At 56.1% G+C, this 57,671-nt stretch carries 48 protein-coding genes, 1 tRNA gene and 1 pseudogene (2 of these 50 only partly in view); 24 read left to right on the top strand and 26 right to left on the bottom strand.

Translation table 11 applies throughout. The features are described 5' to 3' along the window. The 6 genes from QWJ10_RS12835 to QWJ10_RS12810 all read right to left on the bottom strand — a co-directional run. Positions 1–584 carry the start of a glucan biosynthesis protein D gene (locus QWJ10_RS12835; RefSeq protein WP_019365999.1) on the bottom strand. It extends 1,036 nt beyond the left edge of the window, so 584 of the gene's 1,620 nt are visible here — the first part of the coding sequence; it begins with the start codon at positions 582–584; the stop codon falls past the left edge of the window. Positions 585–854: 270 nt separating this feature from the next. Beyond that, positions 855–1,493 carry a 7-cyano-7-deazaguanine/7-aminomethyl-7-deazaguanine transporter gene (locus QWJ10_RS12830; protein ID WP_019365998.1) on the bottom strand — a complete coding sequence of 213 codons (639 nt, stop codon included), beginning with the start codon at positions 1,491–1,493 and terminating at the stop codon, positions 855–857. A 174-nt stretch (positions 1,494–1,667) separates the two neighbouring features. Then, positions 1,668–3,299, bottom strand: coding sequence for a methyl-accepting chemotaxis protein (locus QWJ10_RS12825; protein WP_289926863.1), 1,632 nt, complete (start codon positions 3,297–3,299; stop codon positions 1,668–1,670). A gap of 175 nt (positions 3,300–3,474) precedes the next feature. Next, entirely contained in the window at positions 3,475–4,860 is a 1,386-nt protein-coding gene (locus QWJ10_RS12820) for a VOC family protein (protein WP_289926861.1), read from the bottom strand. A 122-nt stretch (positions 4,861–4,982) separates the two neighbouring features. Further along, positions 4,983–5,981, bottom strand: a complete 999-nt coding sequence (locus tag QWJ10_RS12815) for an aldo/keto reductase (RefSeq protein WP_019365995.1) — start codon at positions 5,979–5,981, stop codon at positions 4,983–4,985. A 94-nt stretch (positions 5,982–6,075) separates the two neighbouring features. After that, on the bottom strand, positions 6,076–6,318 hold the full coding sequence (locus QWJ10_RS12810) for a hypothetical protein (protein ID WP_125887509.1): 243 nt from the start codon (positions 6,316–6,318) through the stop codon (positions 6,076–6,078). A 405-nt stretch (positions 6,319–6,723) separates the two neighbouring features. On the opposite strand from QWJ10_RS12810, the gene QWJ10_RS12805 reads away from it, so the two are divergent. The 7 genes from QWJ10_RS12805 to rbsD all read left to right on the top strand — a co-directional run bounded on the left by QWJ10_RS12805 (position 6,724) and on the right by rbsD (position 14,420). After that, positions 6,724–8,319 carry a carboxylesterase family protein gene (locus QWJ10_RS12805; protein WP_289926855.1) on the top strand — a complete coding sequence of 532 codons (1,596 nt, stop codon included), beginning with the start codon at positions 6,724–6,726 and terminating at the stop codon, positions 8,317–8,319. Between the two features lie 171 nt (positions 8,320–8,490). Then, a complete protein-coding gene (locus tag QWJ10_RS12800) occupies positions 8,491–9,450 on the top strand; it encodes a sugar ABC transporter substrate-binding protein (protein ID WP_019365991.1) in 960 nt (319 codons plus the stop codon). 94 nt (positions 9,451–9,544) lie between these two features. Continuing rightward, on the top strand, positions 9,545–11,098 hold the full coding sequence (locus QWJ10_RS12795) for a sugar ABC transporter ATP-binding protein (RefSeq protein WP_289926852.1): 1,554 nt from the start codon (positions 9,545–9,547) through the stop codon (positions 11,096–11,098). Continuing rightward, positions 11,095–12,078, top strand: coding sequence for an ABC transporter permease (locus QWJ10_RS12790; RefSeq protein WP_150346650.1), 984 nt, complete (start codon positions 11,095–11,097; stop codon positions 12,076–12,078). Before QWJ10_RS12795 ends, QWJ10_RS12790 begins: the two co-directional genes overlap by 4 nt. Before the next feature lie 2 nt (positions 12,079–12,080). Then, positions 12,081–13,097, top strand: coding sequence for a LacI family DNA-binding transcriptional regulator (locus QWJ10_RS12785; RefSeq protein ID WP_289926848.1), 1,017 nt, complete (start codon positions 12,081–12,083; stop codon positions 13,095–13,097). Position 13,098: 1 nt separating this feature from the next. Then, complete coding sequence (gene rbsK / locus QWJ10_RS12780; RefSeq protein WP_026003976.1) at positions 13,099–14,007, top strand: ribokinase; 909 nt, start codon at positions 13,099–13,101, stop codon at positions 14,005–14,007. Between the two features lie 8 nt (positions 14,008–14,015). Then, the gene (gene rbsD / locus QWJ10_RS12775; protein ID WP_010795711.1) at positions 14,016–14,420 is read left to right on the top strand and encodes a D-ribose pyranase; all 405 of its coding nucleotides are present in this window, start codon (positions 14,016–14,018) and stop codon (positions 14,418–14,420) included. Positions 14,421–14,439: 19 nt separating this feature from the next. Here the strand turns inward: rbsD and QWJ10_RS12770 are convergent. Next, positions 14,440–14,752 (bottom strand): annotated as a pseudogene (locus tag QWJ10_RS12770) (catalase); the annotation flags it as partial. A gap of 345 nt (positions 14,753–15,097) precedes the next feature. On the opposite strand from QWJ10_RS12770, the gene QWJ10_RS12765 reads away from it, so the two are divergent. Then, complete coding sequence (locus QWJ10_RS12765) at positions 15,098–16,123, top strand: alpha/beta hydrolase (RefSeq protein ID WP_289926843.1); 1,026 nt, start codon at positions 15,098–15,100, stop codon at positions 16,121–16,123. Positions 16,124–16,149: 26 nt separating this feature from the next. Here the strand turns inward: QWJ10_RS12765 and QWJ10_RS12760 are convergent, their stop codons facing one another. Beyond that, entirely contained in the window at positions 16,150–17,232 is a 1,083-nt protein-coding gene (locus QWJ10_RS12760) for a diguanylate cyclase (RefSeq protein ID WP_289926841.1), read from the bottom strand. Between the two features lie 317 nt (positions 17,233–17,549). Between QWJ10_RS12760 and QWJ10_RS12755 the strand changes: the two genes are divergently transcribed. Next, the gene (locus QWJ10_RS12755) at positions 17,550–18,716 is read left to right on the top strand and encodes an MFS transporter (RefSeq protein WP_289926840.1); all 1,167 of its coding nucleotides are present in this window, start codon (positions 17,550–17,552) and stop codon (positions 18,714–18,716) included. Here QWJ10_RS12755 and QWJ10_RS12750 read toward each other — a convergent pair. The 4 genes from QWJ10_RS12750 to QWJ10_RS12735 all read right to left on the bottom strand — a co-directional run bounded on the left by QWJ10_RS12750 (position 18,713) and on the right by QWJ10_RS12735 (position 22,782). After that, positions 18,713–19,126 carry a topoisomerase DNA-binding C4 zinc finger domain-containing protein gene (locus QWJ10_RS12750; protein ID WP_289926839.1) on the bottom strand — a complete coding sequence of 138 codons (414 nt, stop codon included), beginning with the start codon at positions 19,124–19,126 and terminating at the stop codon, positions 18,713–18,715. The two genes, QWJ10_RS12755 and QWJ10_RS12750, sit on opposite strands and share 4 nt — an antisense overlap. Before the next feature lie 180 nt (positions 19,127–19,306). Then, on the bottom strand, positions 19,307–20,335 hold the full coding sequence (locus QWJ10_RS12745; RefSeq protein ID WP_289926837.1) for an SIS domain-containing protein: 1,029 nt from the start codon (positions 20,333–20,335) through the stop codon (positions 19,307–19,309). Between the two features lie 19 nt (positions 20,336–20,354). Next, positions 20,355–21,347 (bottom strand): ROK family protein, encoded by a 993-nt coding sequence (locus tag QWJ10_RS12740; protein WP_289926835.1) that lies wholly within the window; start codon positions 21,345–21,347, stop codon positions 20,355–20,357. 43 nt (positions 21,348–21,390) lie between these two features. Next, positions 21,391–22,782, bottom strand: a complete 1,392-nt coding sequence (locus QWJ10_RS12735; RefSeq protein WP_125887499.1) for an APC family permease — start codon at positions 22,780–22,782, stop codon at positions 21,391–21,393. A gap of 212 nt (positions 22,783–22,994) precedes the next feature. Between QWJ10_RS12735 and QWJ10_RS12730 the strand changes: the two genes are divergently transcribed. After that, entirely contained in the window at positions 22,995–24,203 is a 1,209-nt protein-coding gene (locus QWJ10_RS12730) for an ROK family transcriptional regulator (RefSeq protein ID WP_289926832.1), read from the top strand. Positions 24,204–24,384: 181 nt separating this feature from the next. Here QWJ10_RS12730 and QWJ10_RS12725 read toward each other — a convergent pair whose 3' ends face one another. The 4 genes from QWJ10_RS12725 to QWJ10_RS12710 all read right to left on the bottom strand — a co-directional run bounded on the left by QWJ10_RS12725 (position 24,385) and on the right by QWJ10_RS12710 (position 28,075). Next, positions 24,385–24,813 carry an RES family NAD+ phosphorylase gene (locus QWJ10_RS12725; protein WP_289926831.1) on the bottom strand — a complete coding sequence of 143 codons (429 nt, stop codon included), beginning with the start codon at positions 24,811–24,813 and terminating at the stop codon, positions 24,385–24,387. 418 nt (positions 24,814–25,231) lie between these two features. Further along, positions 25,232–26,170: a sce7725 family protein gene (locus QWJ10_RS12720; RefSeq protein ID WP_289926830.1), complete on the bottom strand. Its 939-nt coding sequence runs from the start codon at positions 26,168–26,170 to the stop codon at positions 25,232–25,234. A gap of 1 nt (position 26,171) precedes the next feature. After that, on the bottom strand, positions 26,172–27,077 hold the full coding sequence (locus QWJ10_RS12715; RefSeq protein WP_289926829.1) for a sce7726 family protein: 906 nt from the start codon (positions 27,075–27,077) through the stop codon (positions 26,172–26,174). A gap of 921 nt (positions 27,078–27,998) precedes the next feature. After that, a tRNA-Arg gene (locus QWJ10_RS12710) sits at positions 27,999–28,075 on the bottom strand. A 450-nt stretch (positions 28,076–28,525) separates the two neighbouring features. On the opposite strand from QWJ10_RS12710, the gene gabD reads away from it, so the two are divergent. The 3 genes from gabD to QWJ10_RS12695 all read left to right on the top strand — a co-directional run bounded on the left by gabD (position 28,526) and on the right by QWJ10_RS12695 (position 32,899). Continuing rightward, positions 28,526–29,974 (top strand): NADP-dependent succinate-semialdehyde dehydrogenase, encoded by a 1,449-nt coding sequence (gene gabD / locus QWJ10_RS12705; RefSeq protein ID WP_289926827.1) that lies wholly within the window; start codon positions 28,526–28,528, stop codon positions 29,972–29,974. Between the two features lie 250 nt (positions 29,975–30,224). Continuing rightward, positions 30,225–31,505: a 4-aminobutyrate--2-oxoglutarate transaminase gene (gabT, locus tag QWJ10_RS12700; protein ID WP_074822208.1), complete on the top strand. Its 1,281-nt coding sequence runs from the start codon at positions 30,225–30,227 to the stop codon at positions 31,503–31,505. A gap of 293 nt (positions 31,506–31,798) precedes the next feature. After that, entirely contained in the window at positions 31,799–32,899 is a 1,101-nt protein-coding gene (locus QWJ10_RS12695) for an SMP-30/gluconolactonase/LRE family protein (RefSeq protein WP_289926825.1), read from the top strand. Positions 32,900–32,954: 55 nt separating this feature from the next. Here QWJ10_RS12695 and QWJ10_RS12690 read toward each other — a convergent pair whose 3' ends face one another. The 5 genes from QWJ10_RS12690 to oscA all read right to left on the bottom strand — a co-directional run bounded on the left by QWJ10_RS12690 (position 32,955) and on the right by oscA (position 36,954). Then, positions 32,955–33,923 carry a sulfate ABC transporter ATP-binding protein gene (locus QWJ10_RS12690; protein ID WP_010795680.1) on the bottom strand — a complete coding sequence of 323 codons (969 nt, stop codon included), beginning with the start codon at positions 33,921–33,923 and terminating at the stop codon, positions 32,955–32,957. Beyond that, positions 33,923–34,786, bottom strand: a complete 864-nt coding sequence (gene cysW / locus QWJ10_RS12685; RefSeq protein WP_122041705.1) for a sulfate ABC transporter permease subunit CysW — start codon at positions 34,784–34,786, stop codon at positions 33,923–33,925. Before cysW ends, QWJ10_RS12690 begins: the two co-directional genes overlap by 1 nt. A 9-nt stretch (positions 34,787–34,795) precedes the next feature. Then, positions 34,796–35,614, bottom strand: coding sequence for a sulfate ABC transporter permease subunit CysT (gene cysT / locus QWJ10_RS12680; RefSeq protein WP_010795678.1), 819 nt, complete (start codon positions 35,612–35,614; stop codon positions 34,796–34,798). Positions 35,615–35,693: 79 nt separating this feature from the next. After that, the gene (locus QWJ10_RS12675) at positions 35,694–36,692 is read right to left on the bottom strand and encodes a sulfate ABC transporter substrate-binding protein (RefSeq protein ID WP_289926821.1); all 999 of its coding nucleotides are present in this window, start codon (positions 36,690–36,692) and stop codon (positions 35,694–35,696) included. A 79-nt stretch (positions 36,693–36,771) separates the two neighbouring features. Next, positions 36,772–36,954, bottom strand: a complete 183-nt coding sequence (gene oscA, locus QWJ10_RS12670) for a sulfur starvation response protein OscA (RefSeq protein ID WP_010795676.1) — start codon at positions 36,952–36,954, stop codon at positions 36,772–36,774. Between the two features lie 237 nt (positions 36,955–37,191). On the opposite strand from oscA, the gene desA reads away from it, so the two are divergent. The 5 genes from desA (at position 37,192) to QWJ10_RS12645 (ending at position 44,265) form a co-directional block, all read left to right on the top strand. Continuing rightward, positions 37,192–38,388 (top strand): delta-9 fatty acid desaturase DesA, encoded by a 1,197-nt coding sequence (gene desA / locus QWJ10_RS12665; RefSeq protein WP_289926819.1) that lies wholly within the window; start codon positions 37,192–37,194, stop codon positions 38,386–38,388. 109 nt (positions 38,389–38,497) lie between these two features. Then, positions 38,498–39,469 (top strand): sensor domain-containing diguanylate cyclase, encoded by a 972-nt coding sequence (locus QWJ10_RS12660; protein ID WP_074822222.1) that lies wholly within the window; start codon positions 38,498–38,500, stop codon positions 39,467–39,469. 205 nt (positions 39,470–39,674) lie between these two features. Beyond that, on the top strand, positions 39,675–41,039 hold the full coding sequence (locus QWJ10_RS12655) for an OprD family porin (RefSeq protein ID WP_289926816.1): 1,365 nt from the start codon (positions 39,675–39,677) through the stop codon (positions 41,037–41,039). Between the two features lie 276 nt (positions 41,040–41,315). Beyond that, positions 41,316–42,629, top strand: coding sequence for an OprD family porin (locus QWJ10_RS12650; RefSeq protein ID WP_289926813.1), 1,314 nt, complete (start codon positions 41,316–41,318; stop codon positions 42,627–42,629). A 352-nt stretch (positions 42,630–42,981) separates the two neighbouring features. Beyond that, complete coding sequence (locus QWJ10_RS12645) at positions 42,982–44,265, top strand: OprD family porin (protein WP_289927234.1); 1,284 nt, start codon at positions 42,982–42,984, stop codon at positions 44,263–44,265. 99 nt (positions 44,266–44,364) lie between these two features. On the opposite strand, the gene QWJ10_RS12640 is transcribed toward QWJ10_RS12645, so the two are convergent. From QWJ10_RS12640 to QWJ10_RS12620, 5 genes are all read right to left on the bottom strand, one after another. Next, positions 44,365–45,045 (bottom strand): type 1 glutamine amidotransferase domain-containing protein, encoded by a 681-nt coding sequence (locus QWJ10_RS12640; protein WP_197872826.1) that lies wholly within the window; start codon positions 45,043–45,045, stop codon positions 44,365–44,367. 191 nt (positions 45,046–45,236) lie between these two features. After that, positions 45,237–46,346, bottom strand: a complete 1,110-nt coding sequence (gene aguA / locus QWJ10_RS12635; RefSeq protein ID WP_289926811.1) for an agmatine deiminase — start codon at positions 46,344–46,346, stop codon at positions 45,237–45,239. A gap of 219 nt (positions 46,347–46,565) precedes the next feature. Beyond that, positions 46,566–47,228: a TetR/AcrR family transcriptional regulator gene (locus QWJ10_RS12630; protein WP_289926809.1), complete on the bottom strand. Its 663-nt coding sequence runs from the start codon at positions 47,226–47,228 to the stop codon at positions 46,566–46,568. A gap of 137 nt (positions 47,229–47,365) precedes the next feature. Next, a complete protein-coding gene (locus QWJ10_RS12625; protein WP_289926807.1) occupies positions 47,366–48,421 on the bottom strand; it encodes an extracellular solute-binding protein in 1,056 nt (351 codons plus the stop codon). A gap of 143 nt (positions 48,422–48,564) precedes the next feature. Then, positions 48,565–49,941 carry a glutamine synthetase family protein gene (locus tag QWJ10_RS12620; RefSeq protein ID WP_074822246.1) on the bottom strand — a complete coding sequence of 459 codons (1,377 nt, stop codon included), beginning with the start codon at positions 49,939–49,941 and terminating at the stop codon, positions 48,565–48,567. A gap of 280 nt (positions 49,942–50,221) precedes the next feature. Between QWJ10_RS12620 and QWJ10_RS12615 the strand changes: the two genes are divergently transcribed. From QWJ10_RS12615 to potA, 6 genes are all read left to right on the top strand, one after another. Then, complete coding sequence (locus tag QWJ10_RS12615) at positions 50,222–50,974, top strand: gamma-glutamyl-gamma-aminobutyrate hydrolase family protein (RefSeq protein ID WP_197872822.1); 753 nt, start codon at positions 50,222–50,224, stop codon at positions 50,972–50,974. Positions 50,975–51,060: 86 nt separating this feature from the next. Beyond that, positions 51,061–52,419, top strand: a complete 1,359-nt coding sequence (locus QWJ10_RS12610) for a glutamine synthetase family protein (protein WP_010795663.1) — start codon at positions 51,061–51,063, stop codon at positions 52,417–52,419. Positions 52,420–52,465: 46 nt separating this feature from the next. Continuing rightward, positions 52,466–53,836: an aspartate aminotransferase family protein gene (locus QWJ10_RS12605; protein WP_289926802.1), complete on the top strand. Its 1,371-nt coding sequence runs from the start codon at positions 52,466–52,468 to the stop codon at positions 53,834–53,836. Positions 53,837–54,053: 217 nt separating this feature from the next. Next, entirely contained in the window at positions 54,054–55,151 is a 1,098-nt protein-coding gene (locus QWJ10_RS12600; RefSeq protein ID WP_122041717.1) for a polyamine ABC transporter substrate-binding protein, read from the top strand. Positions 55,152–55,601: 450 nt separating this feature from the next. Next, positions 55,602–56,672: a polyamine ABC transporter substrate-binding protein gene (locus tag QWJ10_RS12595; protein WP_074822650.1), complete on the top strand. Its 1,071-nt coding sequence runs from the start codon at positions 55,602–55,604 to the stop codon at positions 56,670–56,672. A gap of 178 nt (positions 56,673–56,850) precedes the next feature. Beyond that, positions 56,851–57,671, top strand: partial view of a polyamine ABC transporter ATP-binding protein gene (gene potA / locus QWJ10_RS12590; RefSeq protein ID WP_219651105.1) — the 5' portion only. 334 nt of this gene lie beyond the right edge of the window; only the first 821 of its 1,155 coding nucleotides appear in the window; it begins with the start codon at positions 56,851–56,853; its stop codon lies off the right edge, out of view.

Here is a 57,671-nt window from a genome sequence, read left to right as displayed (position 1 = left end):
TTAATGGCAAGGCCACGGGCTGACAGGCCGTACTGCTTGGTGTCGTCTACCGCACGGAAATAGCTTGCCCCCAGGAACGAGACGATATCGTGCTGCGTCAGCTCAGGTGACTTGAATACCTTGAAGCCGGCGAAGCCCAGGTCGCCCTTGAGTTGTGACTTATCGACGCCGCTGTTCTCGTACTTGAACATCTGAGGCCGGAAATGAATTTCCGTGGCCTGCTTTTTCTTGGGATCAACGCTGTACATGCGGACCGGCTGTTTGAAGCCCATGCCAACATGGAAGAACTGAACATCTAGCTGGCCTTTCAGGTCATGCCAGAGCGACTCGTTGGCATCGTACTGAATGGCGTTGAACTGCTGTGGCGTCATTTTTGCCAGCGTGGGCGGCAACTGCTGGGACGTATCCACATAGGCACTGGCTGCCATCTGCTTGGCCTGATTTTTCAGCAGATCGAACTCGAACGGTTCTACATCCTGGCTGGAGGCGCCAGACAGGGATTGAGCGGCGAATACGGTCGTCGAAGGAAGACCGGTATACGCGGCAAAGGCCAGTGAAGCTTTCAGAAGATCTCTGCGGTGCATACATGAACCTATGTGACTAAGGTGTCGTCAAGCGCTGTGGCAACGGGGCCGGCTCTGTCCGATAACAAAGACCTGTCTCGAATAATCCTCAACGCAGCGGCTGAGGGTAAGAGATGTTTGCGAAGGAGAACAGTTCGATTCTGTTTCGGAAACTGTAAAACACCGCACAAAGCTGTCGATTTGGGTCTGAAATGCCTTTTCAGGGTGTTTCCAAGGGGTGTCTCATCTGTCCCGCTGGGGCAGATGAGACATAGTCCGACACGAATCCTGTCAGGTGCGGCGCAGCAGCATGCGCTCGATGGCGCTCAGCAGCACCCCGTAGAGCGGCAGGAACAGGAGCAGGCTGACGCTGAGCTTGACGGTATAGTCAACCCAGGCAATCTCGACCCAATGCTCGGCCATGAAAGGGTTGTCGCTGTGCCAGAAGGCAATGGAGAAAAAGGCGAAGGTATCAAGCAGGTTGCCCAGTATCGTCGAGGCGGTAGGTGCTATCCACCATTGCTGCAGCTGACGCAGACGATCAAAGACATGGATATCTACCAGCTGGCCCAGCACATAGGCAAAAAAGCTCGCCAATGAGATACGCAGTACAAAGGTATTGAATTGCGCCAGGGCGTCCAGACCGCGGAACGCACCCTCCTGGAACAGCACGGAAAGAATGTACGAAACAACCAGCGCCGGCACCATGACCCGGGCAATGACCTGGCGCGCCGGGCCTTTGCCGAGAATCCGCACCGTCAAGTCAGTGGCCAGGAAGATGAACGGAAAGCTGAACGCGCCCCAGGTTGTATGCCAGCCAAACAGGTTGAGCGGCAGCTGGACGAGGTAGTTACTCGCGATGATGATCAGGATATGAAAGCCAATCAGGCCGGCCAATGCCGAGCGCCTGACGGAAGAGGTCAGTTGCATGATGCATCCTTTTTAATGGAATGGGGTGAGGGAACCCATGAAGTCGATCTGCTCTTGTGAGCAGGGCGCGCATTCTAAGCACAGTGCCGGCTAAAACGTAGCGAAATTCATCGGGCGTTATTGACGCACCCAGGAAAAAGCCCACCAGGCGGTAGGCTTTTCGGTACACAGCGCTTACAGGCGGAACTGCGCGACCTGTTTGTCCAGCGATTGAGCCAGATGCTGAATGCTCGACGCATTGCGCGAGGCGCCTTCAATAGAATGGCTGTTGGTCTCCGCCATCTGCGCGATGCGTTCCACGTTGCGGGCTACATCCTGGCTGGCAGCAGACTGTTCACGCAGCGCCATGGAGATCTGGTCGACCACGGAAATGATGCGATCTGAGCCACTGCGAATCTCGTCGATAGCCTGGCTGGCCGAGTGAGCCAGTTCCACACCCTGGTTCACCTGAGTCACGCCCACGTTCATGCTGCTGACTGCATCCTGAGTGCTCGCCTGGATCTTCTTGATCATGTCGGCGATTTCCTGGGTGGACTTGCCGGTGCGCTGCGCCAGCAGGCGAACTTCGTCTGCAACCACTGCAAAGCCGCGACCCTGGTCACCCGCGCGGGCGGCCTCGATGGCTGCGTTCAGGGCCAACAGATTGGTCTGCTCGGCAATCTCGCTGATCACGTTCACGATAGAGGTGATCTGATCGGCATGGCGGCCCAGCTCGGAAATCTGTTTGGCCGAGTTCTGCACAGTACCGGCGATCTGCGTCATGCTGTCCAGGGTTTGCTTGATGACATTGCCACCTTCGATGGAGCGCTTGCCGGAATCAGTAGAGATGCCGTGGGCCTCGTTCGCGCTGGTGGAAACGTGGCTGATGCTGACAGTAAGTTCTTCCACGGTAGCAGCCATGGAGGATGCCGAGCTCGATTGATCCCGTGCAGCTACAGCCAGATGTTCCGAAGTGTTGGAGATATCGTGAGCGGCTGTCAGAAGCTGCTCGGCACCACCCTTGATCTCGGAAATCATTTCTCGCAGGCGCTGCTGCATGGCGCTGAAGGCCTTGAGCAAGCTGCCAATTTCGTCTTCCCCAGTGCTACTGATCTGAGTGTCCAGGCGGCCAGCGGCAATGGCCTGGGCAACCTGAATGGCATCATTCAGACGGCGCTTGATGGATGCGGAGAGGCTGAAAGCAATGATCAGGGCCGCTACGGCAGCCAGAATTCCACCACCGATAAGCGTCCAGATAGCATTCTGCTCGGCAGACTGCATGGCTTCATTACGCACACCCAGCAGCTTGGACTCATCGTTGCTGAAGTCAGCGATGATCTTGCGCATCTTGTCCATCTTTGCCTTGTCCTGACGGTCGATGATGCGTTGCACCATGTCGTCCATGGAGGAGGCACCTTGTACGACTGCGCGGCGTAGCTGGATGGAACGCTCGATGTCTTCGCTCAGCCACTTCATTTGCGTGGCCTTGAGTTCATCCAGACGGCTTTGCTGGGTCGGGTTATCCGACGTCAGCTTTTTAAGCTTCGTCCAGGTTTGCTCGAACGCTGTTTTCCCAGCGTTGTAAGGTTCCAGAAAGTCGTCCTGACCGCTGAGGGCAAATCCACGCATACCCGTTTCGATGTTGGTCAGACTGATCAACAGGTTGTTAGCCCCATCAATGGTCTGATAAGTATGGATGTTCCACTTGACCGAATTATCGACCTCGGTAAAGCCGTGGCGGGCTACATACACCAGGATGCAGATGATCGCGATGATAAGCCCAAAGCCTGCACCAAGCTTTTTGGCAATACTTAAATTGGACAACATGGGACGCGCTCCGATAGGAGAAGGCAGTAAAGGTTTCACCTGCTCTGTATCGGTAAAAAAAAGAAATATCTTTAGGCTGGACGCACCCTGCGGATAGCGATAAGACGACGGCCGCTCTAGCGCGGCTATCTAAAGTGCTCCGTTGGTAAGAGGAGCGCTTTGAGCTTTGCGGGCCTTATGAAAGGAGGATTCCCAGCTGCTCTTCACAGCGCTTGAGCGAGCGCGCCTGGGTATCAGCATACAGGGCCAGCTCGTCCAGTACCGACGCGCCCAGTGCCTGCTCGAAACGGTCCTTACTGGACGCCTTGGTATACTGCGTCTGAGCCTGATCGCCCAGGTTGGACTGGAAAATACCGGCCGCGCTGACCGGCAGAAAGTCCTCATATACCAGCGGTTCATAGTGGATATAGCCTGCCTGGATCAGGGCATCCAGATCTCCTGCCCCATCCTGGGTAACCGCATCGTCCTTGTCGGTGACGAAGTAACGAAAATAGGCCAGCCCCTGTTTTCTCAAAGCCTCATAGCTGTCCGGCAGCTCGGCGAATATGTCAGTCAGCGCCTGCATGTAAGCCTGTGCGTTGCTCTCGCTGGGAGCCTGGGTGCGGGCAATGGTCAGGAGCTTGTCGTACAGTGCGCGGCCCTTGGGCGTCAATGCAACACCACGCTGCTCGATCTCGCCAAAGCGGGCTGTGTGACTGCCGGTAACGGCATTGCCCTGTTCATCGATGAAGGTCACCTTTTCCTGCAATGCCTTGAAGCTCGTCTGGCGAAGCAGAACAGGGCAGCGGCGGGGCGGCGGTCCTTCGATGACAGCCTTGGGCGTAATCCCTCGTGACGGCATGCCTTGCTGGATGGCATCGATATCCAGAGTTCGGGGCGTCAGGTGATTGATGTGCGGCCCCTTGAACGCCACGATATCGGCAATCAGACGATGCTGGTCGTGCAGCTGCTGATACACCTCGGCGCTGACTGTGGCCTCGCCGTGCCAACGGAAGGTTTCCAGGGCTTCACGCACGAAGGCATCGGCGTCGCTTGCGCTCAGCCCGCCTTCGGTCTCGCAGCGGGCGATTAGCTCCAGCACACGTGACGTAAAGATGATGCGCTGCGCCAGAATCGCTGCGGCTTTCTGTTTGAGTGCTTCGTCCTCGATCAGCTCCAGACGGAGCAGAGAGGTAAAAACGCGAAAGGGGCTTTTTTGCAGCGAAGTCTCGTGGACGGCCCGAAACGCGGTGGAGTGCACCGGCACGCCTGCTTCGGAAAGATCGTAATAACCCACCGGATACATGCCCATGACTGCGAACAGGCGCCGCAGCGTAGCCAGCTCCTGCGCCGTACCTACGCGGATAGCCCCATGGCGCTCCTGGTCCAGCCGCTCGATTTCACCCGTCTGGCGCAGCTGCTCTGCCAAGGTCGGATTGTTTGCCAGCGTACGCTGATTGATATCGCTCACCAGCTCCAGCAATGTCCCATACAAGGGCACTTCGGCCTTGTACATATCGGACATGGCTCGGGAGAACCGGGCGCGAATCTCATCGGGATCGACAAAAGCCTGCGTCGTCATGGCAAACCGCTCCTTAGATGGGCCGGATTATGGAGGTATCAGTCCATTCTGCTGGCCGCTTTCCTGCCTTACAAATGACAAAAATTCACCCGTTCATTCATAAAGGGAATCAGACAAACCGCTCAGTCGTGCCGCTTCTCACTGTCCATGTGAGCCAATTGAGCGGCGGGATAGCGTTCTCCTGCCGCGGCGTTGGCGGGAATGGCCTGCTCGATTCTGGTCAGCTCCTCGGCGGCTAGCATGATATCCAGTGCACCCAGCGACTCATGCAAACGTTCACGGGTACGTGCGCCTACCAGCGGGACAATATCTTCACCGCGCGCCAGCACCCAGGCGATTGCCATCTGTGCCGCGGTAACCCCTTTCTCTTGAGCAATGACTTTGAGCGTGTCGGCCAGCTTGAGGTTGGCGTCCAGATTGCTACCCTGAAAACGCGGGCTGATGGCGCGAAAGTCCTGCTCACCTGCGCGGTCTTTTGACCAGTGGCCACTGATAAGGCCACGTGAGAGCACGCCATAGGCCGTGATCCCGATGCCAAGTTCACGGCAGGTAGGCAGGATGTCCGCTTCGATTCCGCGTGAAATCAGTGAGTATTCGATTTGCAGATCAGCGATAGGGGTAACGGCCGCGGCCCGGCGGATCGTATCGGCCCCGACTTCGGAGAGACCGACATGGCGCACATAGCCTGCCTTGACCATTTCGGCGATGGCGCCCACGGTATCTTCGATAGGAACGTCTGGATCGAGGCGGGCAATACGGTAAATATCCACATGATCCGTATTTAGGCGTTTGAGCGTGTACGCCAGGAAATTCCGGATAGCCTTGGGGCGGCCGTCGTAACCCATCCAAGCCCCGTCTGGCCCTCGCAGGGCACCGAACTTTACGCTGATCGTTACTGCCTCCCGGCGATCCCTGAGCGCTTCGGCAATCAACAGCTCGTTATGGCCCATGCCGTAGAAATCACCGGTGTCGAGCAGGTTGACGCCCGCTTCCAGCGCCGCGTGGATCGTGGCAATACTTTCTGTACGGTCTGCCGGACCATACAGGTCTGACATGCCCATACATCCTAGTCCGAGCGCTGATACCTGGGGGCCGGTCTTGCCGAGCGTGCGTGTAAGCATGGCGAAAGCTCCTAAAAGAAGACGTTCACCATAGACCGGTCCCTGGCAGCATCTACGCCCTGGGAGCGCAGCATTAACTTGGCTAATCGCTCACTCAGTGATGAGCGGCTTCTTCCTCGACTCGTGCCGCACGCTCTGAAGAACGTACGGTCGGTGTAGCGGCCACTTTGTCATCCAGCTCTTCCAGCTTGAATTCGACGTCTCTGAGTTGCGTACTGATGGCCACCAGCTGATCTTCCAGCAGGCGCGCGCGGCCTAGCGTTTCTCTGATGATCTTGAAGGAGGGAATTCCTACAACGACGATAAGAATCAGGGCGATGATCGAGGCGATGCTCATGGGTGGTGTCCTTTTATCGGCAGTCATCAAACTGCGGCATTCCATTACCAAGGGCTTTCCCGCATGAGTCTAGGAAAGTATGGCGAGTCGATACCGCGTCTGGTCTCGGCTACGCTTTTAGACGCGCGCCGATCCGTAGTCGAGGGCGAGATGATGCTCTATTGCCATCAACTCCCGCTGTGACAGTGCAAAGGGTGTTTTGATCCTCAATGCAACCGCGTTCGCAGACAAAAGGTCGCCGTCGCGGTATGGATTCGTGTGGAAAAACAGGTTCGGGCTGCGTGTCAGACGCGCTGGCGGAAGGTCTGGTGGTGGAACCACAACAGCGGCCTGCAAGTCACACGCCGCAGGCGTCCCGATACTCTGCAGGCGGCTGGCGCCGTTGATCTGCCAAAAGGAAAAACAATGACTCCATCCCTAAAGAAACTGATAACCCTGGGGCTGCTCATGGCGCCTCTGGGTGCCTTCGCTCAACCCGGCGCGTTGACTGAGGTAGGCATCGACAGTGGCCGCTTGAAAGGCAGCCAGTCGGGCGATGTCATCTCCTTCAAAGGCATTCCCTTTGCGGCCCCGCCGGTGGGTGAGAACCGGTGGCGTGCGCCTCAGCGTGTGAAGCCCTGGCGCGGAGTGCGTGAGGCGACTGCCTATGGCGCAGACTGCATGCAAAAACCGATGGCCAGCGATGCAGCTCCCTTGGGCGTAGAGCCCTCCGAGGACTGCCTGTACCTCAACGTCTGGCGTCCGGCGCAGGAGACGGCAAACCGCAAGGCCACACTGCCGGTTGTCGTCTGGATCTATGGCGGTGGCTACGTCAATGGCGGTGCTTCGCCGTTAGTCTATGACGGCAGCGCTTTTGCCCGCGATGGCGTGGTCTTTGTCAGTTTCAACTACCGGATCGGCCGCTTCGGCTTTTTCGCACATCCCGCGCTGACGGCTGCAAAAGAAGGTCCGCTGGGCAACTATGGCTACATGGATCAGATCGCTGCGCTGCAATGGGTGAAGCGCAACATCCGTCAGTTCGGCGGTGACCCAAGCAACGTTACCGTCATGGGTGAGTCTGCTGGCGGCGGCTCGGTGCTCAATATCACCACCACGCCACTGACGCGGGGGCTGTTTGACCGTGCCATCGTCATGTCAGGGGGCGGACGTTCCTTGATGGGTGAGCTGCATGAGATCAGCCGTGACTTGCCCGGGAATCCCTCCGCCGAGACCATCGGCAAGAATTTCGCCCGCAGTGTTGGTGTTGAAGGCACTGGTCCCGAGGCATTGAAGGCGCTGCGTGAATTGCCGGCCAGCCGTGTGCTGGGCGACCTGAACATGATGACCATGGGCAGCAATGCCTCTACTTACGTGGGCGGACCGGTACTCGACGGGCGGGTCGTGGTGGGTACACCGGAACAGGTCTACAGCGCCGGTCAGGAAAACAAGGTGCCCATGCTGATCGGTTCGACCAGCGCCGATCTTGGCTTTAATACGGCCAAGACAATGGAAGAGCTGTTCGCACCGTTTGGGCGTGAAGCAGAGCGGGCCCGTCAGTTATACGACCCGGAAAATACAGGCGATGTGCTGGCGGTAGGGGCCGCAGTTGCTATGGACCGGATGATGACCGAGCCGGCTCGTTTCGTTGCCAGCAAGATCTCCCAGCATGATCGCCAGGCATTTCTTTATCGCTTCTCCTACGTCGCCGATTCGCTGCGCAGTGAGACCAAAGGGGCGCAGCATGCCAGCGAAATTCCCTATTTCTTCAAAACGCTGGAAGCGCGATATGGCGACAAGGTAACGGACAAGGATCAGGACATGGCCAGCGATGCTCACGCCATCTTTGTCAACTTCATCAAGACGGGTAATCCCAACGGTACACATGTGGCGCGCTGGCTACCGTTCAACCGTGAGGGCAATCTGGTTATGGATTTCACGGCCGATAAAGGTCTGGTTCTTAAAGAGGACCCCTGGAAAGAGCGCCTCGACCTGATCGAGAAAACTCAGCACGCCAAACCGTAAGCTATTCGTCGAGCCGGTCCTTGCCGGCTCGACATGCCTGTTTTCCCTGTTTTTCTCTCTCTGGCAACCCGTCCGCCATCACACTTCGCAGATTGACAATCCTGCCAATTCTTCTCATAGTTTTGCCACGCAAACGTTTGCGCCATAACAAAGACAACAATGGAGTGCACCATGAACGCATCCCGCCCTATGCGGCTTCTCGCTGCTGCTGTTCTGTTTTCCACCACTTCCGCTTTTCTGCCCTTGTCCGCGGCTTATGCTCAGGATGCGGATAAACCCAAGGTCGCGCTGGTGATGAAGTCTCTCGCCAACGAGTTCTTCCGCACCATGGAAGACGGTGCCAAGGGGTATCAGAAAGAGCATTCTGACCAGTTCGATCTGATCTCCAACGGCATCAAGGACGAAACCGATACGTCCAGTCAGATTCGTATTGTTGAGCAGATGATCGTGTCCCAGGTCGATGCCATCGTCATCGCACCGGCAGATTCCAAGGCGTTGGTGCCCGTCATCAAGAAAGCCATGGATGCAGGCATCAAGGTCGTAAACATCGACAACCGTCTGGATCAGGACGTACTCAAGAGCAAGCAGCTTGATGTGCCCTTCGTAGGCCCGGATAACCGCAAGGGTGCCCGTCTGGTAGGTGAGTACCTGGCCAAGCAGCTCAAGGCCGGTGACGAAGTTGGCATCATCGAGGGCGTTTCCACTACCTTCAATGCCCAGCAGCGCACCGCTGGCTTCAAGGACGCTATGGAAGCGGCCAACATGAAGATTGTAGGTGTCCAGTCCGGCTCCTGGGAGATCGACAAGGGCAACGCCGTGGCCTCTGCCATGATGAACGAACATCCCAATCTGAAGGCGCTGCTGGCTGGTAATGACAGCATGGCCCTGGGCGCTGTTTCTGCCGTTCGCGCTGCGGGCAAGAAGGGCGAAGTGCTGGTGGTAGGTTATGACAACATCAATGCCATCAAGCCCATGCTCAAGGACGGCCGCGTTCTGGCTACGGCTGACCAGTACGCCAGCAAGCAGGCGGTCTTTGGTATCGACGCTGCGCTCAAGCTGGTCAAGGGTGAGTCCACCGGCGCTGTCGATGGCGTGATCGAAACGCCTGTCGAGCTGGTAACCAAGCCGTAATCCATCTTTACCCGCCGGGCTTGGGCGCGGAGTCGATCATGTTCGGCTCTGCACCGGAGTCTTGCGGGGCACCTGAGTTTTAAAGGAGACCGTCATGTCGGGCAGGCCAGTCCTTTCCATTACCGGCATCGGCAAGACCTATGCGCAACCCGTTCTGGGAGAAGTCAGCCTTGAGCTGTATCCCGGCGAGGTGTTGGCGCTGACAGGTGAGAACGGCGCCGGCAAGAGTACGTTGTCCAAGATCATCGCGGGGCTGACTCCGCCCACGACCGGACAGATGACCTTTCTCGATCAGCCCTACACCCCCGGTAGCCGCACCGAGGCCGAGCGCCTGGGCGTGCGCATGGTCATGCAGGAGCTCAACCTGCTGCCGACCCTGACCGTTGCCGAAAACCTGTTTCTCGATAACCTGCCCAGCCGGGGCGGATGGATTTCCCGCGGGAGGCTGCGCGAGCAGGCACGGCTGGCCATGGCGCAGGTCGGGCTGGATGCCATCGATCCGGATACCCTGGTCTCTGACCTGGGGGTCGGCCACCAGCAGATGGTCGAGATCGCCCGTAATCTGATCGGTGACTGCCGCATCCTGATTCTCGACGAGCCTACCGCCATGCTGACGGCGCGCGAAGTCGACCTGTTGTTCGAGCAGATCGAGCGCCTGCAGGCCCGTGGTGTCGCCATCGTCTACATCTCCCACCGCCTGGAAGAACTCAAGCGCATCTCCCAGCGGATCGCGGTTCTACGCGATGGCCGGTTGGTCGCCGCCGAGTCCATCAGCCGTTACAACACCGATCAGCTGGTAGCGCTGATGGTGGGACGTGAGCTGGGTGAGCATATTGACCTGGGCGAGCGCCACATTGGCGCGCCGATACTGAAAGTGGACAAGCTGAGCCGTGCCAGCAAGGTCTGCGATGTCTCATTCGAGGTTCGCGCTGGAGAGATTCTTGGTATTTCCGGCTTGATCGGCGCGGGTCGTACCGAATTGCTGCGGCTCATCTACGGCGCTGACCGCGCCGACAGCGGGCGTGTTTTTGTGGGTAATCCGCTGCGTGAAGTCAACATCAGCTCGCCAGCCGAGGCGGTACGCAATGGCATCGCCCTGATCACCGAAGATCGCAAGGGGGAGGGGCTGTTACTCACCCATTCCATCTGCGCGAATCTGGCGCTGGGCAATATGCCTGCCGTTGCCAAGCGCGGCGTGGTTCAGTCTGCGTCCGAACTTGCGTTGGCAGAGCGGCAGATCAAGGCCATGCGCATTCGCAGTTCCAGCCCTCATCAGCCGGTGGGTGAGCTTTCCGGCGGTAATCAGCAGAAGGTCGTGATCGGCCGCTGGCTGGAGCGTGATTGTCAGGTGCTGTTGTTCGATGAGCCTACCCGCGGCATCGACATCGGCGCCAAGTTCGATATCTACGGCTTGCTGGGCGAGCTGACCCGGCAGGGTAAGGGGCTCGTTGTCGTGTCCAGTGACCTGCGTGAGCTGATGTTGATCTGCGACCGGATCGCCGTGCTGTCCGCCGGCCGTCTCATGGAAACCTTTGACCGTAACGATTGGAGCCAGGATCGCCTCCTGGCCGCCGCCTTTGCCGGATACAGCAGCCGTGAAGCGATGCTGGGCGAAGCGGTTTCTCCCATACAGGAACTCTCCGTATGAACACTACCGTAACTCCGGCCGCGCCCAAGCGCAGCAGCAGTGTGTCCGGCCTGGGCACCTACCTGGGACTGGCCGGTGCCTTGCTGGCCATGATCGTGCTGTTCTCCGCCATGAGCAGCCATTTCCTGTCCTATAACACCTTCACCACCCTGGCCAACCAGATTCCGGACCTGATGGTGCTGTCGGTGGGCATGACGCTGATCCTCATCATCGGTGGGATCGACTTGTCCGTAGGCTCGGTGCTGGCACTGGCGGCCTCGGTCGTTAGCGTGGCTACGCTCAACTGGGGGTGGGGCATTTTCCCAGCAGCGGCCTTGGGCATGGTCTGCGCAGCCTTGGCAGGAACCGTAACGGGCACTGTTACCGTGGCGTGGCGTATTCCATCCTTTATCGTTTCCCTGGGTGTGTTGGAAATGGCACGGGGACTGGCTTATCAGCTGACCGATTCGCGGACTGCTTATATCGGTGATGCCTATGGCTGGCTGTCTACACCTTTCGCCTTTGGTATTTCGCCGTCCTTTATCATCGCGCTGCTGGTGATTGCCGTTGCCCATGCCTTGCTGACGCGCAGCGTGTTTGGCCGCTATCTCGTCGCCATCGGCACCAACGAAGAAGCAGTGCGCCTGGCGGGTATCAACCCCAAGCCCTACAAAATCCTGGTTTTTGCTCTGATGGGCCTGCTGGCAGGGTTGGCCGCGTTGTTTCAGGTATCCCGTCTGGAAGCGGCTGACCCCAACGCCGGCGCCGGGCTTGAATTGCAGGTCATCGCGGCGGTAGTGATCGGCGGAACGAGCCTCATGGGTGGACGCGGTTCGGTCATCAGCACGTTCTTTGGCGTGCTGATCATTTCCGTGCTGGCCGCCGGGCTTGCACAGATTGGCGCCAGCGAGCCGACCAAACGCATCATTACCGGTGCGGTGATCGTGGTGGCCGTGGTGCTGGACACCTACCGCAGCCATCGCGCCAAGCGCCGAGGCTAACCATGGCGACCATCAAGGACGTCGCGGCACTGGCCGGTATCTCCTATACCACCGTATCGCACGTGCTCAATGGTACTCGCCCGGTCAGCGCGGAAGTACGCACCAAGGTCGAGGCGGCCATCGACCAGCTGTGTTACGTTCCCAGCGGCGTGGCCCGCTCGCTCAAGGCCAAGGCCACCAGCACAATCGGGCTGCTCGTGCCCAATGGCAGCAACCCGTACTTTGCGGAGCTGGCGCGGGGTATCGAGGATCACTGCGAGCGTAACGGCTACAGCGTCATCCTCTGCAACTCCGATGACAATAACGACAAGCAGCGCCGTTACCTGCGTGTGCTGCTGGAACGTCGTATCGACGGCCTGATCGTGGCCACTGTGGGCGGCGATGGTGAGTTCGCCCAAGCCCTGGCCGCAGTCAAGGTGCCGATGGTGCTGGTTGATCGCCCGCTGGAAGGCGTGGAAGCCGATCTGGTGCAGATCGACCATGAAGAGGGCGGCTATCTGGCGACGAGGCACCTGTTGGAATTGGGTCATCGGCGTATCGCCTGCCTGGGCGGGCCTGCCGAAACGCTGGTCGCCCAGGAACGCCTGGCTGGTTATTGCCGTGCGATGAAGGAAGCCGGGCAGACGATACAGCCTGCGTGGCTGCTCAATACCGAGTTTACCAGCGCCGCCGGTTATACCGCTGCCACACACTTGTTGGAAAAGAATGCGCCCACGGCCATTTTTGCCGGGAACGATATGATCGGAATCGGTATCCTGCGCGCCGCCGCCGAGCGCGGCCTGCGCGTTCCGCAGGAGCTTTCCATCGTAGGTTTCGACGACATTGCCGTGAGCCGCTACCTTTATCCGGCATTGACCACGGTGGGGCAGTCCATCCTGCAACTGGGCGAGCGCGCCGCCGGACAGCTGCTGGCCCGGCTCGGGCAGCGGCACCGGCCCACACCCGAACATACCGTGGTGGCGCCTACCCTGGTGGTACGCGAGTCCACTGCGTCTATCGAATTGAACGAGAGTCCATAAGATGCAAGCAAAAATAGTGATCGTGGGGAGTCTGAATATGGACCTGGTCGTACGGACCCCACGCGTGCCGGTAGGCGGTGAGACCCTGGCGGGCCGCAGCTTCGTGACGGCGCCTGGTGGCAAGGGTGCCAATCAGGCAGTGGCCTGTGCCCGTTTGGGTGCCCAGGTCACCATGATCGGCTGCGTAGGCCGTGACGCCTACGGCGAGCAGCTGCGCAGTGGATTGGAAGCCGAAGGCATCGAGTGCTCCACGGTCGAATCCGTAGAGGGTGTACCGACCGGTATCGCCTCCATTCTGGTTGATGACAATGGGCAGAATTGCATCGTGATCGTGGCAGGGAGCAATGGCGAGCTGTCGCCCGAGCACCTGACCCGCCACGACGCCGCATTGCAGGCTGCCGATGTGGTCATCGCCCAGCTGGAAGTGTCGGTCGCTACGGTCGAAAAGACATTGACCCGCGCTCGCGAACTGGGAAAGACGGTCATTCTCAATCCAGCACCAGCCGTAGGCCCGCTGCCTGCTCATTGGTATGGTCATGTGGATTACCTGGTTCCAAACGAGAGCGAGGCCGGCCTTCTGACCGGTATTGAGGTCAACTCGCTGGAAACAGCCGCCCAGGCTGCCCAACAACTGCTCGACGCAGGTGCCAAGCGTATCCTGCTGACGATGGGCTCACAGGGCGTGCTGTATAAGGATACCGAACGGCAGCAGCACTTCCCGGCGCAGGTTGTCCAGGCGGTGGATACCACGGCGGCCGGAGACACCTTTGTTGGCGGATTTGCTGCTGCCCTGGGTGAAGGTCTTCCATTGGAAGAGGCCGTTCGTTTGGGCCAGCAGGCGGCTGCGCTGTCCGTCACCCGTGCCGGAGCGCAACCCTCCATTCCCTATCGCCGCGAATTGAACATCTGAGAGCGCCCATGAAAAAGACTCCTTTGCTTAACAGTGCGCTATCCCGCGTGATTGCCAGCCTTGGTCATGGTGATGTGATCGTGATCGGTGATGCCGGTATGCCCGTACCTCCCGGCGTGGAGTGTATCGATCTCGCCGTGACTCACGGCGTGCCTGACTTCGCTACTACGCTGCGCGTCATCGTGAGTGAAATGCAGGTCGAGGCCCATGTCCTCGCCGAGGAGACCGTTGTCCAGCATCCGCCTGCATTGGCTGAAATTCAGCGGTTAAGCGCCGCGGGCGAGTTAGGCAAGCGCCAGCTGGTAAGTCATGAGGATCTCAAGGCGCTATGTAAAAAGGCGCGCGTTCAGGTCCGCACCGGCGAATGCCAGCCCTATACCAATATTGCATTGATTGCTGGCGTCACCTTCTGATGACACCGGCAGGGCACGCTCACTGAGGCAGTCTATCCAGTGAGCGTGGCTCATGGATGAGGCAGCCATTGAACTGTCCCCTGAACCCGGATGACATCTCGTAGACCGGCTTGCGTGAACGCATCACACCACCAATGGGGCGGTGTGCTGCCAGGCCATGCCAGGGTGAGAACGCCATGCTGTCGTCTACTTCCCTGGCGCGGGCCTCGGTCCAGGCGGGCTGCGGATCGACTTCGATCCGGGCTACGGTGATATAGGAGGGTTTTTCTCCTTTGGCCACTGTGCTGATGCTCCCTCTCTGCATCGGTAACCAGCTGAACCCGCACCTCCCATACGCCACCCAGATGAATCGAGCGGCAGGGGCGAATCGGAAGGGGTCACCATGGTAAGTCCTCAGCTCATCAGGGTGCGTTATATGGCATCGTTGTTATGGCGTGCGCACTGGCCACAAGCCTGCCTGACTCTGGACAGGTCCTGTTGTCGACTGTTCACAAAAGGCGCTGATGAATGACAGGTAGATGGCATTTTGTATAAAAATCCCCGTCCTGCCGTCTCGTTTGGAGCGAATCGAATCTTTTTCGCTGCACATTCCGCTTAAGCGCAACAAAATGCTATGAAGCAAAACCCTTCCCGCTGGCCGCAGTCCGTTAGAGAACGTTCTATTAGAGGAGAACTCCATGTCTGCCCCAGCACTTCCCATGATGCCGCCGGCTCGTACAGCCCAGGTCAACGGTATCCAGATGGCCTATTACGAGGCCGGCCCTCGAATGACCGGCTCCAAACCAGCCATTCCCATTGTGCTCTGCCACGGTTTTCCCGAGCTGGCCTTTTCCTGGCGTCATCAGATCAAGGCGCTGAGTGAAGCGGGGTATTGGGTCATCGCGCCCGATCAGCGCGGCTATGGACTGACCGAGCGGCCCCAGGCTGTTGAGGCCTACGACATGGAGCACCTGACCGGTGATCTGGTCGGTCTGCTGGACCATCTGGGGGTAGGAAAAGCCATTTTTTGTGGTCATGACTGGGGCGGTCTGCTGGTCTGGCAGATGCCGCTTTTGCATCCTGACCGTACCGCCGGTGTGATCGGCCTTAACACGCCGTATTTGCCACGTCCGCCCGTCGAACCGATCGAGGCGATGCGCAAGCGCATGGGAGACGAGATGTATCAGGTGCACTTCCAGAAGCCCGGCGAGGCAGACAGCGTTTTCAACCGAGATGCCCGTAAAGTGTTCAGTTTCCTGATGAAAAAGCCTGGAGGAGACGAGGTCGACGGGGCGGGTATTGCAAAGGCCAAGGCATCCGAGCAGGGCTCAGCCTTTGCACTGGTGCGCTGGCTGGAGGCCTATCAGCCCGAACAGGATACCCGGGAAACCTTTCTGACCGAGGAGGAGTTCAGCGTCTTTGTTGAAACCTTCAGCCGGACCGGTTTTACCGGTGGCATCAACTGGTATCGCAACATCACACGTAACTGGGAGCGTTCGGCCAATCTGCCGACGGAGATAAACGTGCCTTCGCTCATGGTCACGGCAGATCAGGATGCCTTCCTGCCGCCTTCCATGTCGGAAGGCATGGAAACGTACGTGCATGACCTTCAGCGAGGCGCCATCCAATCTTCCGGTCACTGGACCCAGCAGGAGCGGCCCGATGAGGTCAACCGCGTCTTCCTGCACTGGTTGCTGCTGCGCTTTCCGCTAGAAGCCCGTTGACAGGGTAGGGCACCCGTTGATGCCGCTCAGGCTGCTACAGCTTGAGTGGCTCGCATGATTCGGTTGCGGCCTTGCTGTTTACCCTGGTAAAGCGCCTTGTCGGTGCGCTTGATCGCATCCTTCAAGCACTCATGCTCGCCGATCACGCACGTAGCCAGCGTTGCTGTGACCATAATGCTAGCGCCCTCCACCTCGACGCGGATCGCGCGAATTTCGGTCAAGATCCGCTCGGCAATCTTGTCGGCATTTTTCAGATCGGTATTACGCATCAGGATTAAAAATTCTTCACCACCCCAGCGTGAGGCCACGTCCGTGCCTCTCACCGACGCGGCAATGACCGATGACACCCGCTGCAAGACCGTGTCGCCCACGTCGTGGCCAAAGGTATCGTTGATATTCTTAAAGTGATCTACATCCAGCATGATTAATGAGATCGGCTTGAACGTTTGAGGGCTGCGGTACAGCCGCTGCGCCTCGCTGTGCAGACGTCCGCGGGTATATAGATTGGTCAGGCTGTCCTTGTTGGCCAGGGTAAACAGGTCTGCCTGCATGGCAATCGAGCTGGAAGCCGTCAGGGCTGAGACGTATACCAGCATCACGATGGCTGAGCTCAGGTTGAACAGGCTGAACAGCTCAGTAACCCTGGGGCTCAACATGAGCAGGGGTTCAACGGCGAAAAAAAGATCCATAACCTTGCCTATCAGTAGGCAAGTACAAATCAGTATGCAGGTTACCCAGCGCCAGAAGGGGGCAACGGTGTAATTGAACAAGGCAATCGGAACGATGCAGAGCAGGTAGTAGTAAAACCCGGTGTGCCATCCTATGAACACGGTTGCGACTACGGCATGCACGACGATTTCTGATATGAGCAGCGTGCTTGTCAGCCGATAGCGCTTGGCCTTGAGTAATTGAAGGCAATAGAAATGAATGGCCACGCTGCCAATGTTGGTCAGCCAGAGGGCTTTTACATCCAGTGCAATGAACGTCACCAGAAAAATGATGTGAATACCCAGCACCGCCTTGATGCCAAGTACACCCCTGCTCCAGAAACGATCCGTTGCTGTTTCCAAAATCTGGGCGCGATCAGACGCCGAAAGATCATTACTCATTAAGTCCGACCCGACTTATACATGCATGGCGCTGCACGTTTCAGCCCGTGAAAGTTGTTACAGAACATCGGCTGGACCTAGTAAGTCTTGAGTGAGAACAGCTTGAAAATAAGCCGCTTGATCAGCGGCACGGCAATCGTGAGGAGGTACAGGAACCGCCGGTTAGTAAGGGTATGTTGCTTACAGTAAGCTAGCTAATAAGACACGCTTATCCCTGAATATGAATAAGCCTATTGAACCGGCACCCCATAACGCCGGACACCCATTACCTGATGAGTATCGAGACACAACCCGAATGGCTTGCGTGGAGTTGATGTGTGCTGCCCAACAAACTGATTCTTGCCGTGCTGATTGTCGGCATTTCTGTCGTCGGCCTCAGTATCGGCGCCACCATTCCCGTCGTGGCGCTACGCCTGCACGAAGCGGATATCCCCAACCTGACCATTGGCATCCTTTCGGCCTTGCCGGCCGCCGGTATGCTCGTGACGGCCTTTATCGTCGAATGGCTCACCGCACGGCTTGGCCGCAAGCACATCTACCTGCTGTGCTTTTTCCTCTCCATGATCAGCATCGCCATGCTGGAAGTCTTCAGAACCGAACTCATCCCGCTAGGGTTATTCCGCTTTCTGATGGGGGTAGGGGCAGGGCTGATCGTCATTCTGGGGGAGGCCTGGGTCAACGAGATTGCCGATGAATCCAACCGTGGTCGTGTTGTCTCCCTGTACGCCACATTCTTCACCGGTTTTCAGCTACTTGGGCCTGCCATGGTTTCCGCCTTGGGACCCAGCAGTGCCTGGGTCACAGGCATCGTTCTGGCGATCTTTGCTGTGTGTTTGCTGGCTACCGCGCGGTTTCTGCCCAACCCCATCGCCAGTAAGGCTATCGTCGAGGAAAAGACCTTTACCGTGTTGGGCTTTCTGAAGGTCGCCCCTGTGATCTGCGCAGGCGTCGTGTTCTTCTCTTTTTTTGATAGCGTCGTGCTGTCCATGTTTCCCGTGTTTGCCTTGAGCCACGGTTACGAGGTTGCACTGGCCGCACTGATGGCGACCGTCATTCTGCTGGGTGACACCTGCCTGCAATACCCGCTGGGTTGCCTGTCCGATCGCTTCAACCGCAACCACCTTTACCTCGGCTGTGGCCTGATTGCCTTGGTGATTGGTCTTGCGCTGCCCTGGTTGATCCAGATGCAAGCGTTGCTTTGGCCTGTGCTGGTCATACTGGGTGCGGTAGCCGGTGGCGTCTATACCCTGGCTATTACCCTTATCGGGCAGCGTTTTCAAGGGCAGGACCTGATTACCGCCAATGCCAGTGCAGGGTTTCTGTGGGGCGTGGGAAGTCTTGCTGGTCCCATCCTGAGTGGCGCAGCCATGTCCGCAGGGCCAAATGGTCTGCCGCTGGTATTGGCCGCAGCGGCTGGCTTATTCGTACTGTGTGCCCTGAAGGCAAGGGATGGACGCGCGCTCAGACTGGAGCAACATGATTAGAGATTCGATAGACGAGAGCCATGCGTTCTCGCAGAGTGGCTGATGAGCTTTGTTCCCCGGCAGACAGGGGCGCGGCTGCAACCATAAAAGCTCTTGCCAGCCTTGGCCGTGCGCAGGCTCATGGGCGCCGAGCAGAACGGGCAATTCTCCGCGTTGGCCTGCCAGGGTGTAACCAAAGGTGCATTGGCAGCAATGATCGAATGGTGCGGCGCAGGTTTTTGAGTTACTCGACTGCTGCGCAACCCTTCATAGACGCTCCAGGCTACCAGTACGCCAACAATACCCAGCATGATCGCGGCATCGCTGACGGAAAGTGCCCCAGCCGCCGCATCCTCGGCCCATGTCAGGCAGGGTATAAGAGAAAGCACTGATCCAGTGAATGCCTTTCGCGTAAGCGGCATGCGTCCCATGACTCTATCCATTTGGCTGATGCGCGGCGCACAGTGCGCCTGATATGCGAGGGCTATCGGCAAAGGACATTCAAGCTTAAGCCGGAGACAAAAAGCCCCGACCAGCGGAGTGTCGGGGCTTTGTTTTGTCATCAATGAATGGGAGAGGTGGCATTCATGGCGAGAGCATGCAGGCGCTCATCAATGCGTCTCGGTTACCTTTTTCAGGTAACGCGGCTGATCAGGGTTGCAACCGCGCGCCTTGGCCAATGCCTCGGCAAGAACATAAAAGCTCTGGATCAGAGTGAAAGGCTCCAGCATGGCATGGTCGGTCCGGACGCTGGGTAAATCGACGCCGTCATTGTTCTCGGTTGCAGCCACCAATACCTTGGCCCCACGCGCACGCATCTCTTGGGCGAACGCTAGCGTGCCGGCCTGCTCAGGGCCGGCAGGTGCAAAGATCAGAACCGGATACCCTTCGGTGATGATCTCCATCGGGCCGTGTTTAACCTCTGCACTGGAAAAGGCTTCGGCCTGTATGCCGCAGGTTTCCTTAAGCTTCAGAGCTGCTTCCATGGCAATCGGGAGGGCCGGGCCTCTGCCGATGACCAGCATCTTGTCGGCCGGTGTCAGCACCTCGATGGCCTTGGACCAGTCTGCCTCCACGGCACGCTCCATCTGCCGAGGCAATGTCTGGAGCGCTTGTAGCAGGTCCGACTTTATACCCAGGTTGCGCTCCAGATAACCTACCGTCTGGGCGGCTGCCATAAGCATGGCAACATAGCTCTTGGTGGCAGCCACACTTTGCTCAAGTCCGGCAGGCAGCAAGACCTCACCATCAGCAATTGCCGCCAGAGGCGAATCGGGCGTATTTACCAGGGCAGTCGCCCGAGCGCCGCGGGATTTCAAATAACGAACGCTGGCAATCAGGTCCGGACTCTTGCCGGACTGGGAAAGCGCCGCCACCCAGGCATTGTTGAAGCGCAGGGGCGGCTGATTGAGGCTGACCAGCGAAAGCGGCATGGAAAGGCTGGGAATGCCGATCCGGCACATCATCAGATGAGCAAAATAGGCAGCCGCGTGATCCGAGCTGCCCCGCGCCACGGTCATCATGAGGTCAGGCAGATTACGCGCCAGACGGTCTGCCAGTGCCATAACAGCACTGTCGTCGTCCAGCATGCGTTGCAGGACGGCAGGAATGGACTGGGTTTCATTCAACATCAGGGACATTGCAGTTACCTTCGGGACGTCAACCTTCGGACGCTGTAGCGTCCGGTGTGGAAAGAAGCTCGGTTTGGCTCAGAATCTGCTCGGGGATAAAAGCAAGCCCGGCGGCATCCATGGCCATACTCAGCGCGCCCCATAAAGGCGCGTCGTGCGTGAAATGCGCCGTGACGATCTCAGGCGCAAAGGGAACAGTACGGTTAATCATGTGCTTGATGAGCGGGGCCAGCATTGCCGCTTGCCGATAAAGCCCCCCACCAATGGCAATGCGGCCAACATCCAGGGCGATCGCCAGATTGGCCACCTGAGCGGTACAGGCAGCAATCCGCACGTGCAGCGCCTGCTGAGCGCGAGGCTCTTGGCTGGTGAATAGGTCGAGCGCCTGGTGGCCCGGCCCGAGCAGATCAACGGCCAGCTGATTCAGGGCCGTTCCGGAAAACAGCTCCTCCAGCGGGGCGCCGCCTTGCTCGTGGCTGTACCAGTCCGATACGCGCTCAGGGTCTAGAAACGGCGACAACATATAGCCAATTTCCATGGCGGCGCCGTTATGCCCACGGATCAGCTGCCCATTGGCAATGGCTGCGGCAGAGAGCCCCGTGCCCAGATTCAGGTAGAGCGCATGATCGATACCTTGCAGGCTGCCCCAGCGTGCCTCGGCCAGTGCACCGGCCTTGACGTCGTTGTCCAGCATGACCGCAGGCGTACCCAACCCTTGAGCAATCAAACCGTGCAGATCAAGCCCTTCAAAGCCGGGTGTATTGGGCGCCATCAGCAAGGTATGAGCACGTACAACGCCTGGGAATACGCCCGCCACGCTGCGAATGGTCGTTGCGCCGAGTTGCTGTGCACATTCCCGTGCGGCCTCAAGCAGGCGCATCAGGGCCGGCTCGCCAAGCAGGCACTCGGCATGGGTCGGCAGGACCCGAGTCGCCAGCTGCTCGCTGGCGGGGTCATAGCAGGCAATGTGGGTTTTAGTACCGCCAACATCGATGGCCAGCAGTACGCCCTGATCAGGCATCGTAAGACTCTCTCTTTCAAGTGCTTGTGTCATGGCGCTACAGTCAGGAGAGCCGGTGTGTACGCGCCCACAGGAGATAGGCGCCGCCACCCACCAGCAGCCAGACCAATGACCACTGGATCGGGTAGGCACCGGGTGCGTTATGGTTGGAGGCCATGTAGATATAGACCCAGCCCACCAGCGCAATAACGGCTGGCACCGGGTAAAGCCACATCGCATAAGGCCGTTTCAGGTGCGGTTGGTTCTTGCGCAGCACGAACAGTGCAATGATCTGGGCAACAGACTGCACCAGAATCATGACGGTTGTCAGAAGCTGGATCAGCGTGGTCAGGTCGCTCAACCGGCCGATCATGAAGCCGATCGACGTCAGCACACCCATGCTCAGCAGCCCATACGTCGGGAACTCATGGCGGGCATGCACCTTGGCAAACGCCTGGAAGAACACCTTGTCCCTCGCAGCTTCATACGGCACCCGCGAGCCTCCCAGAAGCCCTGCGAACACCGAAGCCAACGCAGTGATCAGAATCAGAACCGTCACGACATTGGCCGCTGTAGCACCCCATGTTTCGCTCAGTACCACCGAGGCCACGGATTTGTAAGCCGCCGAATTGGGATCAAGCATGCGATGCCAATCCACGACGCCCAACACGCCTACCTGCATCAACAGGTAAATGGCGAGAATGCCGAGAATCGAAAAGATGATGGACCTGGGAATCACGCGGCCCGGCTGGTCAACCTCACCAGCAAGGTAGGCCGAGGTGTTGTAGCCCAGGTAGTCATAAATGCCGATTGTCAGCCCACCAGCCATGCCAAGCCAGAAGCCACTGTCGGAAAGATCAAACGCCCCCTCGGGAAAGCTGAAGGCCAGCTCAGGGTGAAAGTGGGAGAGGGCTGCAGTAATGAGACTGCCAATGCTGATCAACATGATCACCCACAGCACGATGCCCAGCTTGGCGACCGACTCGATTTTGCGCCACAACAGCCCGATGATCAGCCAGATAAGACCCAGGCCAATCACATTGCCTGCCGTCTGGCTCATGTCCGGCCAGAACCAGGTGAGGTACTGAACGAACCCGATGATTCCCGTGGACATGATCAGCGGAATGAACAGCATTGCCGTCCAGATGAACAGAAAGGGCATCAGCTTTCCCGTGCGTTTGCCAAAGGCCTCGCGCAGGTACACATAGGTACCCCCGGCACCTGGCAATGCCGCACCCAGCTCCGCCCATACCAGACCATCGCATAGGGCCAGCAGGGCGCCCAGTATCCAGCCAAGATAAGCCTGCGGGCCGCCCATGATGACAATCATCGTTGGAATGGTAATGAAAGGCCCCACACCACACATCTGGCTCATGTTGAGCGTAGTGGCGGGAAACAGACCAAGTTTTTTCTTGAGGCCGGAGGAAGGCTGGCCGGTTACGGGTGATGACGGCATAGGACGATCTCTTCGCTCGAAAGGTAAAGGATGGGCAGATGAAAAATTCTTCGTGCCATCGATCGGCTCTACCGATTCGGCATTGTTGTTGTAGTGAAGGGATCGCTTTGGTCAGGTGAGTACATGCCAAACAGCGAGCCGCCCTTAGGAGACCATAGGCTTTGTATTAATTCAACTTGATTTAATTAATGCATGCTCCTGATGATGTAGACATGAGAAAGGCATCTACCAAACGCATCGTGACCACCGGCACCAATGCCGAACACGCCCGCCTGCATAATCGTCGGGTCATTCTGGAAGCCATCCGCCTGGGTGGACGGCTGACCCGTGCCGACCTGACAAGGCTGACCTCCCTTACCGCTCAAACCGTCTCGAACATCGTGACAGAGCTGCAGGAGGAGGGCGTGCTGCTCGCCCATGCGCCGGAAAAGGTTGGCCGGGGCCAGCCCCCGGTTCCCCTGTCGATCAACCCTCAGGGCGGCTATGCCATCGGCTTTCATGTCGAGCAGCATCGCATCATTGCCGTGCTGCTTGATCTACTCGGAGAGTGTCAGGCGCAGGCCAGCCTGCCGGTCGATTACCCCACCTTTGACGAAGCACTGCCCCTGCTCACTGAAACCGTTGCCCGCTTTCGGGCGCAGTTTGCTACCCAGCGCTTCATCGGTGTCGGTATAGCCTTGCCAGGGCCGTTCGACGTGGAAGGCATCACTGCTGTTGGCCCAACGGCCCTATCCGGCTGGGATGACGCTGCCATTCCCTCGCGCCTTGAAGAGGCGCTGGAATTGCCCGTGCTTATCGAAAATGACGCAACCGCCGCTACCATGGGCGAGCGGCTGCATGGCGTTGCCAGCGATCTGCAAAACTTTGTGCATTTGTTCATTGGCAGCGGCCTGGGGGCAGGGCTGTATCTGGAGAACCGCCTGTATCCCGGGCACTGGCATAACGCCGGGGAGATTGGCCACATGTCCGTTATTCCTGACGGCAAGGTCTGCTACTGCGGAAACACGGGTTGTCTGGAACGGTATGTGTCCATCGCCTCGCTGCTTGAACACCTGGGACAAACCGCCGATCAGGATATTGCCACTTGGGACTGCAACACCGTCGCCTTCAGGCAAGGCGTCGACGCCTGGCTGAATGAGGCCGTACCTGCCCTGCGCCAAGCCATCAACATCCTCGAATCCCTCTTGGACCCGCAAACCATCCTCATCAGCGGCTTTCTACCTGAGCCGATTCTCAAGCAACTGGTAAACCGGCTAGCGCCGCTACCCGTCTCGGTCAGTCGCCGCCCGGACCGTGAATACCCCCGCATCCAACTCGGTGCTGCGGGCCCGGACACCGTCGCCCTCGGCGCCGCCGCCTTGGTGATCCTGACCGAAATCAGCCCACATTACGAAACGCTGCTCAAGGCCGAAAGGGGATAAGAAACAAAAAAGCCCGCACAAGGCGGGTTTTTTTGTGTTTCGCTACATGCAGCGCATGTGGAAACGGTATCTGGCGCATCTGCGGGATTCTAACTTAATATTTAAGTTGCTGTTTTTAATGTAGTTTTCTAAAAAATTTTTAGGGTATATGGAGGGATAAAAATCGTAAAGGATCACAGTATCAACATTTTATAATATCCACTGTGACCTCTCTAACCTTGTGCGGAATGACTCTAAGAGCGGTTGATTTATTCGGATAGAACAAAGCAATGTTGATCTCATCACCAATAGAGCTTTGATAAATAACTCCGTCATATCCATTATTTTTTATTAATTCACATAGATATTGACTTGGTATATAGTCAATAGCAGCAGATCTTGGTAGGACTGGACGCGTTAACTCTTCTCCTAGCCGTTCAAGAAAGCCTATGTCACTTCGTAACGCTGCGATCTCGGATTCGTCTTGACAATAAAAAGGCGTTATTAGATTTCTAGGATTTCTTAAATCTACGAGCTTTAGCCCTTCCTCAAGGCTAAACTCAGCAATCGAAATAAATTCACCCGTATGTGGTCGTACTTCGGATGCAGCAGTTCTAATACTTGAGGCCATATATAAATATGGGATTCCTACCGGATTAGCCCTGCCATGCGAAGCCTTTTCTTTGGGAGGAGGCCCCATTTATTTAAAGTGCCAGTATATGCGTTGCTTGATGGAATATAATGTGCTCTTGGTATGTTTCCATCGCCGAATATTTCTGAAAGTAAGTCCTTTATATGTGGTTGTTCTGATAACTTAAACATGCTCCAGTCATCAGTTAGCCATTCTCCAAGTGTTTTGCTTTCTTCAGTCTCGGCCTGTATATATATTCCAGAAACAAACTCAAAAAGTTCCCTAAGCTGCAAGGGGTCAATCAACGGAGTTTCGGATTTTTGGCAAAAAGAGCAGGTTCCTGTTGTGCTTGACATCAGAGGTATATTAGCTCTCAGATGTGGGTCGTTAAAGCAATTAGGGCAGCACTTTCTCATAGCTATCGACCGAGATAATCAGACATTAACTCAATGTGGTGTTTCATGGAGAGTTTCTTTATATAGCCAAGGCCGGGGAAGTGCTGCCTGTTATATAATTCAATAAACTCTTCAATAGCTGATGTTTTCAATATTTTTGAGTCTGGTTTTTGAACTTCTTCAACAAGTTTAGTTAGCGCTTCGTAAAACTTTCCAGCTGGATCAGTTGGGGTGTCCTGACGAATGGATTTGAAATGATGAATATACATCACATCATCCATGTTAGGGTCAATAAAGGTGATGTGTATTGCTACTGCATAAGCAGGGCCGCCAGTTTCAGAGTACTCATCCCCTACAATAAGATAGTCGCCAAATCCGTTTACTCCTTCATCCTCAAATGTTACATGGAGATCTGAAAAGAATTCAGTATCTGGGTATTTGCGATTAGCTTGTCTTTTGAAACCGTTACGCAAAAGAATTCTTTCATAGTCAGCGAAATGTTTTCTGTAGGGCTTGCTAGAGTGATTATCAATGAAAATGTGCCGAACCCGAGGGTGCCTTGCCTGAGTAGCCTCTGCGAGACTCCGAGCTTCTGCAAAACCACAATGGATAAAATAAATCGGCCTATCTACGTATTCTTCACAAAGCTGCAGTATTTCATCAAGAGATGTTTCGTTATTTAATAATATTCCAACAGAAATGTTTCGGTGTTCATTTAATTCTTCTATTACAAATCTTTGTATTGCTTCTGCTTTTTCTGTATGATCGCCGTATAAAGGGTTTACTATTAAAACCGCGCTTGCGCCCTCATTAGTTAGAGCCTCAATTGAACGTTTCAAACCATTTAGGGATTCTCGTACTGGCTCTATTATTGGGGTGAAGTTATTTTTCGCAAATAGTTGTGCTGACTCTTTTATGGCTAAAAGGTCAAATTGTTTTCCGCGGAAGTAAGGATAATACATTTTATCTTGCCCAGCTAAGGGCCTCCCTGATTGGTGTGTTAATTGCTTCCAGAAGGGTTGTCTTTTCTTTGTTCTTCAAAGAGGTTGTGAAGACAGCGGCTTGTAGCGATTCTGGCAAATTTCCTAATAAATCCATTAATTTAAGAGAGTTACGAGAGTGGCGTAGTGTTGTTACCATTTTCTCATGCGCTTCTGCTGGATCAAGTTGAGAGAAAATGCTTCTAAGTGCGGAGCGCATTTGTGTGTTAGCAATGTTTGGCGGAGTTATTCCAAGCTTTATAAGAATCTCTTGAGCTTCGCGTAACTGTATTGAGTCAAATATTATTTCTGGGTTAACTCTGGAAGCATCTTCTTCGGCTTCTCTAATTGTAGATATTCCAAATCTTTTGGTTAGTAGGAGCACCCCTACGTCTGTTGGTGTGCAGCTAAGAACTTCAGGTATATGGTTTTCTCCAGTTATTACGTATACCTTGGAGAAAAATTTCTTATAGGATGAAAGCTGGCATTCAAGTCTATTGAGGCTGTCGCGCTCTGATTTTATTTCGTAAGCTGTAGAGGTTCCGTTAAATATAGCAATGTCTGCCCTGCAATTTTCCACACGAAATTCAGTTACTAAGGATGCAGTATTTAAGGAATGCCTACCTAATAGTAATTTTTTGGTTATTGCAGCTTTGTAGGCGTACTCGTGGCGATAATCGGTTTTTCTGATTAATTTAAACGCACTCTCAAACACCGTGCTTATAGGGTTTGAGAGATCTGATTCCTTGATTTCAAGTGATTCAGTAATGAGCCGTGAAAATAGAGGTGATTTCCCTTTTTGAGCCAACTCTTTCAATACTGCAGACGAAAAGAGTCTAGCAAGTGCAGACTGCTGCTCTCCATCAAGGATTTTTTTAACAAGGCTCATGTTTCCAGATCTCAGTTTGCATTGGCAACAATACGTAGAGTTCGTCGCCTTTACGGTCTATCAAAAATCAACCATTTTGACAGAGCAGCCTCTTCTAGTCTTCTGGTTTCCTGTTATAGGAGATGAATGGAGACAGTACAAGCTTTTTGAGGATACTACGTAGATGCCATTACCCTATGTTCGCTGGGACATTTCTTTAAAACGATTATTTGTCGCCTCGTTAGCTGAGCAGGGTGCAGGGTTTTCCAAGCGAAATACTGGCTTATAGCTCCCGTAGCTGGGCATATGGAAGTGGATGCAGAAATGCAGAAAAAGCGACCTGTTTAGCCTACAGGTGTGGTAAGGGGCAACTGCGCGCGGGGAGGTAAAGCATTCCGGCAGGCTAAGGGAACAATGCTAAAGCTACGGGTACAAAAGAGCCGCCTAGAGGCGGCTCAATGCTAGTCGAACACTAATCAGTGCGCTAAGGCTTCTCATGCATTCCTACTGAGTTGATGCTTGAGTTCTTTTATTTTCTTCTGAGTTTGGAGAACGCTGTTAAAGATGCTAGCAGGCGCTTCATAATCAGAGCGTGACTCTAAGGTCAGTTTTGACTAAATTTTGTGCAATTACCTTTTGATTGATGTTTCAACTCTAGCTATTTCTAAGTAATGATTGTTTGGCTTTCAATAGTCATGAAATATTATCCAGTTGCTGCCTCTGAATTTAAGCTCGCACTTCTTTTTAGTCATATTTCTGTCAGCAATTCGGCGTTATTTCTCTAGGCGATATTTGCTTGTTTGGTTGTTACTCAGCTGCGGCTTTCGGAGTGGCTAACTAACAGGAGGGGAAAAGGGAGCTAAAAGGGCTGTAAACAAAAAAGCCCGCACAAGGCGGGCTTTTGGTGTTTCGCTACATGCAGCGCATGTGGAAACAGGTATCTGGCGCATCCGGCGGGATTCGAACCCACGACCCCTGCCTTCGGAGGGCAGTACTCTATCCAGCTGAGCTACGGATGCGTTACGAGGGCGACATGATACGCATCTCAGGGCGAGACGTCCATGCCCTGTTGCGCGTTCGCGTTTCCAAGCAAAATCAGCGGGTTGGCTTCGTAGCTTCTCTAACGGTTTATTTCTTCTATAAAGCAGCATGCGTTGTTTTTATCGAACACATATTGCGCTTATGTTAGCGGAAGCCTAGCATGCGTTTGAGATTTTGAACGCTTGCCGCTTCGCTTTGGCAGGCGTTCGCTGCGTCATCCATCGGCCCGTCCGGCGATGGGCCGTGTTCCGCTGTATACCGCCAATCATTGCCTCTTCATAACCCTTTGGATTCAGGGTGAGGGATGGTTATCGATTCGCGATAAAAGAGTTGAACGGAAAGCGCTGTTGCCTTTCCGATTCAGAATATCGTCAGCGGGGTTTAATAAAGTGGCCCCGTCGACACTGAAATCTCTCGAGGAGACCTTCATGCAATTGAAAGATGCTTCACTGTTCCGACAGCAGGCTTACATTGATGGAGCCTGGATGGATGCCGACGGCGGCCAGACGATCAACGTAGGCAACCCGGCCACGGGCGAAACCCTCGGAACAGTACCAAAGATGGGCCGCGCGGAAACCAAGCGCGCCATCGAGGCTGCCGAGCGCGCCCTGCCGGCCTGGCGTGATCTGACGGCCAAGGAGCGTTCGCAGAAGCTGCGTCGCTGGTTTGAGCTGATGATCGAGAACCAGGACGACCTGGGTCGCCTGATGACGCTGGAGCAGGGCAAGCCACTGGCTGAGGCCAAGGGCGAGATCACTTATGCCGCATCCTTTATTGAGTGGTTTGCTGAAGAAGCCAAGCGTGTTTATGGCGATACCATCCCCGGCCATCAGACGGACAAGCGCATTATCGTTATCAAGCAGCCGATTGGCGTGACTGCGGCGATTACGCCCTGGAACTTCCCGGCCGCCATGATTACCCGTAAGGCCGGTCCTGCTCTGGCAGCCGGTTGCACCATGGTCATCAAACCTGCCAGCCAGACGCCCTTCACCGCACTGGCTATGGCCGAGCTGGCCGAGCGTGCCGGTATTCCAAAAGGGGTACTGAGCGTGGTTACAGGCAGCGCGTCCGAAATCGGCGCCGAGCTGACCAGCAACCCGACTGTTCGCAAGCTGTCCTTCACTGGCTCTACCGAGATTGGAGCCAAGCTAATGGAGCAGTGCTCCCCAGGCATTAAGAAGGTGTCTCTGGAGCTAGGTGGTAACGCACCGTTCATTGTATTTGACGATGCCGATCTGGATGCCGCCGTTCAGGGCGCCCTCATCTCCAAGTACCGCAACGCCGGCCAGACCTGCGTCTGCGTTAACCGCATCTATGTGCAGGATGGTGTGTACGACGCGTTTGCCGAGAAATTCAAGGCAGCGGTCGAGAAGCTTAAAGTGGGTAATGGCTTGGAAGAGGGCGTAGCCATTGGCCCGCTCATCGACGACAAGGCGGCTGCCAAGGTTAAGGAGCACATCGAGGACGCTGTGTCCCACGGTGCCCAGGTGATCACAGGCGGCAAGGCTCACCAGCTGGGCGGCAGCTACTTTGAGCCGACCATCATGATTAACGTACCGGCAGACGCCAAAGTCTCGAAGGAAGAAACCTTCGGCCCGCTGGCTCCGCTGTTCCGCTTCAAGACGGAAGAAGAAGCCATTGCCCGCGCGAACGATACCGAGTTCGGTCTGGCCGCGTACTTCTATGCCCGCGACCTGTCCCGCGTCTTCCGTGTGGCTGAGGCGCTGGAGTCTGGCATGGTAGGTATCAACACCGGCCTGATCTCTACCGAAGTGGCACCGTTCGGTGGCGTGAAGTCGTCCGGCCTGGGCCGTGAAGGCTCCAAGTACGGTATGGAAGACTATCTGGAAATCAAATACCTCTGCCTGGGTGTTTGATCGCCACGGCGTCTGGTTAACAGACGTTGATGGCTATCGGACCCCGTTTGGCCCAAGGCCAGACCAGTTTTGGTAGCCGTCTTGTGGTTCCCTCGCTCAGGGTGTCATCGCCTTGAGCGAGCAGTGTGATAACGCGCTACCTCCGGCGAGTGGCTGGCGTTGTTGGCAGTCGATCATCGTATGCTGCCCTGCGACCGGTGCTCGCTTTTACTCCCTATCTGGCTGACGATGAGCAGCTCAAGAGGACACCATGACTGATACAAACGCTTCCCTGATGCATCGCCGTAACGCCGCTGTACCCCGTGGCGTTGGGCAGACTCACCCGATCTTTGTCGACCGCGCCGAGAATGCCAAGGTATGGGACGTCGAAGGCAACGAATACCTGGATTTTGCTGGCGGTATCGCTGTGCTGAATACCGGCCATCTGCATCCCAAGGTTGTGGCGGCCGTACAGGAGCAGCTGAAAAAGGTGTCCCATACCTGTTTCCAGGTGCTGGCGTATGAGCCCTATGTCGCCCTTTGCGAAAAGCTCAACCAGCTGGTGCCAGGCAACTTCCCCAAAAAGACTGCACTGTTCAACTCAGGCTCTGAAGCCGTTGAAAATGCGGTAAAGATCGCCCGTGCAGCCACTCAACGCGCCGGTGTCATCGCGTTTACCAGCGCCTACCACGGCCGTACCATGATGACTCTGTCGCTTACCGGCAAGGTCGCTCCTTACTCGGCTGGCATGGGGCTGATGCCGGGCGGTGTATTCCGTGCCCTATACCCTTGTGAGCTGCATGGCATCACCGTGGACGATGCCATTGCGAGCGTAGAGCGTGTGTTCAAGAACGACGCACAGCCGGGTGATATCGCAGCGATCATTCTTGAGCCGGTACAGGGCGAAGGCGGTTTCTATGCGGCGCCGAAAGAATTCATGGTTCGCCTGCGCAAGCTGTGCGACGACCATGGCATCCTGCTGATTGCCGATGAGGTTCAATCGGGTGCGGGCCGTACCGGTACTTTCTTCGCGATGGAGCAGATGGGCGTTGATGCTGATCTGGTCACCTTTGCCAAGTCTATCGCGGGTGGCTTCCCGCTATCGGGCGTTACGGGCCGCGCGACTGTGATGGATTCCGTGGGCGCTGGCGGCCTGGGCGGTACTTATGCCGGTAACCCGCTGGCGTGTGCGGCGGCATTGGCTGTCATCGATGCGTTTGAGGAAGAGAAGCTGCTGGACCGCTCCAAGGCTGTGGGCGAGCAGCTGACGGCAGGCCTCAAAGCCATTGCTGCCAAGCACAAGGCGATTGTCGATGTGCGTGGCCTGGGTGCCATGATTGCGGTCGAGCTGGGTGAGGACGGTGACGTCCACAAGCCCAACGGTGCACTGGCCAGCCAGATAGTGGTTCGTGCCCGTGAAAAGAACCTGATCATGCTCAGCTGCGGCACCTACGGGAACGTACTGCGCATCCTGGTTCCGCTGACCGTCAGCGATGAAGACCTGCAGCGTGGTATTAGCATTATCGGCGAGTGCTTCGACGAACTGGCCTGATCTGCAGCATGACAAGAACCGCCGCTTTCGCGGCGGTTTTTATTGTCTGGAAAGAAGTTGTCTGATGATTTGAGGCACTGATTTAGAGCCTTTAGGCCGCTTTGTGAGGCGTTCTGCAGCCTTTTCCTTGCAAGTCATACGATGACTTGTCTAGAGTCTGTCTTTCCTCTTCGAATGCTCCTGTGCTGTATGCAGCACGAGCGGCCAATGTGGGCGTTGCTGTCGGGAGGATGACATGCCCGTCGCCACGTTTCGGCAGGCTATCCATAATAAGAACAAGGAGTAATGCCCCCATGGCTGATCAACAGCAGCATGGCGCTACGGCTGACGATACCCGTAGGCGCTTTCTCAAAACATCGCTCGTCCTTTCGGCTGCATCTGTAACCTTGGGCCGCTTCGGTCTTGCAGAAGCCGCAAGCCTCGAACCGCTCAGTGAGCGTTACCCGGATCCGCTGGTCCAGGTACTGGATGAGAGCTTTCTTAAATACCGTATTTTCAACGCGAGCATTGAAAAGCTCGGCACCGGCATGCGCTGGCTCGAAGGGCCGGTCTGGTTTGGTGACGGTCGGTATCTGCTGGTTAGTGATATTCCCAATAACCGCATCATGCGGTGGGACGAGGTTACCGGTAGCCTGAGCGTTTTCCGTGATTCTTCCAATTATTCCAATGGCTTGTGCCGGGATCGTCAGGGTCGCCTGTTGATCTGCGAAGGATCAACTACCACCACTGAAGGCCGCCGCATCACGCGGATGGAATATGACGGTCGCATCACTGTTCTAGCGGATCAGTTCGAAGGCAAGCGCTTCAACTCGCCGAACGATATTGCCGTGAAGCGTGACGACTCCATCTGGTTTACCGATCCACCGTTCCAGGCCGATAGTAATTATGAAGGACATAAGGTCCAGACCGAGCTGCCTCATGGGGTTTACCGTATCGATGGCAAGACGGGAGCAGTTACCCGGGTGATCGATAATCTGGCAGGGCCCAATGGCCTGTGCTTCTCGCCAGATGAAAAGACTCTGTATGTGGTCGAGGGGCGTGCCAAGCCGAACCGTCTGGTCTGGGCCTATGTGGTCAATGATGACGGTACGTTAGGTGAGCGGCGCAAGCATATCGAAGGTGTAAATTACGGGGCGCTGGACGGTATCAAGTGCGACGAAGACGGCAACCTCTGGTGTGGCTGGGGGAGCCCAGGTGTCCCGGAGGCCAAGCCGGAGGAGCTGGATGGCGTGATGGTCTTCAACCCGGCCGGCAAGGCGATCGGTCATATCCGTTTGCCGGAGCGCTGCCCGAATCTATGCTTCGGTGGTTTGAACGGTAACCGCCTCTTCATGGCGAGCAGCCACTCTCTTTATTCGCTGTATGTGAATACGCGCGGTGCGATCTATTTATAACAGGCGATAAAAAAGCGGCCAGCCGGGCAACGGCTGACTGCTTTCATAGTAAGGATCAGCTGACGGTGGGGCGGAAATACAAGGCATCGCCTTTATGCAAGCCAATGAGGCTATCGTGATCCTTGATGACCTCTGCCTCGATCAGCTCATCCTGACCATTCACGCGTAGCGTCACCCGTGTGGTCGCACCCAGCGGGCGAACATCACGGACTTCGGCAGGCTGATGCCCTGTGAGTGCCTCCCGGCTGATGGAGACTTCGTGGGGGCGGAACATGATCTCCGAGCCATTAACCTGCAAGCGGTTCGAGTCGCCCAGGAAATGGTAGACAAAGTCACTGGCGGGCTGCTCATAGACCTCGCCCGGCGAGCCAATCTGCTGAATCACGCCCTTGTTCATGACCACGATACGATCCGCCACTTCCATGGCTTCTTCCTGGTCGTGGGTAACGAAGACGGATGTCAGGTTGATTTCTTCATGTAGACGGGCCAGCCAGCGGCGCAGCTCTTTGCGTACCTTGGCGTCCAGCGCGCCAAACGGCTCATCAAGCAGCAGAATCTTCGGCTCTACCGCCAGCGCACGCGCCAGGGCGATCCGCTGACGTTGGCCGCCGGACAGCTGCTCGGGGTAGCGGTCGGCCAGCCAGTCCAACTGAACCATGTTTAGAAGCTCGTGGACCTTTTCGGCAATCACCTTCTCGCTGGGCCGTTCGCGCTTGGGCTTCATGCGCAGGCCAAACGCCACGTTGTCGAATACGGTCATGTGGCGGAACAGGGCGTAATGCTGGAACACAAAGCCTACGTTCCGATCTCGCACGTCACGGTCGGAGACGTCTTCGCCATGAAAGACAATGTTGCCGTTGTCCGGTGTTTCCAGGCCGGCAATGATCCGCAGCAGGGTGGTCTTGCCGCAGCCGGAAGGGCCTAGCAGGGCGACCAGTTCACCGCTCTGGATATCAAGGTTGATGTCATTCAAGGCCTGGAAAGCACCGAAGCGCTTGCTGACATTACGGATTTCGATGCTCATCAATGCGTCTCCTGAGTGCTGTTCTGGTTGGCGAGGCGGCTTTCGCTCCACTGCTTGAGCAGCAGGGTCAGCAGGGCCAGGGCCAGCAGCAGCGAGGCCACGCTGAACGCGGCCACATGGTTGTATTCGTTATAAAGGATCTCGACATGCAACGGCAGGGTGTTGGTTACGCCACGGATATGGCCGGATACGACCGATACCGCACCAAACTCACCCATGGCACGTGCGTTACACAGCACCACGCCATAGATCAGGCCCCATTTGATGTTGGGCAGGGTGACATGCCAGAACATCTGCCAGCCGTTGGCGCCCAGCAGCCGCGCGGCTTCCTCTTCCTGCGTGCCTTGCTCCTGCATCAACGGGATCAGTTCGCGGGCAACGAAAGGAAAGGTCACGAACAGGGTCGCCAGCACGATTCCAGGTACGGCAAAGATGATCTGAATATCGTGATCCTGCAGCCATGGGCCCAGCAGTCCCTGCGCCCCGAAGAGCAGTACATACACCAGGCCAGCAATGACCGGCGAAACGGAGAAGGGCAGATCGATCAACGTGACCAGGATGCTCTTGCCACGAAACTCGTACTTGCTCACGCACCAGGCCGCCGCCACGCCAAATACTACGTTCAGTGGCAGCGATATACCGGTCGCAATGAGCGTCAGTTTCAGAGCCGACAAGGCATCCGGCTCGATGATGGCACTAAAGAACGTGCCGAACCCCTCTTTCAGGGCTTCCGACAGGACGATATACAAGGGCAGCAACAGGAACAGTGTAAATACGATCCAGGTAGCTGTGATCAGGATACGACGCCCCCAGGGGCTGCCACGCCGAGTGGCACTGAGGGAGGATGGATTCGATGTATTCATGGTGTTCCCTCAAGGATGCTCGATGCGGCGCTGCAGCAGGTTGATGCCCAGCAGCAGGATGAACGACACCACCAGCATCATCACGCCAATGGCCGTGGCGCCGGTATAGTCGTATTGATCGAGCTTGACCATGATCAGCAGGGGCAGGATTTCAGTCTTCATCGGCATATTGCCGGCAATGAAGATAACCGAGCCGTACTCACCCACCCCGCGGGCGAAGGCCAGGGCGAAGCCGGTCAGCCACGCTGGAAGAATCGCCGGTAACAGAACATGACGAAACACCTGCAACGGCTTGGCGCCGAGGCAGGCTGCCGCTTCTTCAATTTCCTTGGGAATGTCCGCCAGCACAGGCTGCACGGTACGGACTACGAACGGCAGCGTGACGAACACCAGCGCCAGGGTGATACCCAGCGGGGTGAACGCAATCTTGATGCCCAGCGGTTGGAGCAGGCTGCCAATAAGTCCGGCCGGAGCATACAGCGCCGTTAAGGCAATGCCGGCAACGGCCGTTGGCAACGCAAAGGGCAGGTCGATCATGGCATCGATGATCTTGCGTCCGGGAAAGGTGTAGCGGACCAGTACCCAGGCCAGCAGTATCCCGATAACACTGTTGATAACAGCTGACGCAAACGCAGTGCCAAAGCTCAGGCGTAAGGCGGCCAGGACGCGCGGTGCGGTAATAATGGCCCAGAACTGGTCCCACGTAAGCTGGGCGGCATGGACAAACATGGCCCCGAGCGGAATCAGCACAAGCAGGCTGAGGTAGACAATGGTGTAGCCCAGGGTCAATCCGAAGCCGGGTATGACCGGGGAAGTACGACGCGACATAGTGTGTCCTTAGTCAGGCCCGCAGACCTGGCAAAAGGCCCCGGTTAGCCGGGACCATTCTGTGGAGCTCATCCGGGCATCAGTGGCCTTGGTAGATCTGGTCGAAAACCCCGCCATCATTGAAGAATTTGGGCTGCGCCGATTTCCAGCCGCCAAAGGCGTCATCGATGGTTACCAGTTCAAGCTTCGGAAACTGCTGGGCAAACTCGGCAGCCACCTTCTCGTTACGCGGACGGTAAAAGTTCTTCGCGGCAATACGCTGGCCCTCTTCACTGTACAGGTACTGCAGGTAGGCCTCGGCAACTTTGCGTGTCCCCTTGCGATCAACCACCCTGTCCACCACCGCTACCGGCGGCTCAGCCAGAATGGACAGCGACGGCACGATGATCTCGAACTGATCGCCGCCTTGTTCCTTCTTGGCCAAGAAGGCCTCGTTCTCCCAGGCGATGAGCACGTCGCCCAACTGATTGTTCACGAACGTGATGGTCGAACCGCGCGCCCCGGTATCCAGTACAGGGACATGCTTATAGAGGTCTTGCACATAAGCCTGTGCCTTCTCGTCAGTGCCGTACTGTTTCTTGGCCCAGGCCCAGGCTGCCAAAAAATTCCACCGAGCCCCGCCAGACGTTTTCGGATTGGGTGTAATGACTTCTACACCTTCTTTGGTCAGGTCGGCCCAGTCATGAATACCTTTCGGGTTACCCTTGCGTACCAGAAATACAATGGTCGAAGTATAGGGCGTGCTGTTATCGGGAAGACGAGTCTGCCAATTATCTGGCAGCAGCTTGCCGATGCTGCTGATCTGGTCAATATCGCCTGCAAGGGCCAGCGTGACTACATCCGCCCGTAGCCCATCGATCACCGAGCGCCCCTGTTTGCCTGAACCGCCATGCGAATTTTTGACGGTCACGGCTTCACCCGTTTCGCTTTTCCAGTGCTTGGCAAACGCCGCGTTGTACTCCTGGTACAGCTCACGTGTCGGATCGTAAGACACATTCAACAGTTCCGTTGCGGCTGCGGCCGGCCCTGCAATCAATACGCTGGCCAGCGCGGCCAAAGCGAAACGGCGGATAAACATGGAGCGGCTCCTTATGACTTTTTATTTAGCGTTAAGTAAGGCAATAGGGGTTGGAATGGCACGAACGTCGCATAGACGTTCAGGCCTTATTATTGGAAGGTAGCTGCGGGCGAAACTTTTCCTTGCGTTCAATCTGCACAACCTGCCCGTTATGCACGGTGATCTCGACCGAGCCGAAGCGCAGGCCCTGCAGAGCGTTTTGAATATCGTGAAGAATGGTGTCGTTGTGGTTATCCAGACTACGAAAGGGCGTTGCGCTCATGGAGTCTTCCTGATCGTCATGTCGTATTAACGGCGTGAGCGCATAGTGATGGAAATGGCTTATTTCTTAAAATACTGTTTGGTGATTTTCTTATGCTTTATGGTTTTAAGAAGCCGAGCGGTGACATTATTCGTAGCAAAAGCATGAGTGGACATCTGTAAATACTCAGTAATAATGGGCGAACGCCTGTTCACTGAGCGTATTCATTCTTACCCCCTCTGAGGTAATGCCAGCACTATGTGGTACAACGGCTTGCTCGATCTTTCAGTGTGGCAACTGATTGCGGTTACGCTGGTGCTCACGCACATCACCATCGTAAGCGTCACGGTGTACCTGCACCGTTATTCCGCTCACCGCTCGCTGGATCTCCATCCCGCGCTCAAGCACTTTTTCCGTTTCTGGTTGTGGTTGACCACGGCCATGAACACCCGTGAATGGACAGCCATTCATCGTAAGCACCACGCCAAATGCGAAACCGAAGACGATCCTCACAGCCCGGTTTTCAAAGGGCTCAGCACGGTCGTGCGCAAAGGCGCTGAACTTTATAAAGCGGAAGCCAAGAACGAAGAAACCTTGCGCATTTACGGCAAGAACTGCCCGGACGACTGGCTCGAGCGTAACGTATACAGCCGGTATCCCAACGGCGGCATCCTGCTCATGTTTCTTATCGACATCGCCCTGTTTGGTACGCTCGGACTAAGCGTCTGGGCTATCCAAATGGCCTGGATTCCTTTCTGGGCAGCCGGTGTGGTCAATGGCCTGGGGCATGCGGTGGGCTATCGCAATTTCGAGTGCCGCGACGCGGCTACCAACCTGATCCCTTGGGGCATCATCATTGGTGGCGAAGAGCTGCACAACAACCACCATACCTATCCGAACTCGGCCAAGCTGTCGGTCAAGAAGTGGGAGTTCGACATGGGCTGGGCCTGGATCAAGCTCTTTTCCTGGCTCAAGCTGGCAAAGGTCAATCGCGTGGCACCCATCGCGCATCGCGTGGAGGGGAAAGGGCTGCTCGATATGGATACGGCCATGGCAATTCTCAACAATCGCTTCCAGATCATGGCGCAGTACCGAAAGCAGGTCATTGCTCCCCTGGTCAAGCAGGAATGGCGCACGGCCGATCCAGCCAAGCGGCCGTTGATCCGCAGCGCAAAGCGGTTGCTGTCCCGTGAAACCAGTCTGCTCAAAGAGCGCCAACACGCTACAATTCAATCACTGCTCGAGCAAAGTCAGTCGCTCAAACTGATCTATGAGAAACGTTTGGCATTACAGCATATCTGGGTCAAGACCAGTGCCAACGGACATGACATGCTAGCGGCCATGAAGGAGTGGATTGTCGAGGCGGAGACAAGTGGCATCCAATCCTTGAAGGAATTTGCAGAGCATTTGAAGACGTACTCACTGCGACCAGCAACGACTTCAGCGCTTTCTTAAATAAACTTGAACAAAAGCCCGCCAAATGGCGGGCTTTTGTCTTTTCGGCAGCGGAACTGGAAACCCGAATGATGTTCTTATGCTGCTGGATTGATATAACGGCGACATTATGGACGAACAGCTGCTAGGTCCGCTTTCTGCGGATGAAACAATGCTCGCGTTACTGCATTCGCGTGCTGAGGCTGAGCGTCTGCGGGAACGTGAAAGACTCTTTAGCGCTCTGCTGGAAAGCGTTAATTCGGTTCTGTGGGCACTCAACTGGCAGACTAGTGAAGTCATCTATGTAAGCCCTGCCTATGAGCAGGTATTTGGTCGGCCGATCGCCCTGGCCATGACCAGCTACGACGTCTGGATAAATAACGTCTACCCCGATGACGTCGAATATGTTCAGGAAACGCTTAACCAGGTGCTTCAGCAGGGCGCCATGGAATCCCGTGAATACCGCATTATTCGAGGGGACGGAGAAATTCGCTGGCTAAGCGACAAGTGCTTCGTCAGCCAGCGCAGCGAAGCCGGTATGCCGCTGCTGGTCGTCGGTATCGCCGAAGACATCACCGAGAAAAAGCGCATGGAGGAAGAACTCCAGCGCCTGGCGACAACTGACGTGCTTACGCGCAGCAGTAACCGGCGTCACTTCTTCGAAAGCGCACAGCGTGCCTTTGAGTTGGCTAAAACGACCGCTGAGCCGCTGGCTTTTCTGCTTTTCGATATCGACGACTTCAAGAAAATCAACGACCGCTTCGGTCACCAGATGGGCGATCTGGTGCTTCAGCGTGTGGCTGAATGTGGAGCCCAAATGATCCGCCGGGGCGATCTGTTTGGCCGCATCGGTGGAGAAGAGTTTGCGCTGCTGCTGCCGGGCTGTGATCGAGAGCTGGCGGAGCAAATCGGGGTACGCTTGCAACGAGCAGTACGCCAGTTGATGGTGCCCACTCCCCAAGGCCCCCTGCGGGTTACGATCAGTCAGGGATTGGCCGTTCTCAAGGAAGACGACAAAGGGCTCGATGCCCTCTACGCTCGTGCTGACGAGGCCATGTACAAGGCCAAGCGGCAGGGTAAAGATCAGATCGTCCAGGGCTAGACGAAAACCCTTTTTACATTTAGTTTGCTCCCCTGCAAGGGAACCGGTCACTAATGACGGTTTTAATAGCTACATGAAATAAGACGGGGAAACCTTATTTCAAATAGCGTTAAAACGGTGTTGCTAGTGGTCTACGCTTAAGTTCTGAACTTATCGACCGATAAGTTCAGTAGCAACACAAAAATAGTTTGGAGCATCTATTTTCATGGGTAAGAAGCCTTTGGCTCTGGCTGTCGCCAGCGCTTGCTTGTCTCTGTATGCCTTTTCCTCCGCTCAAGCTGCTGGGTTCGTAGAAGACAGCAAGGCAACGCTTTCGATGCGGAACTTCTACATCAACACAGATAACCGCAATGGCTCTGCCAAGCCCTCGAAGAACGAGGAATGGGGCCAGGGTTTCATGCTCAACTATCAGTCCGGCTACACGCAAGGCACCGTTGGTTTTGGTGTTGATGCCGTTGGTATGTTGGGTTTGCGCCTGGATGGCGGCGGTCGTGTCGGTAAGTCCACGGCAGAGCGCCAGCCTAGTACTAGCGGCAGCTTTCCGTTGGATACAGATGGCAGCTATGAAAATGAGTTCAGCAGCCTGGGCCTGACGGCAAAAGTTAAAGTATCTGAGACGGAACTACGTTACGGCACCTTGTCTCCCAAGCTGCCGGTGGTGACTATTAACGATGGTCGCCTGTTGCCCCAAACCTTCCAAGGCGGTCAGATCCAGTCTAAAGAGATCAAGGACCTGACATTCACTGCCGGTCAGCTTTCCAAGACTAAAACTCGTGGATCAAGCAGCAGTGATAATTTGTCTATTGCCGGCGCTAATAGTGCTACTGGTGAAAATACCAATAAGTTTTGGTATGCCGGGGCTGATTACCAGCTAACTAAAGATCTGACCCTCCAGTACTACTACGGCAACCTGGAAGATTTCTATAAGCAGCACTTCCTGGGCTTGGGTCATAGCATCAAGTTAGGTGAAGGTACCTTTAAGACCGATCTGCGCTATTTCAACAGCAAAGACGATGGTGCAAATAATAATACCTCTTCTTATTACACTAGCGGCTATTACGGTGGTAATACGCTGAAGGGTAAGGTTGATAACCAACTGTATAGTGCTTTATTTGCTTACACTATTCAGGGGCATACTGTTGCTGCGGGTTATCAAATCAGCAATGGAAACAGTGATTTCCCGTTTATTAACACTGGCGGTGGTGCGACTGCATATATCAATACTGATGCACAGATCGCTAAATTCAATCGTGCAGGTGAGGATACTTGGCAGGTTCGCTACTCCTACGACTTTGCTGCCGTTGGTATGCCTGGCTTGACAGCTGGTGTTGTCTATCTGCGTGGCGATAACATTGATACAGGTCGTGGTGATAGAAGCGAATGGGAACGTGATTTCACGGTCACATACGTTATCCCGCAAGGTACTTTCAAAGGGTTAGGTCTTTCCTGGAAGAATGCTTCCTTCCGCACGGGCCTGCCGGCTTCTGCCCAAAATGCTTCTGGCGTCCCAGGTGCACGCGACCAAGACGAAAACCGTCTGATCGTCAGCTACTCGTTGCCGCTGCTCTAATAGAGCGGTTCGGAAAAAAGCCCGCCTTTATGGCGGGCTTTTTTTTGCGTGCTCACGGCGGGTACTGTATCGACAGGTGAGTGGCATAAAAAGCGCTACCTGGCTAAAAGTGTTTTGACCCAAAAGAGTGCATTGAAGGGTGGACGCTTTAAACGTTTGACTTTAGTTTTGCCGCCTCTTGCAGGAGGCACAACAGCCCGCCGAATAACAGCCTCTTGCCCCAAGCGTTGTAGCGCTCCGGCGCTGCAAGAAGTCGTTATTGCGTTGGAGCACACCTTGAATACCTCTCCTTTTGCCCTGGCGACTGCCATCGGGCTGCTTTCCTTGCATACGGCCGCGCAAGCAGGCGGTTTTATCGAAGACAGCAAGGCTACGCTGTCCATGCGTAACTTTTACATCAACTCCGACTACCGAAGCGGCGGCAAGGCAACGGACCCTTCCAAGGTCGAGGAGTGGGGACAGGCGTTCATACTCAACTATCAGTCCGGGTTCACACAGGGGCCGGTAGGTTTTGGAGTAGACGCGATAGGTATGTTGGGTCTGAAACTGGATTCTGGCAGTCATATCGGCAAAGGCAGTCGCCAGCCAGGAACTATGTTTCCCCGCGAAAGCAATGGTGCTTCCACGGATGATTTCAGCAGCCTGGGATTGACCGCCAAGGTTCGTGTTTCCAACACCGAGCTGCGCTATGGCACGCTGATGCCCAAGCTCCCTGTGGTCAACTACAACGATGGGCGCCTGTTGCCGCAAACCTACGAGGGCGGGCAGATCACCTCGAAAGAGTTCGATAACCTCACATTGATTGCAGGCCAGATCGAGCACGTTAAAGACCGTAACTCCAGCAACTATGAGTCGATTTCCATTGCCGGATCCAAGACGGACAGCAACCAGTTTCGCTATGCGGGGGCTGATTACCAGCTCACCAAAAAACTGACGCTCCAGTATTACTATGGCAGCTTGGAAGACTTCTACAAACAGCACTTCCTAGGCGCGCTACATAGTCAGCCGTTAGGCTCTGGTGTGTTGAAAACGGATCTACGGTATTTCGACAGCCGTAGCGATGGTGCCAATGGGCATGAGCCTGCGTACTACGCCAACGGGTATTACGATGGCGGGAGTGCGGTGAAAGGCAAGGTCGACAACCGCCTGTACAGTGCCATGTTCAGCTATAGCCTAGCGGGGCATACGCTGGGTGTAGGGTATCAGGGCTCGGAAGGTAACAGTGACTTCCCCTACCTTGAGCAAGGTAATGGCAAGACCCTGTACACCATCACCAATGCCCAGATAGGCAAGTTTATCCATGCGGGTGAGGATACCTGGCATGTCCGTTACGCGTACGACTTTGGAAACGTAGGTGTACAAGGGCTCAATGCCGGTGTTGCTTACTGGCATGGTGATAATGCCCGTTATCAAACAGGTGACAGAAGCGAATGGGAGCGTGATTTTACCGTGTCGTATACGGTGCCCAGAGGAGTCTTGAAGGGTGTGGGTCTTACGGTGAGAAATGCCATGTACCGGCCGGGCTTTCCCGGGCAGCGTGATCAGGATGAAACGCGCGTTATTATCAACTACTCCATTCCACTGCTCTGATGAGGTTGGAGGGGCTTGTCGCTACAGGGCAAGCCTTATCAAGCTTGGACCTGGCAGAAAAGAATTTCTCTGAATATTCAAGCCTTTCGGTGAAAAAGTGTTTTGCCTGAAATGATGGCACTTTGTTATGGACGAAACACTTTTTTACATTTAGTTTTGCGCCGCCGACAAGGGACGCGTCAGTGAACGCTTTATCTTTCAGGGAATGAAGATACAAGGCGTTATAAAGCCAACCTCAATTTACCCGCTCTCTTGCCGGCCTAGCCGTGCGGCCGTACGTATGCCTTAACAGCCGCTCTTGTTGTTGTTAGTTGTGGAGCATCTTTTGAACGTAAAACCTCTTGCCGCAGCCATTGCTGCCGGCTGCCTTGGCCTGACCCTAAACAGCGCTGCCCATGCAGCGGGCTTCCTGGAAGACAGCAAGGCTACCCTTACGTTACGTAACTTCTATTACAATCAGGATAACCGTGACTCGGCTGCGCCTAAATCTGCCTCCAAGGCGGAGGAGTGGGGGCAGGCGTTCATGCTCAACTACCAGTCCGGCTTTACCGAAGGGACGGTAGGGTTTGGTGTCGATGCCCTGGGCATGCTTGGGCTTAGACTTGACTCTGGCAAGGGTACGCATGGGACAGACGCCAACAGCGTTTTTCCGGCTAACAGCAGCGGCAATGGTGTTGATGATTTCTCAACGCTGGGCTTGACGGCCAAGGTTCGCATTTCCAAGACCGAACTGCGTTATGGCACGTTAATGCCTACCCTGCCGGTCGTGACTTATAACGACAGCCGCATGCTGCCACAGACCTTTGAGGGCGGCATGATCACCTCCAGGGAAATCGAAGGCCTGACCTTGAATGCCGGTCGCCTGGAGCATTCCAAGGCGCGTAACTCTTCAAACATGGACAGCCTGCGCATTCTTGGCGGCACCGAGCTCAGCAACGCGTTCTACTTTGCGGGGGGTGACTACAAGCTGACCAAGGACCTGACGGTCAGCTACTACTACGCCAACCTTGAAGATTACTACAAGCAGCATTTCCTGGGTCTGGTGCATGACTGGCAGATCGGTCCGGGTGTGCTTAAGAGTGACCTGCGTTATTTCCACAGTACCGAAGATGGTGCCAATGGACATAATCCGGACTACTACTCCAATGGCTACTACGGCAGCGGCGTAACCAAGGGCAAGGTCGATAACGATTTGTACAGCGGTCAGTTCCTGTACAGTGTGGCTGGCCATACCTTTGGCGGTGGCTATCAGGTCATCAACGGGGACAGTAACTTTCCCTTCCTGAACCAGGGGGATGGTGCTACGCCATACCTGATCACCTTCTCGCAGAATCAGAACTTTACGCGTACCGGTGAGCGGACCTGGCTGGTGCGCTACGCGTATGACTTTTCCAAGGTGGGCGTGCCGGGGTTGACGGCAGGTGTGGTCTATCTGAAGGGAGACCATATCGAGGCGGCTGGCAGCAATCCGAGCGAGTGGGAGCGGGACTTTACCCTGGGCTATACCGTGCCTACCGGAACCTTGAAAGGGCTGGGCATTCAGTGGCGTAACGCGGTATGGCGTAACGATGTCGCCAACACCCGCGATCAGGATGAAAACCGTCTGATGCTGAGCTATTCGATTCCGCTGCTCTAAGACGTGAATAAGGCCATCCTTTACGATGGTACGTAGACTGGAAATGCCGCCTCCCTTTTGGGAAGGCGGCATTTTCTTTTTGCAGAAGGCTCCACGGGTTTAGCGAGAGAGCTGTTCCAGCACGGCCTTGGCCGCAGGCTCCGAAGAGGCGGGGTTTTGGCCTGTTATCAGATTACCTTCAGTCAGTACGTAAGGCGCCCAGTCAGCCCCTTTGCTGTACAGGCCGCCGTTGGCTTTGAGCATATCTTCCACGAGGAAGGGTACGACGTCGGTGAGTTGAACCGCTTCCTCTTCAGTATTGGTGAAACCTGTTACCTGCTTACCCTTGACCAGAGGCTCACCGTCAGCAGTCTTGACCTTGGCCAGCACGCCGGGTGCATGGCAAACCAAGGCGGTGGGTTTGCCCATCGCATAAAAGGCTTCCAGCAGCGCAATGGAGTCCTGATCTTCAGCCAGATCCCAGAGCGGCCCATGGCCTCCGGGATAGAAAACAGCGTCGTAATCATCCGCCTTGACGCTCGCGAGCGGCACGGTATTGGCGAGAGCCGCCTGTGCGTCGGGATCATTACGGAAGCGTTCTGTCGCCTCGGTGCGCGCCTCTGGCTCATCACTCTTGGGGTCCAGAGGCGGCTGGCCCCCTTTGGGTGACGCCAGGGTCAGCGTAGCGCCTGAGTCCTTGAAGACATAATAAGGTGCCGCAAACTCTTCCAGCCAAAAGCCGGTCTTTTTACCGGTATTGCCTAGTTGGTCATGGGACGTCAGTACGAGAAGGATATTCATGTGATGGGTCCACCGATCCAGTTGCCGATAAGCTCCTTATGGAGCGCGGTAGGGGTATGGACAGCACACCCGAGAGGACAATTCAGCGTTATCACATGCGTGATGGCACTTGTACATGAAGTGCCTGGCGTGTTCACAAAAAACCGAAGCCTGGCGGGAGGCTCCGGTTTTATTCCACAGTACGCGTGTGCTTAGTTTCGCGCTCTGGGGGCAGGCTGCTGCTGGGTAATGCAGTGGATATTGCCACCGCCCAGCAAAATCTCGCGGCCTGGGACCTGTACGATCTCGCGCTCAGGGAAGCAGCGTTGAAGAACGTCCAGCGCTTCGGCATCTTCCGGGACATCGAACGTTGGTGCGATGATGGCGCCGTTGACGATCAGGAAGTTGACGTACGACGCCGCTAGACGCTCGCCTGACTTGCGTGGCTGACTGCCCACTGAAGCATCTACGGTTTCGTATTCTTCGTCCGACGCGTACAGAGGGCCGGGCGTTGGAATCTTGTGGACGGTGAACTTGCGGCCTTTGGCATCCGTGTTGGTTTCCAGTACCTCAAGCGCCGCGCGACACCGTGTATAGTTCGGGTCGTTTTCGTCGTCGCACCAGCTCAACAGCACTTCGGCAGGACGCACGTAGCAGCAGAAGTTATCCACATGACCGTCGGTTTCGTCGTTATACAAACCGTCCGGCAGCCAGATAACCTTATCCACAGCCAGATAATCACTCAAGATCGCCTCGATCTCACGCTGGGACAGATGCGGATTGCGGTTGCGGTTGAGCAGGCACTCGCCGGTGGTGATGAGCGTGCCTTCGCCATCGACATGGATAGAACCGCCTTCCAGCACAAAATCCTCAGTGCGGTAGCGGGGGCAGCTTTCCATCATCAGGATTTTACTGGCGACCTGATCGTCCCGCTTCCAGGGAAAATACAGCCCGCCAACCAGCCCGCCCCAGGCGTTGAAGGTCCAGTCCACACCGCGCACTTCGCCCTGATCGTTGATGACGAAAGTCGGCCCGGTATCACGCGCCCAGGCATCATCGTTGCTGATCTCGACGACACGAATGGCCGGGTGGTTGAGTCGTGCACAGGCATTGTCGAACTGAGCAGCAGAAACACCAACGGTGACCGGCTCGAAGCGTGCAATGGCTCGTGCGACTTCGGTAAAGGCCAGTTGGGCTGGCTTGGCACCCAGGCGCCAGTTATCGGTACGCTCGGGCCAGATCATCCAGACCTGCTTTTGGGGCTCCCACTCCGCGGGCATACGGAAGCCTTCAGCACGGGGTGTCGAGGCGAGCAGACTCATGATTGCAATTCTCCATCGAAGGGGTAGGTCGTACAGGTTCAGGCAACGGTCGCGAATGAGCAGGACATCCCGTTAACGGTAGCAGATTCGAGCGCCATTACTGGCTGGCCGTTATGCCGACAGGCAAAGGCGTGCTTTATAACGGATAAATATCCGACTTAAAAATGAATTTAAGCAATACCATTACAGCATGTGATAACTGGACGGATAACTATCGGTTTATTGGGCAACTGTTAGATCGTTTGGCAGGTACGTGTTTCGTTTGGGCAAATAGGGCGGAAGGTAAAGACTAAGGTAGGCATCGAAAACCCGATGGCTTTCTGCTGCCCAGCGAGGCGTAATAACGCCGTGCTGTTGTACGGATCTTGCGTAGACGCGATCACCCAGTTCCATGGCAAGGGCGAAGACGTCGATATCGTCCGGCAGGGGCGGCAGATGAAAATGGGCTGCGAACAGTGCCTGAAGCTGCTCGCCCAGCTGTGTGTCATGCTGTCGGTCGGCCTGGACTACTTCGGTCAGGCCATGATTGGCCAGGATCAATTGCCTGGCCGCGGCATCCTGTTCATATACTTCCAGCATGCGTGCCTCGACGATCCGCGACAGATCACGCCAGTCGTTAAGGCTGTCATGGTCGACGGAAGTCTGAAGACAGGCGCGAAACGCTGCATGAGCCTCTTGAGTAAGGGCCTCGAGCAAGGCGGCAACGCTGGGGAAAAAGTGATAGACCGAGGAAGGCGGAAGGCCCGCCCTTTCGGCGATGCCATAGATACTCAGGCGTGCAGGCCCTTGATCTATCAGCATATGCCGAGCCGCTGTCAGAATCTGCTCGATGCGCTGGCGGCTGCTGCTGCGCGCCTTGCGTGGGCTTGGGGTTCGGGCCATGACTCTACCAGTATCCTGGGTCGCAAAGGTGATGAGGTTCTGACAATGCCTGTACGGACACGCCGTATTACCGCGCCTTGTCAGAACCTGATACGGCCCATCCAGGGGTAGCTTGCCTGTTGATTCCCTCTGAAAACTTAGTGAGCCTGCTTGAATGTCTGCCAGAGACCTTCAAATGTCTGGCGAGTCTCGGCAGGTGGCGGAACCAGAGCAAACAGGCGACGGCGCAACGCTCCGTTGGGGTAAAGCGCATTTTCCTTCTGAAGCTCAGGCGAAAGCAACTTCATCGAGTCGAGGTTGGCGTTTGGATAAGAAGTTTCCTCGGTAATACGGGCCATGGACCGAGCGCTCATCACATAATTGATAAAGCGGTGCGCCAGCTCCGGATTCCGTGTCTTGCTGGGAATAACCAAGGTGTCCACAAAGACATACGTGCCTTCCTGCGGTACGACATAGCTGACCGGCTGGCCTGTCTTACGCGCATTGATTGCATCGCCTACGCTGTACACCATTGCTACGCATAGTTGGCCATTCTTGAATGCATCAACCGTGGCGTCGTTATCGATGGAGCGAACATAAGGGCGAATGCTCATCAGGTCCTTGGCAATTTTCTCCATCTGCGCGGGAGAGCTGCGCTCGGGAATGTTGCCCTGATAGTTCATCAGGATCGAAGCAACATAGATAGGGTCATCCAGCAGGTTGACTCCGCATTTGGAAAGACGCTTGATCTGCTCGGGATCAAACAGCACGCTCCAGCTCTCCGGCAGCGGACCGCCAAAGGCTTCCTGCGCCTTGGGAACGTTAATTGCCAGACCTACTGCGCCCCATAGATAGGGGACGGCATAATGATTGCCCGGATCCACGGAGTTCAGAATGCCCGAAATATAGGGATCGAGCTTGCTGGTATTGGGCAGCTGTTGGGTGTTGAGTTTTTGCAGCTTGTTTTCCCGGATGAGTCGTTTGAGCTCGTCATGGGAAGGGGCATACACATCGATCGGCGTGTCGCCATTCAAGAGGGCATTTGCCTCCTCAGAAGTGCTGAAGGTGTGGTAGTCGACACGGATGCCGGTGTCCTTCTGAAAATCACTGATGACCTGAGGGTCAATGTAATCCTCCCAGTTATAGACGTGCACAACCTCTTCGGCCTGGGCGAGCAGGGGCAGAATGGCAAGCGCCATGAGCAGCTTTCGCATGGAAACTCCTTGTGTTCCATCATGGGACCTTCCGTGGAACTAAGGCCAGGACGGTACGAAAAGCTGCAAAGTGTGACGGCGTTCTCGTAAACAGACAACGGCCGCCCGGCGAGGACGAACGGACGTTGTCTACAACCGATGTGCTAGACGGTGTGCAGGTACCAGTTGTATTCGAGATCCGAGATAGAGTGCTCGAATTCTTCCAGTTCATGCTCCTTACAGGCCACGAAGATATCGATGTACTTCGAATCGATGTATCGCGCCATGATTTCGCTGTCGTCCAGTTGCCGCAAGGCATCACGCAGGTTGTTCGGCAGGCTTTGCTCGTGCTGCTCGTAAGAGTTGCCTTCGGTCACCGGCGGCGGTTCGACGTGATTGGTCAGACCATGATGAATTCCGGCCAGTACGCCTGCCAGTAGCAGGTAGGGGTTGGCATCAGCGCCCGCCACACGGTGCTCGATCCGCACGGCATCGGGCGTGCCGGTCGGAATGCGCAGCGCCGTGGTGCGGTTATCCAGCCCCCAGCTTGGTGCATTAGGTACGTAGAACTGCGAGCCGAAGCGGCGATAGGAATTCACGTTGGGGCATAGAAAGGCCATCGAGGCGGGCAGGGTCTCGAGCACACCGCCGACGGCGTGACGTAACGCGGCGTTCTGCTCGGGATCCTCGCTCGTGAAAATATTGTTGCCATTCTTGTCCAGCAGCGAAATGTGCACATGCAGACCGTTACCTGCCTGCCCCGGATAGGGCTTGGCCATGAAGGTAGTGTCCATTTCATGGTCGTAGGCGATGTTCTTGATCAGCCGCTTGAGCAGCACTGCGTAATCACATGCCTTGATCGGGTCGGCCACGTGATTGAGGTTGACCTCGAACTGCGCGGGAGCCGACTCGGCCACGACGGCATCGGCAGGGATATTCTGCGCACGGGCACCGTCGATGATGTCCTGCAGACAATCGGCGTACTCGTCGAGATCATCGATGGAGTAAACCTGAACGGACTGCGGGCGCTTGCCGGAAATAGGCGAGCGGGGCGGCTGGGGCCGGCCGTTGATGTTTTCCTGATCGATCAGATAGAACTCAAGCTCGAAGGCCGCGACGACCGTCAGTTCCATCTCGGTAAAGCGTTCAACGACCTGACGCAGCACTTCGCGAGGATCGGCGAAGAATGGCGCGCCTTCCATTTCGTGCATGGTCATCAGGAGTTGTGCGGTGGGGCGTTTCTGCCAGGGCTCCATGGAGAGCGTACCGGCGATGGGGTAGCAGACGCGGTCGGCGTCACCGATATCAAGGCCGAGGCCTGTGCTTTCTACGGTGGAGCCGGTGATATCGAGGGCGAAGAGTGAGGCGGGTAGATTGATTCCTCTTTCGAAGACTTTGGGCAGACTGTTTCGGTCGATGCGTTTACCACGCACCACGCCGTTCATGTCCGAGATCAGAAGGTCGACGAACTGCACTTCAGGATGTGCCTGGAGGAAGTCGGTCGCTTCATTCAAGTGAACGGCACGCGGGGGTACCGACATGATGCAACACCTATAGTTGTTAAAAATATCAATCAGCGGGGGACTTCACCTAGGAGTCAATCCGAAAGGGCACCTAAAGTCAACTTTGCTCGTTATTGGTGCTCGAAGGCCTCATCACGGCCTTTCATTGGGGCACAGGGCTTCGCTTGAGACCCCGTAACACGCCGGCTGAAAGAGAATGTGCGAACCGCATGAGCGGTCTTGAAAGAACGGTTGTGGAAAAAAATGAACAAGACTACTCTCCAATTCATCCAACCATGGCAAACGTAACGGGTGTCCCATGTCGTGCCTGCCGTTGATCGGCGTGACCGCCTGCACCAAGCAGATCGGTTTGCATACCTTCCACATCGCCGGCGACAAGTATCTGCGTGCCGTCGTGACCGGAGCGGGTGGCCTACCACTTGTTATTCCCGCGCTGGCTGATCTGCTTGACCAGCCCACCTTGCTTGCACGTCTCGATGGATTGATGTTTACCGGCTCGCCTTCCAACGTGGAGCCGCATCATTACCAGGGGCCTCCCAGCGCGCCGGGCACCGCCCATGATCCTGATCGCGACCGTACCACTCTGCCGCTGATTCGGGCGGCCGTGGATGCAGGTGTTCCTGTGCTCGGTATCTGCCGCGGATTTCAGGAGATGAACGTGGCAATGGGCGGCAGCCTGTATCAGAAGGTGCACGAGGCCGGCCCGTTTGCCGACCACCGCGAGCGACCGGATGACCCGCTTGACCTGCAGTACGCGCCCAGTCATGCCGTTCATGTTCAGCCGGGCGGTGTATTCGAGCGCTTGGGGTTGCCCGAGCAGTTCCAGGTCAATTCCCTGCATGGGCAGGGCGTCGAGCGTCTCGCGCCTGGTCTTCGGGCCGAAGCTCTGGCGCCGGATGGCCTGGTGGAAGCGTTTTCCGTAGAGGGCGCCTCTGTCTTTGCCGTTGGGGTGCAGTGGCATCCTGAATGGCAGGTACGCTCCAATTCGAATTATCTGGCGATTTTCAACGCCTTTGGCGATGCCTGCCGACAGCGGGCCGGGCAGCGCTGACGGCGGTCCTTGACCGCCGTATCATCCTGCTTGGACGGTAAGTCCATATGCCTTCCGGGCAGGTTTTTCAAAACCTTGAGGTCTTTATGGCTAACCAGCTTGACCAGCTCACCCAGTGGTTGAAAGAACACAAGATCACCGAAGTCGAATGCCTGATTTCCGATTTGACCGGCATCGCCCGCGGCAAGATCTCGCCCACTTCGAAATTCATCAATGAAAAAGGCATGCGTCTGCCGGAGAGCGTTCTGTTGCAGAGCGTGACGGGAGACTATGTCGAGGATGATATCTATTACGAGCTTCTCGATCCGGCCGATATTGACATGCTTTGCCGGCCTGACGAGAACGCTGTCTTCCTCGTGCCCTGGGCCATCGAGCCCACGGCGCAAGTCATCCACGACACCTACGACAAGCAGGGTCGCCCGATCGAACTGTCTCCGCGCAATATCCTGAAGAAGGTGCTCAAGCTGTATGCCGACAAAGGCTGGAAGCCGATCGTCGCGCCCGAGATGGAGTTCTATCTCACCAAGCGTAGCGATGACCCGGATTATCCCCTGCAGCCCCCGGTAGGCCGTTCCGGTCGCCAGGAGACGGGTCGCCAGTCGTTCTCGATCGATGCCGCCAACGAGTTCGATCCGCTCTTTGAAGACATGTACGACTGGTGCGAGCTTCAGAAGCTGGATCTGGATACGCTGATTCATGAGGAAGGCACGGCCCAGATGGAAATCAATTTCCGTCATGGCGATGCCCTGCATCTGGCGGACCAGATCATTGTATTCAAGCGAACCATGCGCGAGGCCGCTCTGAAGCACAACGTCACGGCTACCTTCATGGCCAAGCCCATGACCGGTGAGCCCGGCAGCGCGATGCACCTGCACCAGAGCGTCGTGGACCTGAAGACAGGCAAGACGGTGTTTTCGGAAGACGACGGCACGATGAGCGAGCTGTTCCGTCATCACATTGGTGGGTTGCAGAAATACATCCCCGAAGCCTTGCCCCTGTTTGCGCCCAATGTGAACTCGTTTCGTCGTTTCCTGCCGGACACTTCTGCTCCGGTAAACGTGGAGTGGGGCGAAGAGAACCGCACTGTAGGCCTTCGGGTGCCGGATTCCGACCCGCAGAATCGCCGTGTGGAAAACCGTTTGGCCGGTGCAGACGCCAATCCCTATCTGGCGCTGGCTGCCAGTCTTCTGTGTGGGTATCTGGGCATGATCGAAGGCATCGAACCTAGCGCTCCCGTCAAGGGGCGTGGCTACGAGCGTCGTAACCTGCGCCTGCCGCTGACGCTGGAAGCAGCCTTGGAGCGCATGGAGCAGTCCGTGACCATTGAGCAATACCTGGGCACACGCTTCACGCGGGGCTATGTGGCCGTCAAGCGCGCCGAGCATGAAAACTTCAAGCGGGTCATCAGTTCCTGGGAGCGCGAGTTCCTGTTGATGAGCGTATGACCTGATCGCGCCAGCACAGCTGGCGCATTCCAACCCAGGAGGTGTTATGAACGACAGGACCGTCAGCGAGCGTACCGCGCACTGGCAGGCACTCAGCCGGAACCATCACCTGCCGCCCTTTACGGATTACAAGCAGCTCAATGCAAAGGGCTCGCGCATCATCACGCGTGCCGAAGGCATCTATCTGTGGGACAGCGATGACAATCGCATCCTCGATGGGATGGCCGGGCTGTGGTGTGTGAATGTCGGCTATGGCCGTGAAGAGCTGGTTCAGGCCGCTACCCGGCAGATGCGCGAACTGCCTTACTACAACCTGTTCTTCCAGACTGCGCACCCGCCAGCTATCGAGTTGGCCAAGGCGATTGCAGATATCGCACCCGACGGCATGAACCACGTGTTCTTTACCGGCTCGGGCTCGGAGTCCAACGATACTGTCCTGCGCATGGTTCGTCATTACTGGGCGACCAAGGGGCAGCCACAGAAGAAGATTATCATCGGCCGCTGGAATGGTTATCACGGGTCAACCGTGGCCGGCGTGAGCCTGGGCGGCATGAAGGCCTTGCACGAGCAGGGCGATCTGCCCATTCCGGGAATCGAGCACATCGACCAGCCTTACTGGTATGGCGAGGGCGGCGACATGAGCCCGGATGAGTTCGGGATTCGCATCGCCGATCAGCTGGAGCAAAAAATCCTGGAACTCGGCGAGGATAAGGTGGCCGCCTTTATTGCCGAGCCAATTCAGGGCGCTGGAGGTGTAATCGTTCCGCCGGACACCTATTGGCCGCGGATTCGCGAAATACTGGCGAAATACGACATTCTGTTCATCTCCGATGAAGTTATCTGTGGGTTCGGGCGTACCGGAGAATGGTTCGGCAGTCAGCACTACGGCATAACGCCAGACCTCATGCCCATCGCCAAGGGGCTGACCTCCGGTTATATCCCCATGGGAGGTGTGATCGTGCGGGACGAGATCGTCGAGGTGCTCAACCAGGGCGGCGAGTTCTACCACGGTTTCACCTACTCGGGGCATCCGGTTGCGGCAGCTGTGGCGCTGGAGAACATCCGCATCCTGCGCGACGAGGGCATTATCGAGCGAGTCAAAAGCGAAACGGCACCTTACTTGCAGAAGTGCTGGCAGACGCTGGCTGATCATCCGCTGGTAGGCGAGGCGAGGGGTGTGGGCCTGGTGGCCGCGTTGGAGCTGGTACAGGACAAGCGGACAAGGGCGCGCTTCACGGGACGCGAGGCAGGCATGATCTGTCGGGAACATTGCTTCCGCAATGGCCTGATTATGCGGGCCGTGGGCGATACCATGATCATTTCGCCACCGCTGGTCATCACGCCCGCGCAGATCGATGAGCTGATGGTGCTGGTGCGCAAGTGCCTGGACCTGACGGCTGCCGACCTGCATCGGTAGTGAAGACGAGTCGCGAGCAGAACGAGCGTCCAGGGGTGTTTGTCTGACATAACAGCACCCTTGGATGATGGCAAAAATCAAAAGGAATGGTGGCGCACTCTTGAGCCGCGCGCCGGACCTTGCCAGACTGCGCCGGTGCGTTGGCCAGACGCACCAGGGGAGGATCGAAAAGCCTCCTCCGGAATACTTATACGACCCTGTTTAGGAGCATTTCCGCATGAAAGCTTTTGGCAAGACACTGCTCGCACTCAGTCTGGCTGGCGCCTTCGCCGGTCACGCGATGGCAGACGACAAGGTTCTGCACGTTTACAACTGGAATGACTACATCGCTGAAGACACCATTGCCAAGTTTGAAAAGGAAACGGGCATCAAGGTGGTCTATGACGTGTATGACAGCAACGAGGTACTCGAAGCCAAGTTGCTGGCGGGCAAGTCGGGCTATGATGTGGTTGTCCCCTCCAACTCTTTCCTGGCCAAGCAGATCAAGGCTGGCGTCTACCAGACGTTGGACAGGAACAAGCTGCCCAACTGGAAAAACCTGGACCCCCAGCTGATGAAGACCCTGGAAGTCAGCGATCCGGGTAACCTGTACGCCATTCCTTACCTGTGGGGCACCATCGGTATTGGCTATAACCCTGATAAGGTAAAGGCTGCACTGGGCGACAATGCCCCGGTGGACTCCTGGGATCTGATTTTCAAGCCGGAAAATATTTCCAAGCTCAAGAGCTGTGGTGTCGCGCTGCTGGACTCGCCAACCGAGATCATTCCCGCCGGTCTGCATTACCTGGGCTACAAGCCTGACAGCCAGGACACTAAAGAGCTAAAGGCGGCGCAGGATCTGTTCATGCAGATTCGTCCGTCGATTACCTATTTCCACTCGTCCAAGTACATCTCTGACTTAGCGAACGGCAATGTCTGTGTGGCGGTCGGCTATTCCGGCGACATCGCCCAGGCCAAGGCCCGAGCCGCTGATGCCAAGAATGGAGTGACGGTGAAGTACAACATTCCCAAGGAAGGTGCCGGTACCTTCTTCGATACCATGGCCATTCCAAAGGACGCTACTAACACTGAGGGTGCCTACAAGTTCATCGACTTCATCATGAAGCCGGAGATCATTGCCGAGATCAGCGATTACGTGCAGTACCCGAACGGCAACAAGGAAGCGACACCGCTGGTCAGCGACGAGGTTCGCAACGACCCGGGCATCTACCCGACTCAGGAGACGATGGGCAAGCTGTACGCCTTCCCGGACCTGCCGGCCAAGGTGCAGCGTGCGATGACCCGTGCCTGGACAACGATTAAGTCCGGCAAATAAGTGATGCAGGCCCCTCCGGCAGCTGTTGGAGGGGCCTTCTGGAAGGATAGGGCATGTATACAACGCAGCGATTATCCGACCCACGCTCTAATCTGATTGCAGCTTCGGTGAACTGTACCGATACGAAAAATCAGTTTATCCGTGACATTTCCGCGCTCATCCTGTATCAACGCGGCCCGTTATCAGGCAGGCCGTACGGTAAGCAGATGAAGGCACTATTGCCACTGGCGGTAGCCGCCGGGAATTCGCATGTCTGCAACAGTGCATGTGCGGTCGATATTAGCCGATGCCGGATGCGTTCCAGGGTTAGGTAAGAGCCCTATGGTAGGGCCGTCGCGTTAAACCTGTATTCATTCATAGATTCTTCACAAGGAAATCGGCCGCACAGTCAGGTATGGACTGGCCACTAACCAAGAGGACGACCGAGTGTTTCTTTCCCTTCGTAAGACGCTGCTTGCCACTGCCGCTGCGCTGGCCTTTACACCACTGGCCCATGCCGAGAAAGTCGTGCACATCTATAACTGGAGCGATTACATCGGTGAGACCACGCTGGAAGATTTCCAGAAGGAAACCGGAATCAAGCCGGTCTATGACGTGTTCGACTCCAATGAAACCCTCGAGGGCAAGCTTCTGGCCGGCCGGACCGGCTATGACGTGGTAGTGCCGTCCAACCATTTCCTGGGCAAGCAGATCAAGGCTGGCGCGTTCATGAAGCTGGACCGCAGCCAGCTGCCCAACTGGCAGAACCTGGACCCTGCTCTGCTCAAGCAGCTTCAGACCAACGATCCGGGTAACGAGCACAGCGTGCCTTACCTATGGGGAACCAACGGTATCGGTTACAATGTCGACAAGGTCAAAGAGGTGCTTGGCACCGACAAGATCGACTCTTGGGCAGTGCTGTTCGAGCCGGAAAACATCAAGAAGCTGACCAAGTGCGGTGTTTCCTTCATGGACTCGCCGGATGAAGTTATTCCGGCCATGCTGAACTATCTGGGGCTCAACCCCAACAGCACAAATCCTGACGATTACAAGAAAGCCGAGGCGAAGCTCCTGCAGGTTCGCCCGTACGTGACTTATTTCCACTCCTCGAAATACATCTCTGATCTGGCCAACGGCAATATCTGTGTGGCCTTTGGCTATTCGGGTGACGTTTTCCAGGCAGCGTCACGTGCCGAGGAGGCGGGAAAGGGCGTCAAGATCGCTTATGCCATTCCCAAGGAGGGAGCGAACCTGTGGTTTGATCTATTGGCCATCCCCAAGGATGCGTCCAATGCGAAAGAGGCACATGCGTTCATCAACTACCTGTTGCGGCCTGAGGTGATTGCCAAGGTAAGCGACTCCGTTGGTTACGCTAACCCCAACCCCAAGTCAGGCGAGCTGATGGACCAGAAGGTACGCCAGGATGAAACGGTCTATCCACCCCAAGAGGTGATGGACAAGCTGTATGTGATGGCGGAACTGCCTCCGCAGATATTGCGGGTCAGTACACGCAGTTGGACCCGGATCAAATCCGGTAAATAGCGTTCCATATTCGATAGCCTGACCGTTGAGTCAGGCTGAATGCCTGGCTGACAGCAAGGCGAAAAGAGGCACGGTCGGCGGCGCTAGGGCAAGAAGGGCGGAGGGGTTTTCCGCACCGACTCTAGAACCTCATGCCGTAGCTGTCAGGCAGGATTTCAAGACCCCTGGGGAGTAAATAATGGCGATAGCCTCCGGTGCCTTTAAAAAAGCCGTGACCGGTGTTCAGCAGACCAAAGAAGTGCTGGTGAAGATCGATCGGGTAACCAAGAAATTCGATGAAACGGTGGCAGTTGATGATGTTTCACTGACCATCAACAAAGGCGAGATCTTTGCGCTGCTTGGTGGCTCCGGTTCTGGTAAATCCACGCTGCTGCGCATGCTGGCGGGGTTTGAGCAACCCACCGAGGGAAGGATCTTCCTAGACGGGCAGGACATCACCAATATTCCGCCGTATGACCGGCCGATCAACATGATGTTCCAGTCCTATGCCTTGTTCCCGCACATGACGGTCGAGCAGAACATTGCGTTCGGCTTGAAGCAGGACAGGCTGCCTAGGGAAGAGATCAACCAGCGCGTGGCCGAAATGCTCAAGCTGGTGCACATGACACAGTATGCCAAGCGCAAACCGCATCAGCTGTCTGGTGGACAGCGTCAGCGGGTGGCCCTGGCGCGCTCACTGGCCAAGCGGCCCAAGCTTCTGTTGCTCGACGAGCCGATGGGAGCGCTCGACAAGAAGCTGCGTTCGCAGATGCAGCTGGAACTGGTGGAGATCATCGAGCGTGTGGGCGTGACCTGTGTGATGGTGACGCATGACCAGGAAGAAGCCATGACCATGGCTCAGCGCATCGCGATCATGCACCTGGGCTGGATCGCTCAGGTAGGCAGCCCGATGGACATCTATGAAACGCCGGCCAGCCGCCTGGTCTGTGAGTTCATCGGCAACGTGAACCTGTTCGACGGTGAACTGATCGAGGACGATGCGGATCACGCCATCATTGC

Origin of the sequence: Pseudomonas sp. WAC2, assembly GCF_030403525.1 — a bacterium.
GTDB classification, from domain to species: Bacteria; Pseudomonadota; Gammaproteobacteria; order Pseudomonadales; family Pseudomonadaceae; genus Chryseomonas; species Chryseomonas luteola.
This window is presented reverse-complemented; position numbering and strand designations above follow the sequence as displayed.

Coding starts and splice junctions, on each gene's coding strand:
- QWJ10_RS12815 (WP_019365995.1), bottom strand. CDS start 5,981: ATGCTTACACGCACGCTCGGCAAGACCGGCCCCCAGGTATCAGCGCTC.
- QWJ10_RS12625 (WP_289926807.1), bottom strand. CDS start 48,421: ATGCGAAAGCTGCTCATGGCGCTTGCCATTCTGCCCCTGCTCGCCCAG.
- aguA (WP_289926811.1), bottom strand. CDS start 46,346: ATGAGTCTGCTCGCCTCGACACCCCGTGCTGAAGGCTTCCGTATGCCC.
- QWJ10_RS12715 (WP_289926829.1), bottom strand. CDS start 27,077: ATGAGCCTTGTTAAAAAAATCCTTGATGGAGAGCAGCAGTCTGCACTT.
- QWJ10_RS12730 (WP_289926832.1), top strand. CDS start 22,995: ATGAGAAAGGCATCTACCAAACGCATCGTGACCACCGGCACCAATGCC.
- QWJ10_RS12725 (WP_289926831.1), bottom strand. CDS start 24,813: ATGGCCTCAAGTATTAGAACTGCTGCATCCGAAGTACGACCACATACG.
- QWJ10_RS12720 (WP_289926830.1), bottom strand. CDS start 26,170: ATGTATTATCCTTACTTCCGCGGAAAACAATTTGACCTTTTAGCCATA.
- cysT (WP_010795678.1), bottom strand. CDS start 35,614: ATGTCGCGTCGTACTTCCCCGGTCATACCCGGCTTCGGATTGACCCTG.
- QWJ10_RS12830 (WP_019365998.1), bottom strand. CDS start 1,493: ATGCAACTGACCTCTTCCGTCAGGCGCTCGGCATTGGCCGGCCTGATT.
- QWJ10_RS12695 (WP_289926825.1), top strand. CDS start 31,799: ATGGCTGATCAACAGCAGCATGGCGCTACGGCTGACGATACCCGTAGG.
- QWJ10_RS12785 (WP_289926848.1), top strand. CDS start 12,081: ATGGCGACCATCAAGGACGTCGCGGCACTGGCCGGTATCTCCTATACC.
- QWJ10_RS12825 (WP_289926863.1), bottom strand. CDS start 3,299: ATGTTGTCCAATTTAAGTATTGCCAAAAAGCTTGGTGCAGGCTTTGGG.
- QWJ10_RS12765 (WP_289926843.1), top strand. CDS start 15,098: ATGTCTGCCCCAGCACTTCCCATGATGCCGCCGGCTCGTACAGCCCAG.
- QWJ10_RS12620 (WP_074822246.1), bottom strand. CDS start 49,941: ATGTCGGTACCCCCGCGTGCCGTTCACTTGAATGAAGCGACCGACTTC.
- QWJ10_RS12810 (WP_125887509.1), bottom strand. CDS start 6,318: ATGAGCATCGCCTCGATCATCGCCCTGATTCTTATCGTCGTTGTAGGA.
- QWJ10_RS12690 (WP_010795680.1), bottom strand. CDS start 33,923: ATGAGCATCGAAATCCGTAATGTCAGCAAGCGCTTCGGTGCTTTCCAG.
- QWJ10_RS12795 (WP_289926852.1), top strand. CDS start 9,545: ATGTCGGGCAGGCCAGTCCTTTCCATTACCGGCATCGGCAAGACCTAT.
- QWJ10_RS12630 (WP_289926809.1), bottom strand. CDS start 47,228: ATGGCCCGAACCCCAAGCCCACGCAAGGCGCGCAGCAGCAGCCGCCAG.
- QWJ10_RS12805 (WP_289926855.1), top strand. CDS start 6,724: ATGACTCCATCCCTAAAGAAACTGATAACCCTGGGGCTGCTCATGGCG.
- QWJ10_RS12615 (WP_197872822.1), top strand. CDS start 50,222: ATGTCGTGCCTGCCGTTGATCGGCGTGACCGCCTGCACCAAGCAGATC.
- oscA (WP_010795676.1), bottom strand. CDS start 36,954: ATGAGCGCAACGCCCTTTCGTAGTCTGGATAACCACAACGACACCATT.
- QWJ10_RS12675 (WP_289926821.1), bottom strand. CDS start 36,692: ATGTTTATCCGCCGTTTCGCTTTGGCCGCGCTGGCCAGCGTATTGATT.
- QWJ10_RS12745 (WP_289926837.1), bottom strand. CDS start 20,335: ATGTCCCTGATGTTGAATGAAACCCAGTCCATTCCTGCCGTCCTGCAA.
- gabD (WP_289926827.1), top strand. CDS start 28,526: ATGCAATTGAAAGATGCTTCACTGTTCCGACAGCAGGCTTACATTGAT.
- QWJ10_RS12750 (WP_289926839.1), bottom strand. CDS start 19,126: ATGGGACGCATGCCGCTTACGCGAAAGGCATTCACTGGATCAGTGCTT.
- gabT (WP_074822208.1), top strand. CDS start 30,225: ATGACTGATACAAACGCTTCCCTGATGCATCGCCGTAACGCCGCTGTA.
- QWJ10_RS12660 (WP_074822222.1), top strand. CDS start 38,498: ATGGACGAACAGCTGCTAGGTCCGCTTTCTGCGGATGAAACAATGCTC.
- rbsD (WP_010795711.1), top strand. CDS start 14,016: ATGAAAAAGACTCCTTTGCTTAACAGTGCGCTATCCCGCGTGATTGCC.
- QWJ10_RS12610 (WP_010795663.1), top strand. CDS start 51,061: ATGGCTAACCAGCTTGACCAGCTCACCCAGTGGTTGAAAGAACACAAG.
- QWJ10_RS12655 (WP_289926816.1), top strand. CDS start 39,675: ATGGGTAAGAAGCCTTTGGCTCTGGCTGTCGCCAGCGCTTGCTTGTCT.
- rbsK (WP_026003976.1), top strand. CDS start 13,099: ATGCAAGCAAAAATAGTGATCGTGGGGAGTCTGAATATGGACCTGGTC.
- QWJ10_RS12790 (WP_150346650.1), top strand. CDS start 11,095: ATGAACACTACCGTAACTCCGGCCGCGCCCAAGCGCAGCAGCAGTGTG.
- QWJ10_RS12820 (WP_289926861.1), bottom strand. CDS start 4,860: ATGACGACGCAGGCTTTTGTCGATCCCGATGAGATTCGCGCCCGGTTC.
- QWJ10_RS12760 (WP_289926841.1), bottom strand. CDS start 17,232: ATGAGTAATGATCTTTCGGCGTCTGATCGCGCCCAGATTTTGGAAACA.
- QWJ10_RS12800 (WP_019365991.1), top strand. CDS start 8,491: ATGAACGCATCCCGCCCTATGCGGCTTCTCGCTGCTGCTGTTCTGTTT.
- desA (WP_289926819.1), top strand. CDS start 37,192: ATGTGGTACAACGGCTTGCTCGATCTTTCAGTGTGGCAACTGATTGCG.
- QWJ10_RS12600 (WP_122041717.1), top strand. CDS start 54,054: ATGAAAGCTTTTGGCAAGACACTGCTCGCACTCAGTCTGGCTGGCGCC.
- QWJ10_RS12640 (WP_197872826.1), bottom strand. CDS start 45,045: ATGAATATCCTTCTCGTACTGACGTCCCATGACCAACTAGGCAATACC.
- cysW (WP_122041705.1), bottom strand. CDS start 34,786: ATGAATACATCGAATCCATCCTCCCTCAGTGCCACTCGGCGTGGCAGC.
- QWJ10_RS12735 (WP_125887499.1), bottom strand. CDS start 22,782: ATGCCGTCATCACCCGTAACCGGCCAGCCTTCCTCCGGCCTCAAGAAA.
- QWJ10_RS12740 (WP_289926835.1), bottom strand. CDS start 21,347: ATGCCTGATCAGGGCGTACTGCTGGCCATCGATGTTGGCGGTACTAAA.
- QWJ10_RS12605 (WP_289926802.1), top strand. CDS start 52,466: ATGAACGACAGGACCGTCAGCGAGCGTACCGCGCACTGGCAGGCACTC.